Annotated in this window: 44 protein-coding genes, 1 tRNA gene, 1 pseudogene and 1 CRISPR repeat array (2 of these 47 running past the window's edge); of the genes and pseudogenes, 23 read left to right on the top strand and 23 right to left on the bottom strand. The window is 40.8% G+C overall.

All coding sequences use genetic code 11. The annotated features are described in order from the left end of the window. The 4 genes from ctaD to NSTC731_RS21625 form a co-directional block, all read left to right on the top strand. A protein-coding gene (ctaD, locus tag NSTC731_RS21640; protein WP_445626742.1) for a cytochrome c oxidase subunit I crosses the window boundary here: on the top strand, positions 1–1,206 show its 3' portion. Its footprint begins 531 nt before the window's first position; only the last 1,206 of its 1,737 coding nucleotides appear in the window; its start codon lies beyond the left edge, outside the window; the stop codon is at positions 1,204–1,206. 120 nt (positions 1,207–1,326) lie between these two features. Beyond that, a complete protein-coding gene (locus tag NSTC731_RS21635; protein WP_104909637.1) occupies positions 1,327–1,953 on the top strand; it encodes a cytochrome c oxidase subunit 3 in 627 nt (208 codons plus the stop codon). Positions 1,954–3,801: 1,848 nt separating this feature from the next. After that, complete coding sequence (locus NSTC731_RS21630) at positions 3,802–4,959, top strand: protein kinase domain-containing protein (RefSeq protein ID WP_445626741.1); 1,158 nt, start codon at positions 3,802–3,804, stop codon at positions 4,957–4,959. 257 nt (positions 4,960–5,216) lie between these two features. Beyond that, complete coding sequence (locus tag NSTC731_RS21625) at positions 5,217–6,290, top strand: PstS family phosphate ABC transporter substrate-binding protein (protein ID WP_445626740.1); 1,074 nt, start codon at positions 5,217–5,219, stop codon at positions 6,288–6,290. 142 nt (positions 6,291–6,432) lie between these two features. Here the strand turns inward: NSTC731_RS21625 and NSTC731_RS21620 are convergent, their stop codons facing one another. The 5 genes and pseudogenes from NSTC731_RS21620 to NSTC731_RS21600 all read right to left on the bottom strand — a co-directional run bounded on the left by NSTC731_RS21620 (position 6,433) and on the right by NSTC731_RS21600 (position 11,014). Then, positions 6,433–6,768, bottom strand: coding sequence for a XisI protein (locus NSTC731_RS21620; RefSeq protein ID WP_445626739.1), 336 nt, complete (start codon positions 6,766–6,768; stop codon positions 6,433–6,435). After that, a pseudogene (locus NSTC731_RS21615) lies at positions 6,756–7,169 on the bottom strand (XisH family protein). The gene NSTC731_RS21620 and the pseudogene NSTC731_RS21615 overlap by 13 nt, the downstream one beginning before the upstream one ends. 91 nt (positions 7,170–7,260) lie before the next feature. Beyond that, the gene (locus NSTC731_RS21610) at positions 7,261–9,045 is read right to left on the bottom strand and encodes a tetratricopeptide repeat protein (RefSeq protein WP_445626738.1); all 1,785 of its coding nucleotides are present in this window, start codon (positions 9,043–9,045) and stop codon (positions 7,261–7,263) included. Next, positions 9,035–10,327, bottom strand: coding sequence for an ATP-binding protein (locus NSTC731_RS21605; RefSeq protein WP_445626737.1), 1,293 nt, complete (start codon positions 10,325–10,327; stop codon positions 9,035–9,037). Before NSTC731_RS21605 ends, NSTC731_RS21610 begins: the two co-directional genes overlap by 11 nt. 462 nt (positions 10,328–10,789) lie before the next feature. Next, positions 10,790–11,014, bottom strand: a complete 225-nt coding sequence (locus tag NSTC731_RS21600) for a hypothetical protein (RefSeq protein WP_445626736.1) — start codon at positions 11,012–11,014, stop codon at positions 10,790–10,792. Between the two features lie 176 nt (positions 11,015–11,190). Between NSTC731_RS21600 and NSTC731_RS21595 the strand changes: the two genes are divergently transcribed. Both NSTC731_RS21595 and NSTC731_RS21590 read left to right on the top strand, forming a co-directional pair. Further along, the gene (locus NSTC731_RS21595) at positions 11,191–11,559 is read left to right on the top strand and encodes a hypothetical protein (protein WP_322695936.1); all 369 of its coding nucleotides are present in this window, start codon (positions 11,191–11,193) and stop codon (positions 11,557–11,559) included. 311 nt (positions 11,560–11,870) lie between these two features. Next, positions 11,871–12,413, top strand: a complete 543-nt coding sequence (locus NSTC731_RS21590) for an REP-associated tyrosine transposase (protein ID WP_445626735.1) — start codon at positions 11,871–11,873, stop codon at positions 12,411–12,413. A gap of 504 nt (positions 12,414–12,917) precedes the next feature. Here the strand turns inward: NSTC731_RS21590 and NSTC731_RS21585 are convergent. The 3 genes from NSTC731_RS21585 to NSTC731_RS21575 form a co-directional block, all read right to left on the bottom strand. Further along, positions 12,918–13,040, bottom strand: a complete 123-nt coding sequence (locus NSTC731_RS21585; RefSeq protein WP_445632140.1) for an SUMF1/EgtB/PvdO family nonheme iron enzyme — start codon at positions 13,038–13,040, stop codon at positions 12,918–12,920. A 200-nt stretch (positions 13,041–13,240) separates the two neighbouring features. After that, positions 13,241–15,268, bottom strand: coding sequence for an SUMF1/EgtB/PvdO family nonheme iron enzyme (locus NSTC731_RS21580; RefSeq protein WP_445626734.1), 2,028 nt, complete (start codon positions 15,266–15,268; stop codon positions 13,241–13,243). 1 nt (position 15,269) lies between these two features. Next, positions 15,270–15,665, bottom strand: coding sequence for a Pepco domain-containing protein (locus NSTC731_RS21575; protein ID WP_445626733.1), 396 nt, complete (start codon positions 15,663–15,665; stop codon positions 15,270–15,272). Positions 15,666–15,943: 278 nt separating this feature from the next. Between NSTC731_RS21575 and NSTC731_RS21570 the strand changes: the two genes are divergently transcribed. Next, positions 15,944–16,624, top strand: coding sequence for a transposase (locus NSTC731_RS21570; protein ID WP_445626732.1), 681 nt, complete (start codon positions 15,944–15,946; stop codon positions 16,622–16,624). A gap of 105 nt (positions 16,625–16,729) precedes the next feature. On the opposite strand, the gene NSTC731_RS21565 is transcribed toward NSTC731_RS21570, so the two are convergent. Beyond that, a complete protein-coding gene (locus NSTC731_RS21565; RefSeq protein WP_445626731.1) occupies positions 16,730–18,244 on the bottom strand; it encodes a phenylacetate--CoA ligase family protein in 1,515 nt (504 codons plus the stop codon). A gap of 169 nt (positions 18,245–18,413) precedes the next feature. Between NSTC731_RS21565 and NSTC731_RS21560 the strand changes: the two genes are divergently transcribed. Both NSTC731_RS21560 and NSTC731_RS21555 read left to right on the top strand, forming a co-directional pair. Continuing rightward, a complete protein-coding gene (locus NSTC731_RS21560) occupies positions 18,414–20,114 on the top strand; it encodes a protein kinase domain-containing protein (protein WP_445626730.1) in 1,701 nt (566 codons plus the stop codon). Positions 20,115–20,158: 44 nt separating this feature from the next. Further along, positions 20,159–22,333 carry a protein kinase domain-containing protein gene (locus NSTC731_RS21555; RefSeq protein WP_445626729.1) on the top strand — a complete coding sequence of 725 codons (2,175 nt, stop codon included), beginning with the start codon at positions 20,159–20,161 and terminating at the stop codon, positions 22,331–22,333. 138 nt (positions 22,334–22,471) lie between these two features. Here the strand turns inward: NSTC731_RS21555 and NSTC731_RS21550 are convergent, their stop codons facing one another. The 3 genes from NSTC731_RS21550 to NSTC731_RS21540 form a co-directional block, all read right to left on the bottom strand. Beyond that, positions 22,472–23,350, bottom strand: a complete 879-nt coding sequence (locus NSTC731_RS21550) for a TauD/TfdA dioxygenase family protein (RefSeq protein ID WP_445626728.1) — start codon at positions 23,348–23,350, stop codon at positions 22,472–22,474. Positions 23,351–23,606: 256 nt separating this feature from the next. Next, positions 23,607–24,224 (bottom strand): NUDIX hydrolase, encoded by a 618-nt coding sequence (locus NSTC731_RS21545; RefSeq protein ID WP_445626727.1) that lies wholly within the window; start codon positions 24,222–24,224, stop codon positions 23,607–23,609. Positions 24,225–24,310: 86 nt separating this feature from the next. Next, complete coding sequence (locus NSTC731_RS21540) at positions 24,311–25,513, bottom strand: phosphoglycerate kinase (protein ID WP_445626726.1); 1,203 nt, start codon at positions 25,511–25,513, stop codon at positions 24,311–24,313. A gap of 89 nt (positions 25,514–25,602) precedes the next feature. Here NSTC731_RS21540 and NSTC731_RS21535 point away from each other — a divergent pair, with 89 nt between their 5' ends. Further along, entirely contained in the window at positions 25,603–26,013 is a 411-nt protein-coding gene (locus tag NSTC731_RS21535; RefSeq protein WP_445632139.1) for a universal stress protein, read from the top strand. Between the two features lie 170 nt (positions 26,014–26,183). Here the strand turns inward: NSTC731_RS21535 and NSTC731_RS21530 are convergent, their stop codons facing one another. The 4 genes from NSTC731_RS21530 to NSTC731_RS21515 all read right to left on the bottom strand — a co-directional run bounded on the left by NSTC731_RS21530 (position 26,184) and on the right by NSTC731_RS21515 (position 33,704). Further along, on the bottom strand, positions 26,184–28,721 hold the full coding sequence (locus NSTC731_RS21530) for a CPBP family glutamic-type intramembrane protease (protein WP_445626725.1): 2,538 nt from the start codon (positions 28,719–28,721) through the stop codon (positions 26,184–26,186). Positions 28,722–29,216: 495 nt separating this feature from the next. Then, positions 29,217–30,581: a hypothetical protein gene (locus NSTC731_RS21525; protein WP_445626724.1), complete on the bottom strand. Its 1,365-nt coding sequence runs from the start codon at positions 30,579–30,581 to the stop codon at positions 29,217–29,219. Between the two features lie 816 nt (positions 30,582–31,397). Next, positions 31,398–32,108 carry a GDYXXLXY domain-containing protein gene (locus tag NSTC731_RS21520; RefSeq protein ID WP_445626723.1) on the bottom strand — a complete coding sequence of 237 codons (711 nt, stop codon included), beginning with the start codon at positions 32,106–32,108 and terminating at the stop codon, positions 31,398–31,400. A 177-nt stretch (positions 32,109–32,285) separates the two neighbouring features. After that, on the bottom strand, positions 32,286–33,704 hold the full coding sequence (locus NSTC731_RS21515; RefSeq protein WP_445626722.1) for a DUF2157 domain-containing protein: 1,419 nt from the start codon (positions 33,702–33,704) through the stop codon (positions 32,286–32,288). Positions 33,705–33,889: 185 nt separating this feature from the next. On the opposite strand from NSTC731_RS21515, the gene NSTC731_RS21510 reads away from it, so the two are divergent. Then, positions 33,890–34,861: an RsmB/NOP family class I SAM-dependent RNA methyltransferase gene (locus tag NSTC731_RS21510; protein WP_445626721.1), complete on the top strand. Its 972-nt coding sequence runs from the start codon at positions 33,890–33,892 to the stop codon at positions 34,859–34,861. Between the two features lie 520 nt (positions 34,862–35,381). Here the strand turns inward: NSTC731_RS21510 and NSTC731_RS21505 are convergent. Further along, positions 35,382–35,627, bottom strand: coding sequence for a hypothetical protein (locus NSTC731_RS21505; RefSeq protein WP_445626720.1), 246 nt, complete (start codon positions 35,625–35,627; stop codon positions 35,382–35,384). 297 nt (positions 35,628–35,924) lie between these two features. Between NSTC731_RS21505 and NSTC731_RS21500 the strand changes: the two genes are divergently transcribed. Both NSTC731_RS21500 and NSTC731_RS21495 read left to right on the top strand, forming a co-directional pair. Next, positions 35,925–37,901, top strand: a complete 1,977-nt coding sequence (locus NSTC731_RS21500) for an AMP-dependent synthetase/ligase (protein ID WP_445626719.1) — start codon at positions 35,925–35,927, stop codon at positions 37,899–37,901. A gap of 42 nt (positions 37,902–37,943) precedes the next feature. Next, positions 37,944–38,393: a YlqD family protein gene (locus tag NSTC731_RS21495; protein WP_322670207.1), complete on the top strand. Its 450-nt coding sequence runs from the start codon at positions 37,944–37,946 to the stop codon at positions 38,391–38,393. Positions 38,394–38,503: 110 nt separating this feature from the next. Here NSTC731_RS21495 and NSTC731_RS21490 read toward each other — a convergent pair whose 3' ends face one another. Beyond that, positions 38,504–39,031 (bottom strand): hypothetical protein, encoded by a 528-nt coding sequence (locus NSTC731_RS21490; RefSeq protein ID WP_445626718.1) that lies wholly within the window; start codon positions 39,029–39,031, stop codon positions 38,504–38,506. A 501-nt stretch (positions 39,032–39,532) separates the two neighbouring features. On the opposite strand from NSTC731_RS21490, the gene NSTC731_RS21485 reads away from it, so the two are divergent. From NSTC731_RS21485 to NSTC731_RS21475, 3 genes are all read left to right on the top strand, one after another. Beyond that, on the top strand, positions 39,533–40,834 hold the full coding sequence (locus NSTC731_RS21485) for a dihydrolipoamide acetyltransferase family protein (protein WP_445626717.1): 1,302 nt from the start codon (positions 39,533–39,535) through the stop codon (positions 40,832–40,834). A 162-nt stretch (positions 40,835–40,996) separates the two neighbouring features. Continuing rightward, positions 40,997–41,887 (top strand): Rpn family recombination-promoting nuclease/putative transposase, encoded by an 891-nt coding sequence (locus NSTC731_RS21480; RefSeq protein ID WP_445626716.1) that lies wholly within the window; start codon positions 40,997–40,999, stop codon positions 41,885–41,887. Between the two features lie 327 nt (positions 41,888–42,214). Continuing rightward, entirely contained in the window at positions 42,215–42,829 is a 615-nt protein-coding gene (locus NSTC731_RS21475; protein WP_445626715.1) for a hypothetical protein, read from the top strand. Between the two features lie 307 nt (positions 42,830–43,136). Here NSTC731_RS21475 and NSTC731_RS21470 read toward each other — a convergent pair whose 3' ends face one another. Further along, entirely contained in the window at positions 43,137–44,318 is a 1,182-nt protein-coding gene (locus NSTC731_RS21470; protein WP_445626714.1) for an RtcB family protein, read from the bottom strand. Between the two features lie 311 nt (positions 44,319–44,629). Between NSTC731_RS21470 and NSTC731_RS21465 the strand changes: the two genes are divergently transcribed. The 3 genes from NSTC731_RS21465 to NSTC731_RS21455 all read left to right on the top strand — a co-directional run bounded on the left by NSTC731_RS21465 (position 44,630) and on the right by NSTC731_RS21455 (position 46,380). Then, a complete protein-coding gene (locus NSTC731_RS21465) occupies positions 44,630–45,517 on the top strand; it encodes a class I SAM-dependent methyltransferase (RefSeq protein ID WP_445626713.1) in 888 nt (295 codons plus the stop codon). Next, on the top strand, positions 45,514–46,242 hold the full coding sequence (locus tag NSTC731_RS21460; protein ID WP_445626712.1) for an HAD family hydrolase: 729 nt from the start codon (positions 45,514–45,516) through the stop codon (positions 46,240–46,242). The genes NSTC731_RS21465 and NSTC731_RS21460 overlap by 4 nt, the downstream gene beginning before the upstream one ends. Positions 46,243–46,307: 65 nt before the next feature. Next, positions 46,308–46,380: transfer RNA gene (locus NSTC731_RS21455), tRNA-Ala, on the top strand. 293 nt (positions 46,381–46,673) lie between these two features. Beyond that, positions 46,674–47,216: direct repeats of the CRISPR family, unit length 37 nt; unit sequence CTTTCAACCCACCCCTAGCCGGGATGGTTATTGAAAC. A gap of 494 nt (positions 47,217–47,710) precedes the next feature. Here NSTC731_RS21455 and cas12k read toward each other — a convergent pair. The 4 genes from cas12k to NSTC731_RS21435 form a co-directional block, all read right to left on the bottom strand. After that, on the bottom strand, positions 47,711–49,639 hold the full coding sequence (gene cas12k, locus NSTC731_RS21450) for a type V CRISPR-associated protein Cas12k (RefSeq protein WP_445626711.1): 1,929 nt from the start codon (positions 49,637–49,639) through the stop codon (positions 47,711–47,713). Between the two features lie 11 nt (positions 49,640–49,650). Beyond that, positions 49,651–50,961, bottom strand: coding sequence for a hypothetical protein (locus NSTC731_RS21445; RefSeq protein WP_445626710.1), 1,311 nt, complete (start codon positions 50,959–50,961; stop codon positions 49,651–49,653). A 183-nt stretch (positions 50,962–51,144) separates the two neighbouring features. Beyond that, a complete protein-coding gene (locus NSTC731_RS21440; protein WP_445626709.1) occupies positions 51,145–51,513 on the bottom strand; it encodes a hypothetical protein in 369 nt (122 codons plus the stop codon). A gap of 93 nt (positions 51,514–51,606) precedes the next feature. Beyond that, positions 51,607–51,903: a hypothetical protein gene (locus tag NSTC731_RS21435; protein WP_445626708.1), complete on the bottom strand. Its 297-nt coding sequence runs from the start codon at positions 51,901–51,903 to the stop codon at positions 51,607–51,609. Positions 51,904–52,375: 472 nt separating this feature from the next. On the opposite strand from NSTC731_RS21435, the gene dcm reads away from it, so the two are divergent. From dcm to NSTC731_RS21415, 4 genes are all read left to right on the top strand, one after another. Next, the gene (dcm, locus tag NSTC731_RS21430; RefSeq protein WP_445626707.1) at positions 52,376–54,466 is read left to right on the top strand and encodes a DNA (cytosine-5-)-methyltransferase; all 2,091 of its coding nucleotides are present in this window, start codon (positions 52,376–52,378) and stop codon (positions 54,464–54,466) included. 115 nt (positions 54,467–54,581) lie between these two features. Next, a complete protein-coding gene (locus NSTC731_RS21425; protein WP_445626706.1) occupies positions 54,582–56,576 on the top strand; it encodes a hypothetical protein in 1,995 nt (664 codons plus the stop codon). Continuing rightward, complete coding sequence (locus NSTC731_RS21420; RefSeq protein ID WP_445626705.1) at positions 56,573–57,475, top strand: hypothetical protein; 903 nt, start codon at positions 56,573–56,575, stop codon at positions 57,473–57,475. Before NSTC731_RS21425 ends, NSTC731_RS21420 begins: the two co-directional genes overlap by 4 nt. A gap of 30 nt (positions 57,476–57,505) precedes the next feature. Next, a protein-coding gene (locus NSTC731_RS21415) for a DEAD/DEAH box helicase (RefSeq protein ID WP_445626704.1) crosses the window boundary here: on the top strand, positions 57,506–57,671 show its 5' end (the start). Its footprint extends 5,426 nt past the window's final position; 166 of the gene's 5,592 nt are visible here — the first part of the coding sequence; its start codon is at positions 57,506–57,508; its stop codon lies off the right edge, out of view.

Here is a 57,671-nt window from a genome sequence, read left to right as displayed (position 1 = left end):
CTAGGGGCAATCAATTTCTTGGTGACATTGCTCAGAATGCGTATCCCCGGTATGGGGGTTCATCAAATGCCGTTGTTCTGCTGGGCGATGTTTGCTACCTCGGCGCTGACTTTGGTATCTACACCAGTGTTAGCAGCTGGTTTAATTTTGCTGGCTTTTGACTTATTCGCAGGAACGACATTTTTTAACCCGACTGGGGGTGGCGACCCAGTTGTGTATCAGCATATGTTCTGGTTTTATTCCCACCCAGCCGTTTACATCATGATTTTGCCTTTCTTTGGGGCAATTTCAGAAATTATCCCGGTGCATTCCCGCAAGCCGATTTTTGGCTATAAAGCGATCGCTTATTCGTCTCTTGCCATTAGCTTTCTGGGGCTAATTGTTTGGGCGCACCACATGTTTACCAGCGGTATCCCCGGTTGGTTGCGGATGTTCTTTATGATCACCACGATGATCATTGCCGTACCTACGGGAATTAAAATATTCAGTTGGCTAGCAACCATGTGGGGCGGAAAAATCCAGCTTAATACTGCCATGTTGTTCGCTATTGGCTTTGTCGGCACCTTTGTCATCGGCGGGATCAGTGGCGTAATGTTGGCAGCAGTGCCTTTTGATATTCATGTCCACGACACCTATTTTGTGGTAGCACACTTACACTACGTGCTCTTTGGCGGTAGCGTGTTAGGGATTTATGCAGGCATTTACCACTGGTTCCCAAAAATGACGGGACGAATGGTGAACGAATTTTGGGGTAAAGTTCACTTTGCCTTAACAATAGTTGGTCTAAATATGACCTTCTTACCAATGCACAAACTGGGATTAATGGGCATGAACCGCCGCGTCGCTCAGTATGACCCCAAATTTACCTTTATCAACGAAATCTGCACTTACGGCGCTTACATACTAGCAGTTTCAACATTTCCCTTCATCATTAATGCGATTTGGAGTTGGTTATACGGCGAAAAAGCTGGTAATAATCCTTGGAGGGCACTTACCTTAGAGTGGATGACTACATCACCACCTGCGATCGAGAATTTCGATCGAACCCCAGTACTAGCTACAGGCCCCTACGACTACGGTTTGGAAAATACTAATGAAGGTGTACCTTTATCCGATCCCAATCCCGTCTTATCTGGCGGGCCCAACTCAGTACTAAGAGCAGAACCCGACTCGGCGGTTGCTGCTAATTCCGAAGACCGGAAATAGAGTTAGGAGTAATGAGTAATGAGTAATGAGTAATGAGTAATTCTCCCCCTGCTCCCTGCTCCCTGCTCCCTGCTCCCCAGTCCCCAGTCCCCATTCCCCATTCCCCACTGATAAAAATTCATGCAAAGTCAAACTATTGACCCAGCTAAAACCGAACTAAATCATCACCATGCAGCGGAAGCGTCCGTCGGTCATCATGAAGAACATCCAGACCATCGGATGTTTGGGCTAATTGTCTTCCTAATTGCTGAAGGGATGATTTTTATGGGGTTGTTCGGAGCCTATTTGGCTTTCCGTGCTACCTTACCTGCATGGCCGCCAGCAGGTACTCCAGAATTAGAACTTTTGTTACCTGGAGTCAACACCATCAATCTAATTTCTAGTAGTTTTGTCATGCACAATGCCGATACTGCTATCAAAAAGAACGATGCGCGGGGTGCGCAAATCTGGTTAGCAATTACCGCTGCAATGGGTGCTATCTTCTTGGTTGGTCAAGTATATGAATATACCCATTTAGAATTTGGTTTAACTACCAATTTATTTGCTAGTGCATTTTACGTTTTAACTGGTTTCCACGGATTGCACGTGACTATCGGCGTTTTGGCGATTGTTGCTGTGTTGTGGCGATCGCGCCTTCCGGGTCACTATAGTAACGAAAAGCACTTTGGCATTGAAGCAGCCGAAATCTATTGGCACTTCGTTGACGTAATTTGGATTATTTTGTTCGGATTACTGTATCTACTGTAAGTATTAATTAACTAGTTGTTTAATCCACGCGGACAACTTAATAAGCCCCCACTAGGGGGCTTTTTTAATTAACAGAATAAAAATCTTTGTGAAAATGAGTATAAAGACGTAGAAGTGCTACCCTCATACAACAATATGCTTGGGTTAGCCCCAAAAACCTGAGACTTCTTGGCATTTCTTACTTTTGCAAGATGTCCCTTAAACTATATAGGTTGGGAAGCCACTGCGCCCGGTTTCCCGATTTTTACCTTTACGGGGAACCAAGCTACGCTTTTAGCGTTCCCTTCGGGTAGCAAGTGGCGTTTGAGAAACGTAGACCCGAAGGGGCTTCTCGAAGAGTAACCTAACTATTTGCAGGACTTTGTTGGGTTGCGCTTTTCTTAATCCAACCTACTAGCGTGAAATGCTTAAAATGTTGGGTTTAAAAAACTCACAAAAACCAAAATCTAATCATTAACAGAATTATTCAACCCAATAAATTCAACTTGCCGCACTAGTAAATTTTTTTTGTGTTGCCTTATACAAAGGTTAGAAACATAAATAAGGCATATTTATTAGCTGCCTAAAAAAAGTTATATCAATTCTCTAAAATGAGGCAACACTTTCAAAACCCGAAAGCCATGCCATATAAAACTTTCTTAATTACGAATTGGTATTAAATAAAAATATCTAAAAATCAGCTTCGACTATTTATTCCAAGTATTACTTTTGCTAGATGCAACTGAGTGATTGGAAGTGATACAAAAATTAAGTGAAGTCAAAGGTGGGAAAAGTCGGAAAAGTAGGATGTTTTAAAGAAAGTATTGAAGAACCAGTTAATATACTGTAAATTAATGTTATAAGGACTAAGTAAACCAATAAATAAAGAAAGTTCGCAAATTTATACGGATTTAATTTAATAAAATACAGTTCTAATATTTCTTCTAGTCATAAAAGTAGAAGAATTTGAAGTTATTCGAGAGATTGCAAGTATTGTAATTCGTAATTTTGCTTTTTCATTAGACCTTTTGCAAAAACCCTTGAATCACCTCTCCCCAACCCTCCCCTTCATAAGGGAAAGGGGCAATGTTTTAGGTTTTCCCCTAATATATCGGGGGGATTAAGGGGGGTCTATTCGACTTCTGCAAGAGGTCTATTGAAGTATTTGATACCAATTCCAAAAATGTTTACGACAGATACCCAACCTGCGCTGACGCGCACCCTCCCCTTGCTAAGAATAGGTAGGGATGGATTTTTTTAACAATTGGTATGACACATATTAATTGTGGCATTTTATGGAAGCGAATACGCATTAAAGATTTGCCAGAATCATTAGTAGATCGAGATCGTAAAATGTGTGAGCGATCTAAAAGTTGCACATAACTATCTCAAAAACTTACCCAATCTTTTTTAGTTTTTTCGTCAAACTCACATCGATCTGACAACGCGATCGCAGTTAGTAACGACTACAATCTGATGAAAAATTCTAGCGAACACTTTAATTGCTATTTGTGCCTTTAAATTTCACTGCTCAAGGTTTCGTCAGTAATCAGACTTAGCAGTTAAAAGAATTAACCATCTTAACTCATAAATATTATTCTCTGTCCACAGTAGTTAAATTGTGGACTAGTGTTAAATTTACTTAAGTGGTAATATTATTACAGAAGTATTTCATAAATTAATTTTGTATTAAGATATTTGTAAGGGTATTCAACAAAGCAGTCAAGCAACTAACCACCAAAGGTATCCAAAGGATAAGTCGCGCGATGGCTAACTGCCGCAAAGATCGGCAAATCTAACGGCAAGCAGTTATTGATAACCTCACTCAAGCTCTGAATGGTCAGTAAATTAAGAAGTAGTATACGCCACATGAGCCAGAACCCTCTAGTCAGAAAAACACTCCGAAGTCGCTTTGAAACTGTCAAAGTGATGGGAAGCGGAGAATCTGGTAACACTTACTTAGTAGGGGGTGCTATAGGTAACAGACATCGCTCCTCTTTAAACAGAAAAACACTTCGGAATCGCTTTGAGATTGTCAAACAGTTAGGAAGTGGCGGTTCTGGTGATACCTACTTGGCCATTGACTTGGATTTACCAGGACAACCTCATTGTGTGGTCAAACATTTCCATCCAAAAGATTCTAACCCTGCTGTTCTACCCATTGCTAAAAAGCTATTCGATCGGGAAGCAGAAGTTTTATACCAGCTAGGCAACAACCACGAGCAAATTCCGAGACTGTTTGCTCATTTTAATGAAAACGGAGATTTCTATTTAGTTCAGGAATATATTGACGGTCATGCCTTGACTCAAGAAATTGTCCCAGGTCAGCGTCTGAACGAGAATACAGTCGTAAATTTATTAAAAGACATCCTAGAAGTACTGGCTTTCGTCCACCAACACGATATTATTCACCGAGATATTAAGCCTCAAAACTTAATGCGGCGGTACTCCGATCGCAAGATTGTGCTAATTGATTTTGGCAGTATTAAGAAAATTGGTGCTTTGGGAGCAGGCTTAACAATTGCGGTTGGCACTCCTGGCTATATGCCAAGCGAACAGGCTAAGGGAAAGCCAAAACTTTGCAGCGATGTTTATGCAGTCGGGATGATTGGCATCCAAGCTTTAACAGGCTTAATGCCTGAGCAATTACCAGAAGATCCCACTACTGGAGAAGTTATCTGGCGCGACAAGGCAGAGGTAAGTGATGCTCTGGCAAATATTTTAGATACAATGGTTCGCGATCGCTACAACCAGCGTTATCAGTCTGCCACAGAAGCTTTACAAGCACTTAATTCTGATGTAGCGTTATCACAGTCTTCCCAATCTGCTGACATCAACCACAAGGCTGATGATACCTATTTGCTAACTTATAGAAACTTTATTTTGCTACTGGGCATTGGTCTTGGTGCAACTACGAGTTTGATAGTAATAGTTTTAATTTATACATTCATTAATACGGGGACATCGCTTCCAAACCAACCTACTCCACTAAAGAGTTTTATAGAAAGGTTGAGTTCCCGTCATTAACTAATACAAGTAGTCTACTAGCTAAAATCAGCACATAACAGAAGAATCTCTCAAAGCAATTGCACCATTGCAAAAACTACCAAAGAATAAATTTAATTTCACTAAATTAGAAAAATTAATTATCTAGCAGCAATCATCAGACTGTCTATTAACTAGCTATTACAAATTTAGTTTGAATTTAAATATTTCATGATGACTGTAGGATAAATACTTAGATATTCCTGTAAGATAAATACAATGAAACAATATTTAAAAATATGGACAATACAAATCAAAGAAAAGCTTTAATTAACAGTGAAATCTCCCTCTTTCTGAGAGGTTTGATTATTGGTAAAGTTCTCACACTTATGGTTATTGGCGGATTACTTTGGTGGTTATTGAAGCCAAATTTATCGTCTCCCAACAGCGTTAATTCCTCTAATCAAAATTTAAATCGCATCTCTAAGAATGAATCAACTTTTCAGACAGTTGCTGATGTTCCCACTGCATCATTCAACTACGGAGGTAGTACCGCTTGGGCATCTATTCGGCAATTGGTAGATTCTCAGATCCAGAGCGATCGCCCGGAACTACGATTACGTTACGTAAACCCTGTTAATGGTAGTCCTGGTTCTAGCTCCGGCATTCGGATGTTGCTTGATGGGAAAATAGACTTTGCTCAGTCCTCCCGTCCCCTGACGGATGAAGAACAAGCTACGGCAAAAGAGCGAGGCTTTACCCTTGAGGAACGTCAGGTGGGTAAAGATGGGATAGCAGTGGTAGTCAACCCATCACTCAATGTGCCTGGTTTAACTGTTGACCAATTGCAGCAAATTTATTTAGGCAAAATTACTAACTGGAATCAAGTCGGCGGGCCAAATCTACCGATCACAGCTTTTTCGCAACGACCAGAAGACGCAGATACAGTAATATTTCCTAACAATAGTGACTTAAAAGGACAAGCATTTGGCTCTAATGTGCAATATGTCTACTCGGCTACAGAGGCAGTGCGCCAAGTCAGTAAAACCCCTGGTGGTGTGTATTATGCTTCTGCCCGTTCGGTAGTCTTTCAATGTAGCGTGAAGGCTTTACCATTGGGTCAGACTTCCGATCGGCTAATTACCCCCTATCAAACGCCGATGGTTTCGCCTGAAAAGTGTCCGCGTCAGCGCAACCAGCTAAATACTCAGGCGATCGAAAATGGCAGCTATCCGATGATTGCTAATTTGTTTGTGATTATTAAGCAGAATAAAGGTTCAGAACAGCAGATTGGAAATGCTTATGCCAATCTTTTATTAACCGATCAGGGACAAAGAGCAATTGAGCAAGCTGGTTTCGTTGGCGTTCGCTAGTAGATTTATTTGAAGGATAATTGAGCAAGCTTTCCAGAGATACCCGACCTCTTAAACAAATCGGGTATTTAGGGAAAGCGATCGCTTTTCTATTTATTCACTGCTTGTTCAATATTCATTTATTCATCGCTTGAGTTGAAGTTCACTCGACAGCATAAGAAGTAAACTGGCGCTTAAAAGGAGAATGGAACCCAATAACAATATCAGAAGGGGGTACACCTAACTCAACCAATCGTTCAGCAACAGACTCTTCTGTACCGTTATACTGAATCCATATTTTACCATCTTGAATATCAAAATGCATGACTGGGCCAAACACCCGCTTATCTCCTTGCCAGCCAACGTAAGCTAGTTGATAATGGTTGTTTTCGTTGTCTAAAATTAATTGTGATTTGACAGTATCGGTATTAGACGTGATTTGTTGATGTTCGCTGAGAATTTGTTTAATAAATTGTCGATAGCGTTCTATTTTATCCATAGCCGAATTTCCTCACGTTTGGGGTCGTAAATTATCAATTTAACTTGATAACGATGAAGGGTGCGTTGGACAAAAAAAAGTTGGAAAAAGTCTTGATATGTTTCGATAGGAACAGCTAAATAAAGCACTCTGTCTGCTTCTTTTTCTTCAAGAGCTTGGCAGTAATTCAAATATTGTCCGAGTGCAGTATGAAATTCACTGATATCTGAATCTGCAATAAAACTCTTAATTTAAACAGCTATTTTCTCTGTATTCCGTTCTGCGGCAATGGCATTTTCAGCCGCTAATATTTGTAGTTTAATCGCTTCACTAACACGAATTGTAAAAGGGTCGTGAGTAATTATCCACCCATCTTTGATTAATGCTTGTTTTACCTGTTGATGGAAAACATCTTTAGCCATTTTGCTATCTCTAAATTAGAGTCTCAAAATGAAAACATTCTATTTTTATGATATTTTAACGTTTAGCTGAACCCAAAATTAGATTTTTGCTCTATGCAGTGCGCTCGCACTCTCCATTATTCTCCATTGCTGCGGCAAGTTTCTCTAAATTTTGACGAACAGTAACACTACGCTGATGATTTACACCCCAGACTCGTTCACAAATATCTAAAGCTTGCAAATAAAGCGGTTCTGCTTCACTGTAACGTCCAGTTGCACGATAAATTTCTGCCAGATTATTGAGACTTTCGGCAACATTGGGATGATTTTCTCCCAATAGGTGCTTATCAAGCTCTAAGGCTTTTATACATAAGGGTTCCGCTTCATTGTAACGTCCCTGCTCTCTGTACATATAACCAAGAGCATAGATCGTATCTGCTAATAGCGGATGCGCTTTTTGTAATACACGCTGCTTGAGTTCTAATGATTGCAAAAACAAAGATTCCGCTTCACTGTAGCGTCCTTGAGCGCGGTATATTAAACCTAAATTGTGCAAATCTGTGGCAACATCAGGATTTTCTTCTCCCAAAAATCGCTTATCTAATTCTATTGCTTGTTGCGATAAAGGTTCAGCTTCACTGTAGCGTCCTTGATGATAATAAAGTAGCGCTAAATTATTCAGTATCAGAGCAAAAGAAAGATGATTTTCACCCAGCAGACGTTTTTCGAGTTCTAATGATTGCAAATATAGAGGTTCTGCTTCGTCATAACGTCCTTGTTCATCATATAGTAATGCCAAATTGTTCAGACTGGCAGCGACATCGGCATGGTGTTCTCCTAACAATCCTTTCCTCAGTTCTAAAGCTTGTTGATATAGAAGTTCTGCTTTACTATATTGTCCAGTAGATTTGTAAAGTCCTGCCAAATTATTCAGGCTAGTAGCAAAAGCCGGATGATTTTCTCCTAACAGGCGTTTTCTCAGTTCTAAAGCTTGTTTATATAAGGGTTCGGCTTCGCTGTAGTTTCCTGTTGCACGATATATTCCTGCTAAATTGTTGAGGCTATTAGCTAAGTCTATCTGCAAACCCAATTCATTTTGTAACTCACTCGCTTTACGCCAATATTTAATTGCTAATTCCTGTTCTTCTTGATAATTTTGAGATTCACCCCGATCTAATCTGCTGTGGTAAATATCGCCCAATCTTGAGTATAACGTAGCCAAGGTGGGGTCTTTAGTTCCCCGTTCTTGTTCTACTTTCTCAATTAACCTTTGTAAATCTTGAATCGGTAAGAAAAAGCGATTAGTTTCATTAGTATCTGTGCTAGCTAATTCTGTATCTCGAAAAACAAAGCGGATATTTTCTAATTCTTTACCAGGAATAGCATTTGTTTTTTGAGATTCAAACCGAAATACACCGTTGCGCCAACTCCAAAAATCAGGAGCTTTTTTAATTAAGTTGACTAAAATTTGATTAGTTACCCAAAGCACGATCGCAAATGGAAATTCGCGCAATCCTTCCCTAGTCCACTGTAAGTAACCAAAAAATTTCTCCTGTTCCGATTGCTCATTTCCTAACCTGAGAAAATACAATTGTTCAGCACCCGTCACAGTGATTACCGCCGGGTTTTGTTGACAGAGATATTCTTCTTGTTGTACCAGTTGGTTAAGAGCAGCTTTCAGGCTAGGTTCCTGACGTGCTAAAGTTACTCGATATGCACCGAAGGCTGGTTGTAATTCAGCTTCATATTGAATAATTATCTCATCGCGAAAGCTAGCATCATCGCAAACCGCAATCAGTAAATTTAATCCCCGCTTTTGAGCTTCAATAGAAACAATTAAATCATCATAGGCATCCTGATTTTCTCCTTCATCATCTAATAATTCTTCATTTAACATTAATGGCTCCCTGTCTTCTCAAGCTTTCGATAATAATGGGATGAACATCATACCAAGTTTCATCAGTGCGATATTCTAGAACATATAGTCCATGTAACAAATCTAAAAACTCTGCTTGTTTGGGGTCGTTGGGCATAAATTGTTCATACACACTCTGCAAAATATCGATATCAGTTTTTCCTAACCGGATCGAAAAATCATTGCGAATTTTATTGATTGCTTGCAAAAGAATTTTATCATCAATAATAACTTTGGCTGAAGGATTTCGCCGGATAGTTCGCAAACATATACGGCAACATTCCTTAGAAATCCGAATTAATTCTCGTAGTACGCCACCACTATAAATTACGATTTTTTCAGCCGTATCTGCTGCGATTAATTCATTAGGAATCCGCTTTTGTAAAACTTCACCGAGAATCTTTGTTGCTTCCGGGCGAGGTTGGGCATTTGGTAAGCGATTTTTACCTTTATCAAATATTTTTAAGACAGGCATTGCTACAACTTGATCGTTGGTTTCAGTGGCAATTATTGTGCTAATAAATGTTTCTCGAAGGACTGCGATCGGGATAGTGTAAATAATTTGAAAGTTAGGTTGACAGAGAGCTTTAATGTTATCTCGATAAATTTCGTTAACTCTGCCCAAGTCAAGTTTATCTAAATCATCAATAATTACTAAAACGTTTTGTTTAGTTGCAGCTTGAATTAGGGCAGCAATTTCATTAATTCTGGCAACTAAATCTGATAACTTGCGTTCAAATTCTTGCTTAATTTCATCCCGAACGCTGGCATCAGCTTTTAATTTAGAACTAATCAACTTTAAAAGGTCAAAACCTATACTTACTTCCGCTTGCAAATTGGATTCTTCAGTGCGAGTGCGGGTAGCGAACCACTTATAAAGAGCTTCTTTAGTAGATTGCGGAATATCAACTTTGCGAGCTTCTGCCTCTGTCATTAAATTAACTGCGATCGCAAACAGTATATTAATATGATTAACCGCCGACATTTCAATTTTATCGGCAATAGAAAAGAGAACTACAAAATATTTATTTTGAATTTGTCGGCTAAATTCAGCTAACAAAGTAGACTTACCACATCCCCGATGTCCTGTAAAGACAATTTTGCCATCTCCATTAGGACTATCTTCTACTAATTGGTTCAGGTCTGCAATCAAATCATCACCATATTCGACTCGAAATCTTTCCATTTCGTTCCGTTCCATTAACGGAAACAGTTCGAGATTGCTGTATGCTTCTTGAAAGGAGTTTAATAAGTCTTGAGACATTGGATAGTGCTGTTAACGTGCTAACTATTCATATAATGGCTCATGATTTTTGAAGCACAAGTTTAGGTCATGTCTAGGATAGAGTATGCTTACATAACTTCTCAAATTCCCTTAATAAATAACTACTAGGTGAGTGGTATGTTATGTCTTAAAAAGAGATACCATAATTTCCAACTTTCAACCGATAAATAAGTAGCAGGGGTCAATAATCAATCAGACTGAATGATAGATGATACATTCGATAATTCAAACTGAATGATAGATTATACAGATAACATCCTGAAAGCTACTTAACACATAAATAAAATAAAATTTTCAGTTAGAAAAATAAATTTTTAGCGTACTTCGTCTCATCTCCCTCTAGCCGATGCAATAGTAGCTGTTGTTACTATTAGTGAGTAGTCTGTCAAAGAATAATTGACAAATACATTATCTGTAGAGACGGCGATTTATCGCGTCTCTCTAACGTGTCAGTCTTTTAGACGCGATAAATTGCGTCCTTACATGAGATACTGCAACTTCAAAACCAGCTTTTGCGACTTCAAAACCAGCTTTTGCGACTTCAAAACCAGCTTTTGCGACTTCAAAACCAGCTTTTGCGACTTCAAAACCAGCTTTTGCGACTTCAAAACCAGCTTTTGCGACTTCAAAACCAGCTTTTGTGACTTTAAAACCAGCTTTTCTCAACGAATTTCAGCAAATATACCCGCATCTATCTAGTTAGCTAATGCCATCCATGCTTTTATAATTCTGTAACTTCACTGTGGCTGCTGCATCCGCTTGTTGCGTATTTTGATGATATATAAATAACTCAGTGTATAACATCCGGGTTATTTATAAATTAATCGAAACAGGAAAACTATATGACGCAACGCAAACGAAACTCCATGTCGCTGACCAAAGCTGAACGAAGGATTGAAGGAATGCAGACAATTAACCCTGAGTTAGACTTTAGTAATGGGTTTTCAATTGCTACTTACAACACTAAAGTAGTTGAGTTAAGAGAAAAGCTAGCCGCTTATAATCAAGCACAAACAGTAGTAAATAAGACACACAACGCATTAATAGAAGCAGAACGTGAGTTGAATACTTATTCTGAGCAAATGCTGTTAAACGTTGCATCTCACTATGGCAAAAATAGTGATGAATATGAGATGGCTGGTGGAACCCGCAGGTCAGACCGCAAGAAACCACGCCCAGTAGTAAACCAAACAGTGGCATCTGTGAAGTGATTGTTTGGACTCGCCGTTTCTTTAGATAAGGGTGCGTTGACCTTTGTGATAACGCACCACGATCCTACATTCTACCGCTTAACTTCTGAGCGTCTCTAGTGATTTTTGACATAGCTAAAGGTATTGTCAAACCCCAAATTAGACTTAATTGTAGGTTGGGTTGAGGGACGAAACCCAACATCTACTTTGGTCTGTTGGGTTGCGCTTCGCTCATTTCTTAACTCACATTTCAACAGAAATAAATTGACGGTATCCTTTATACCAATACTTTGGTATCAAAAGCGTAACTCAACCATCATAAAATTAACACAATGCAATATCGCCGAGCCACAATCGAAGGTGGCACTTACTTTTTTACACTCGTAACATATAAAAGACAAAGACTATTATGCTTACCTACTAACGTATCTTTATTAAAAAATGTTTTTCGGTATGTAATGCGACAACACCCATTTATAATTGATGGCTTTGTTTTATTACCGGATCATCTGCACTGTATTTGGACATTACCACAGGGGGATTGCAATTTTTCTACTCGTTGGCGTTTGATCAAAAGCTATTTTAGTCGCCAGTGCATTACTTTATCACAGGAAAACTTATCTACCTCTAGGCAAAATAAAAAAGAGCGAGGTATTTGGCAGCGTCGTTTTTGGGAACACTTGATTAGAGACGAGGTAGATTTTAAAAATCACCTTGAATATATTCACTACAATCCTGTCAAACACGGTTTAGTGAAAGCTCCAAAAGATTGGGAATATTCCAGTTTTCATCGTTCTGTTCGTCAGGGTATGTATGATATTACGTGGGGTGCTGGGCAAGCAATTGTATTTGATTCTGATATCGGTAAAGAGTAGATATCGCTTAAATTGTAGGTTGGGTTAAGCGAAGTGAAACCCAACATCAGCGTTGGATTTTATCATGGGTAATGTTGGGTTTCGTTCCTTAACCCAACTTACGAATTCCTAGCTGAAATTGTCGGTTGGGTTAAACTAAGCGCAACCCAACATCAGCGTTGGCTATTATGATGGGTAATGTTGGGTTTTGTTCCTTAACCCAACTTACGAATTACTTAATTGTAGGTTGGGTTAAGCGAAGCGCAACCCAACATCAGCCTTGGGTATTATGAAGGGTAATGTTGGGTTTCGCAAAGCCTCAACCCAACCTACGAATTATTTTTTCAAAAAGTCGCAATCTCGCAGAATTAATTGAGTCGAACAACTGTTCGGTTTTGCAACCTACCAAGCTATCCGACTCGGTTTTATATTCGGAGGTTGTCGCTTTCCTCGCTGGTTCAGGTCTGGACTCCCTGGTGTACGCTCGATAAATTCCCACTTACCGACTCTGACTTTAGGGAGTACTCACGCCACAGCCACCGCCACCAAGCGAAAACCAACATTGTTGTTACGATTCGCGCGCGCGTTCCTATTGCGATTGGCAGAACGGCAATTCCTGGCATTGTTGATCCAACTACCGCCACGCAGCAGCTAAAAACGACCTGCCCCATGCTCAAATTCTCAAACTAAGTGAGAAATTTGATTAAATGTAGTGTATAATAGTTATGATATCAAGATACAACTTTCTTGAAAAAAAATTTTTAACCGCTTACGGCGGAGAGTAAAAAAGGGAAAAGAATAAGAAGTGCAGAGGGCAAAAGGGGAAGAGTGTAAAGGGCAAGGAATCCTCACGCCACAGCCACCGCCACCACACGAAAACCAACATGGTTGTAACGAATCGCGCCCTCGTTGAAGTAGCGATTGGCAGAACGGCAATTCCAGGCATCGTAGTACCAACTACCGCCACGCAGCAGCTTTATGTCATTATCTTTACCAGTCAGCCACGGACTACCATCTTTTGGCGCACCCTGGTAATTGTCATTATATACATCTCGACACCATTCCCATACATTACCATGCATATCGTATAAACCGAAAGAGTTTGGTGGAAATTTTCCTACATTTGTTGTTTGTTGACGAAATTCACCTTTTGGTACAGAGCCATAAGGATAGTTACCGTCGTAGTTAACTAAATCTGTGGTAATCGTTTCACCAAAATAAAACGGGGTCTTGGTTCCAGCCCGACAAGCATATTCCCACTCCGCTTCACTGGGTAGTCGATAGGTTTTTCCTATTTTTTGGCTCAATTTTTTACAAAATTCTACTGCATCATCCCAACTTACCTGTTCTACAGGTCGTTGCTCACCCTTGAAGTTGGAAGGATTATTACCCATAATTGCTTGATATTGCGCCTGGGTGATTTCATATTTACCCATGAAGAACCCAGGTACTTTTACCTCATGTTGTGGACTTTCATTTTCATTTCTCTCTGCTTCTTTTTCCGGCGAACCCATCATAAAGGTTCCCCCTGGTATCTGCACCATTTCCAGGGTGACACCATTTTTTAAGTCTGCCACAAAGCCTTTTGGTTGCTGTTTTATTTTTGGTGTAGCTACTGGTGTAGTTGTTGGTTCACCTGTAGCTGCTGGTATCGCTGTTGGTGTAGTTGTTCCTGAATCAGACCGCCAGATACGCGGTACTACAATTGCCAAACCCAACCCAGCACCCGCAAACCCAACAGTTTGAATCACCTTTCGCCGTGACCAGTTAGGTAATATTGGTTTTGTTGATGGCGTTGAAGGTGTTGGAATTGTAGATGTTGAAAATTGTCCCGCACCAGAAGTCTGAGTATTAGTAATTGGTGAGGTTTCCTTGGGAGGTGTTTGAAGAGGTTGACTTATAGATATATTTGTAACTGATTTAGATGCTTGTGGAATTGTTTGCTGAGATAAATCAGGAATTGCAGAACTATTTCGCAACTGAGCAATTCTTTGTAAACCTCTCACCGCCTCCATATCTTGCCCTGAAGCCGCAGCTAATACCCGAATCCATAATTGCTCTGCTAAATCTAAATTCCTGTTTACTTCTGCTTGGTAAGCATCGTTTTTCAACGTGGCGATATCTGCTAGGGTTGCATATCGTGGCACAAGTATTAGGTGAGATTTATTCACAGGTTCAGCAATAAGATAAGGCGTTTGCCTTGTATTCTTATACTGGCGAACCAGTTCAGGCACGCGAAACTTGAGATATTGATCCAATCGTTCAACAGTAGCGCATTTACCTTGAATTCCTAATCCTTCTAGTAATGCAGTAGTAAAAGCACCTTGTTGTAAAGCCTCAATTTCATAAGAATACTCTTGAGGAATACAAGAAAAAATGCTGATAACTCCTTGTTGACGTGCTTCTTCGGCGGTTTGTCGCCCAATTCCTTCACCTGTTTTTTTACCTTCATTGCGACAAGCATCCAGAATTAAGACAACGTTATCAGCACCGCAGCGACGCAGGCGTTCAGTGACAAAGTTAATCGCAATTGCCGTATTTTCAATATCCTCTGGATCGCCATCACAGGGCATGAGATAATCACGGTCAGCGTATCTTATCCCATGACCACTGAAGAAAAACCAGAAATTATCTCCTGCTCCCATAAAGGGATTCTCAAATAACTGCCGCAAGATTCGCAACAAGTTAGTGCGAGTTGGGCGAGTCGATTTTCCAGCAACATCAGGGGAGTCATCCGAGAAAAAGAATATCCGCTCAAAACCGGCTTCATTCCCTAGAAACTCCTGCATTAACTGTGCATCCCGCTTGGCATAGTTTAGCGGTTGCAGATAATCATACTGGTTAATTCCGATCGCGATCGCCCAATTTTTTGCCATCTTACCCTGGTTCTTGGCGCTTGAACTTCAGCTTAATTGCTCCTTTAGTCCCAGCTTTTGCACCATTGCCAATTAATTTAACTTCTCCATCTGCACTAATTTCTACCGACAATTCAATTTCATCTAGCTGCATCTTGGAGTTGACTTTTGCTTGCTGTTCGGCTTGACTAAACAAACTCCCCACAACTTTGAGAAAGTGAGTCATATTTTGCTCTAATGTTTGAGCGCTAACCTTAACCGCATCTCCTACGCCTTTGCTACCAATACTTTCCCTGATAGTTTCGTCTCCCCAACCCCGTGTATTACCACTCCCGCCTTTAGCACCGTCAGGAATTGCTATTTGCGGCGTTTCATCGGTAACAATCCAAATGCCGTCGTCTTGAGGTGTTTCTGACATATTACCTTAAATATTTAGATGAAATTTTCCCATAAATACAGATACAACGGTAGAGATAGCGATTCCGATTATTAAGAAATTTCAGGGTAGTAGAAGCAGCAATCCCTTGCAAAGACGCGATTCATCCCATCTCGTAAGCGTCTCGTAAATCTATCACGTCCGATCCGATCGCAAAAACGATCGCCCCCTTGTAGAGACGCGATTCATCGCGTCTTCTTCCTTCCCATCATTTACATAGCGCGAACAATTCCGAGTTTTTTGGGTTGGCAATTACATCAATGCAAAGCAATAATTGCATAAATTTTGATATCAAAATTTATGCAATTATGAATCATTACGATCCTCAACCACAAAACAACAAACCCAAATACAAAGGTAAATATCGAATTGATTCAACACGCTTACCAGCATGGAGTTATACCAGTAATGCCGGATATTTCGTTACTATTTGCACCGACGCTAAAAAATGCTTTTTTGGTGAGGTTGTGCAGGGTGAAATGCAGCGATCGCTAATTGGAGAAATTGTTCATAAATTGTGGTACGAGATTCCTAATTATTTTTCTAATTGCCAGATAGATTCGTTTTGTGTCATGCCTAATCATATTCATGGAATTTTGATTATTAATCAAATACGAGAAGGAGACGCGATGAATCCACGAACACAGGAAGAAGACGCGATGAATCGCGTCTCTACAAGGGGGGATATGCAACGAGGTGGGGTTACTGGGTTATTTAACCCGATGTTGTCTAAAAATTCCCTTTCTAAAATTATTAGATGGTACAAAGGACGATGTACATTTGAAATTAATCAAATTTATGAAGGTTTTGGGTGGCAAGAAAGGTTTCATGACAATATAATTCGCAACCAATTCGCCCTCGATCAAATTAGACAATATATTATCAATAACCCAATTAATTGGGAAAGCGATCGCGAACAACCACCCCATCCCCCCTTGTAGAGACGCGATTCATCGCGTCTTTTTCCTGTGTTTGATTCATCGCATCTTCTTCCTGTGTTCGATTCATCGCGTCTTCTTCCTGTATTCGATTCATCGCGTCTTATACTATTGACGCGTATACCGATGTTTCACCCCAATCGGGAAATATTCAAAATCCCCCATTGGAGCTAATGTAACCTGTGGTGTTTGATATTCTACGGGAACATAATTAGCAAACTCACTATTGAGACGTAACAATTGTGAAAGAATAGAAGAAGCGATCGCAAGTCTTTGGGCTTCATTACCCTCTACCCCTACAGCTAATTCCACAACTACAGATAAAAATCGGTTTTTATCAGCATCTTCTTTCACCTGCAACACGAATTTACCCGTCACCCATTCTTGAATTCCTGGTTGTTCTAATCCCACCGTCACATTTTCGGGATAGATATTTGCGCCAAAGTAGGAAACTGTAAAGTTAGAACGTCCAAAGACATAAACAAAAGGTAGCTGATGAATACCTCTTGGTGATTCTTGAGTATCGAAACGGAGATTTTCCAACGGGTTAAATCCCCATTCTGCTAAAAATTGCAGTATGGCATCATAACTAATTATCCCACCAGTATCCAAGATGTCATAACGCACTAAGGGAATACCGTTATCTCCCGAAAACAGCAATCCGCCATCTTGAACTTCAAAAAAGCGAGTGAAAGGATCGTATTGTACTAGCGTGGGTAAACGCGATTCCCCAAATAAAGTTCTAGCTGCATCGGGATTTTCTGCCAAAAAACGGCGAATACAAATACTTAACGGGGTTTCATTACCCAAAACTCCCGCATCCGCAGTGCCGTAAAGTGATGCAAAATCATAACAAGGATTTCGCGAACCAACTCTTTCGCCAACTAAACTCCGCCATTCTTCACTAAATACTTCTCCCGCCATCACTAATTTAATCTGATATTGCTGCCACTCCACACCACGAGCGATACCAGTGTCAATCACATCTTTTAAAAATGGCGGGTATCCTAATAACACAACTTGCTCAAAACCTGAAGCAAGTTCTTGGACAACTCGCAAGATTTCTTCTTTGTTGTTACCAGGAGTAATTACAGTGATGGGATAACCTTTGCTAGCAAGATAACGACAGCAATTAGTGGTAAACATTCCACCTACCCAAGTGCCTAAAGTGAAACAAATCACTGCTAGGGTACGTCTGGTATCTGCATAGAAACTATCGTGAAAAATCTGTTCAAAGCGTGTGGCGATTTGGAGTTCATCTGTGAAAAAACGAGGCCAAAATGTCGGTTTCCCACTGGAACCTGATGAAGCAGCTATCATGTCGCACGCTTGGAGTTGTCCGTTGCGGCACAAGTCAGCTAGAGGATAACGCAGTATATAATTTTGTTTAGCGATCGCTGGTAGTTTTTGAAACTGCTCTAAGGTTTGAATAGTCGCGGGATTAATTTCCCTTTCTGCTAAAAACGCCTTGTAGGCTGGTACATTCGCCGCCACATCGTGAAATAAACTCAAAGCTGCTGAAGTTTGAGTGTTGAGATGCCTTTGCAGTAGAGTTTCTAGGGGGGTAGACAAAAAATCTTCAAATGCTTTAATTACTTGCTGCTGTCTTGATTTGCCGTTCATGACACTTGCTTATTTATCCTGAAGTAGAACCAACACCGTTTAAAATAATTCGTAATTCGTAATACTCGCCTTCATGCGAGAAGCAAGCTACGTAATTCGTAGAATATCCGAAAATGAAGGTATGTGCGTTGTAGTCATTAAATAAAACCTTAATTTATCCTTCAGCACCATGCAGCTCTATTGCAGTAAACAACACACAAATAATGGTAGTAACCGCTTTTGCACCCATTGTGGCGAACCATTACCTCTTGCTGTGGGACAGGTTGTAGATAATCGCTATCAGATTATCCGTCATCTAGGACAGGGTGGTTTTGGACGCACCTATTTGGCGGAAGATATCAATAAATCCCATCAAACCTGTGTGCTGAAGGAATTTGCACCCCAAGTACAAGAAAATCAAGATTTACAAAAAGCTAAAGAGTTATTTGAGAGAGAAGCTAATGTCCTAAAAAAACTCCAGCATCCACAGATTCCCCGTTTTCACGCCTCGCTACAAGTGAAGATAGGCACTAAAGATTTTTTCTTTTTAGTGCAAGATTATGTGGATGGTGAAAATTACTACCAGTTATTAGAACAGCGTGAAAGTCAAGGAAAAACCTTTAGTGAAGAGGAAGTAATCACCCTCCTGCAACAAATTTTACCTGTATTATCATACATCCACTCACAAGATGTAATTCACCGCGATATCTCTCCCGATAATCTAATTTGGCGGCGTTCTGATAATCTACCAGTGCTAATTGATTTTGGTGGCGTCAAGCAATTGCCAGCTTCTCAAGGTTTTTGGCGTACCAAGTTAGCTGAAAATAATACTTTATTGGGTAAAAAAGGTTACGCTCCCGAAGAACAGCTACGGCAGGGAAAGGCATTTTTTAGTAGTGATTTATATTCTTTAGCGGTAACATCACTGGTGTTACTCACAGGTCAAGAACCGCAGAAACTATACGACAGCTATCAGGGAATTTGGAGGTGGGGAAAAGAAATCCAAGTTAGTCCCAAACTAGAAACAGTGTTAAAAAAGATGCTGGCTTATCGACCGAGCGATCGCTACCAACGAGCCGAGCAAATCCTTAGAGATTTACCATCGCCAACTGCAACTAAATCTTCAGGTAATTATATTACCACCAAGATCAAGACGATGGTCGTTGCTCCAGGAAGACAACGCGCCAGTGCTGTTATGAGCAGATTCCAGAGGCAGACGCAAGCAATTGTTAAACCAGCATCTTTCCCTGTTTGGATTCGCCCTTTTGTGATGAGTTTAGGGGGAACGGCTTTAGTTGTTTTAACTGGCGCAGGTGCTTGGGCGGTAGTAAATGCAGTGATTAAGAGTGTAACTTCAATTACTATTCCATCAATTTCATTACCGCAAATCCCCCAGTTTCCCAATCCTAGCGGTAAACCAACAGGCGACAAAGGAAAAAATAGCGACCTCCAGAAAATTATCACTCGTCGTCAAGAGTTAGAAATTACTGAAGGATTTTTTATTCGCACAGTAGACGATTTATTTTATACAAAAAAACCAGAATTAAAGGGACGTAGCCTGACATCTAAGCCTGAAGATGCTGGTTTACGAGATGAATGGTCTGATATCGCCGATAATTTATTGGATAAACTAGAACAGGCTGACCTCAGTACAGCAGCTCGTCGGAAATTAGGGAATTATAGTCAAAAAGATTACGATACATGGAGACGAGAAGCGCGATCGGGGCAGTTTGGCAACTATACAATCGATCAACTGACCAAAGACACCAATGAAAAATTCGATCGCTTGTTTCCCGATCAACAGCGTAAGAAACTAAATCAACAGACTTTTGGTCAAATTTGGTATGCGATCGCAGCCGATCGAGTCAGTAAAGTACAATCTGGCAAATAAGGCGACTGGGGAGAAATAACTTAATAACAAATGACAAGTGACAAATGACAAAAATATATTGTTCTAAAGGACATGAAAATTCCCCAGGTAGCCGCTTTTGTCTCCAGTGTGGTGAGAATTTGTTGGATACGCCCATGAGTTATAGTATCCAACCAGGAATGACTTTAGGCGATCGCTATGCGATCGTGCGTCAAATTGGCCAAGGTGGCTTCGGACGCACTTATTTGGCTGAAGATGTCAACCGTTTCCGCGAACTTTGCGTTTTAAAAGAATTTTCCCCCCAAGTTCAAACCGCTTACGTTGTCCAAAAAGCTGAAGAACTCTTTGAGAGAGAAGCGAGTGTTCTTTATAAACTGCAACATCCCCAAATTCCCCGTTTCCGGGAACTGCTGCGGCTGAATTTAGGGGGCAAAGAATATCTATTTTTGGTGCAAGATTATGTAGAAGGGGAAACTTACAATTCTTTGTTAAATACCCGACTACAACAGGGTTTACGCTTTACAGAGGCGGAAATACGCCAATTATTCTTTTCAATTTTGCCAGTGTTGGAATACATTCATTCACTAGGAGTAATTCATCGAGATATTTCTCCAGATAATTTAATGCTTCGGACTGTTGACAAACTGCCAGTTTTAATTGATTTTGGTGGTGTCAAACAAGTAGTAGCAACCGTAGCTTCCGAATATTACCAACCCGGCATGGTTGCACCTCCGCCAGCACCAACCTTATTAGGAAAAATCGGATTTGCACCGCCAGAACAAATGCAAACTGGGTTAGTATCTCCCCACAGCGACTTGTATGCTTTGGCTGCAACAATGTTGGTATTACTGACAGGGAAACAACCCCAAGAATTAATTGATACTTATACTCTCACCTGGCAGTGGCGACGGGAAGTTAATCTGAGTCAAAATCTGGCACAGGTATTAGATAAAATGCTATCGGCTAGACCAAGCGATCGCTATCAATCAGCCCGTCAAGTACTCCAAGCCCTCAACTCACCCCCAGCGAATTATCCGCCAACTCAATATCCCACTCCACCACAACCCACAGCCGCCACCGTCGCCGTCTCCCCACCTCCCCCACCTTCCCCAACCCCTCCATATCCCTCATATCCCTCATCTTCCCCCTCTTCCTCCTGGTGGACGCCAACAAAAACCTTTATTGTGGCGGCGCTAGTAGTTGGGAGTGTGGGATTAATTTGGTGGGGATTGAATGGCAGGCGAGATGTCGGGCAAGTCGATCCTAATCCTACAGCCAGCCCCATTCCAACCAGCGAACAACCAACCGATCCTTTAGCGCAATATTCGCCAGCAGAACGAGAACGCAAAGAAAGATTAAGCGATCGCCGTCAACAGTTGGGTATTGACTCTAACTTCTACGTGAACTTAGTGAATCAAGTTTTTTGGGACAGAAATCCCAGTTTACGGGGACGTACTCTCAGTAATGGTCCTGAAGATGAAAGTTTGCGCGCAGAGTGGGATAAAACAGCTTCGGAATTACTAGAAAAGCTTGCACCACTGAGTAATAATGCCCGCCAAAAACTAGGAACTTACACAACTGCTGAACGCGATCGCTGGAAAGTGGAAGTCAACAAAGTCAACGTTGGTAGTCGTTCTTTGTATGATTTGGGAGATACTGCTTTCTTCAGTGTATTTCCTGAGCAACGGGGTAAAAGTTTCCAAGGTCAGCCCATTGGACAAGTTTGGTATGGATTTGTTAGCGATCGACTCAGTGCAATCCTTGACGGTAGCGCTTTCCAGAAACTTGTCTTCGCTCCGGGAGCTACTGGCAAAACAGTCAATGGTACTCTCCAATCTGGTAGTGGTAAAGTATTCATTGCTGGACTTGCCAAAGACCAATCTCTGGATTTGAAGCTAGAAGCAAATTCCCAAGTTTTGTTATCAGTCTATTCACCCTCTGGCAAAATTCGATTTTTAGAAGATTCTACCAAGCGTAGTTTGTCAACTAAATTACCAGAAAATGGATTTTATGAGTTTGTCGTGGTTTCCACAGCAACGAAACCAGTAGATTATCAACTCACTATTACAGCGGAAAATCCCATCGCTCCCCCACCACCAACACCCACGCCCACGGAAACATCCACACCTGCACCAACTCCCACGCCAACGCCGACACCTACGCAAACACCCACGCCTATAGAAACCTCCACACCTGAACCTGAACCAACACCAACACCAACACCTGAGACAACGCCCTAGTACCGCAAGGCGGAATTAAAAATTAAAAATGTTGGGTAAAGGTTAAAGGTTAAGGGAAAATTCCATATTTTTACCCTTTACCCTTTACCCCTTACCCTTTTCCCCACAATGCCAAGAAGTCTATTGTAGTAGTGTCTTTCAATCTGTCTGCACTACACCTAAACGCAACGCAATTCGCTGGTGCTTCATTGGATCGTAGGGTCTACCTCTGTGCATCACTTGTGAGTTGTCCCAAAAAAGAATATCTCCTGGCTGCCAAACATGAGAGTAGACTGGCGTGCAGTCGAGAACAGTCCTAAACAAATCTTCCCAGAAACGTTTTGCTTCTTCTGGTCGATCTTCCATACCAACTGCGATCGCAGTGTCCGAACCTAAATATAATCCCTTTTTACCAGTGACTTTGTGAGTGGACACAATGGGATGCAGTTTCTTCGGTATATCAGTATCTGCATTGGGTTTTTGAGAAAATCTTGGTGGCGAGTGATACATCGACATCTGCTCTAATTGCTGCTGATGTTGAGGATCTAGATTATTGTAAGCTTCTACCATATCGAGGAACTCAGTAGTGTGAGGTTGCCCATCTACACCTTCCGGCACTTGTATTCCATAAAGCATCACAACATATAGTGCGTTCATATCCAGTCCCTCTGTACTGGGGAGGCCATCTTTATCATGATGCCATTGCCACGCATATTTCCCGGCTGGATCGGCAACCGGCCCCTTTGGATTGCCCAATATATAAACATATTGGCTTTGTAAATCTGGACTAATCTCAGGATCTAATGTTTTCGGAGGGCCGCCAAACATAAAATCGCCAAAGGTCTGCTTGGCAAATTCTTTTAATTGTTGTGCAGTTATCTGTTGCTGTCTAACGACTACAACGCCATGTTTCCAAAGTGATTCTTTTAATTCACGCGACTCTATTTCTGTGAGGCAGTTAAGATTGCAACCGCGCAGGACTTCAATTCCCAGTCTTGGGTGGTGCTGGATTGTTTGTTGTTGAGTAATTTGAATCATTGCTATGCATTTATTTTGGTAGCAAACTATCGGATCGAACTATATAGTTAATTAGTGTAGATAGGAAATTTCTGTAGTAGTATCTTATCTAAAAAAGTTGCCCAAGTATATTAAATATTGAAGGAGCTATAGGACTAGTATTTGATTTTTGAAATTACTCGTAGAGGCAGGGAACAGGCAATAGGCAATAGGCAATAGTGAAGAAGAGGATTATAAGTGTACGGATTTTTTTCAGAAATCAAACCGGATTCCTATACTAATCAAAGTCTGTCGGTAAATTTGGTTGGCGATAATGTTGAAAAAGTCGATTTATTTGTGCTGGTGTCACACGTCCGAGAGAAAGTTCTGGTAACGCACCTTCAGGAAAAAAACCTACTTCTTCAGTTTCAATACTTGATGATGGAGAACCACCAATAAGTTCGCAGTGAAAAAACAGCTTGTAGATATAAAACGGTAATGGTGGATGTCCCTGTTTGTTTCTGTCATAGACAGCTAAGAGTTTGATTGCACGTGCTTGGTATCCAGATTCTTCATATATTTCTTTCACAACTGCCTCACTGGGCGACTCGCCAACATCAGCCCATCCACCAGGTAAAGTCCAGCAGCCGTCTACTCGCTCCTTGACTAACAATATAGTATCGTCACGAAAAATTGCTCCTCGCACATCAACTTTGGGAGTTGCATATCCGAGTTCACGGCTAAATAAATCGAGAATATAGCTGTGTTCTACATTTGAGTAACTCGCCATGATTTCCGTGGCGATCGCTCGTAATTGTTTGTAACGTTCTATATCATAAACATTCTCAGAATAAGTCAAACCATTTTGAGCGATCGCTTGTAACTTCTGTGCCCATTCCAGCCATTTGGTTTCCACAGTTTTTCTCCTATTTACGCTAGAAGCGCACAGATGTGCGCCCCTAACGATGGTTTAATTAGCTGAAAATTGCTGTAACGTCTATATTAAGCATCATCTAAAGCTGTAATTCCAGGCAATTCCTTGCCTTCAAGTAACTCCAAGCTAGCGCCGCCGCCGGTGGAGATATGGCTCATTTGGTCGGCTAAACCAACTTTTTCCACAGCCGCTACTGAGTCACCACCGCCGATAATGGTAGTTGTGCCAGTTTTACCGATTTCAGCCAGAGTATGAGCGATCGCTTCCGTACCTTTCGCAAATTTATCAAACTCAAACACACCCATTGGCCCGTTCCAAATTACCGTTTTGGTATCTGCAAGGGCTTCTTGGAAAAATTTCACCGAGTCTGGCCCAATATCCAAACCCATCCAACCATCGGGGATATTCTCAATGCTAACGGTTTGAGAATTGGCATCTGGGGCAAAGTTATCTGCCAATACCACATCGGTGGGAAGCAATAAAGCAACGCCCCGTTCCTTAGCCTTAGCTTCCAAAGATTTCGCTAGTTCCAGCTTGTCTTCTTCTACCAAAGACTTACCAACATTCAAACCACGGGCTTTGTAGAAGGTGAAAATCATCCCACCACCGATGATCAGCTTGTCGCACTTCTCTAGCAGTGTTTCAATTACGCCAATTTTGCTGGAAACTTTGGAACCGCCAATAATTGCCGCTAAAGGACGTTGGGGATTTTCAATGGCGTTTTGCAGATATTGCAATTCCTTCTCAACCAAATATCCAGCCACAGAAGGACTGAGGAATTTAGTCACACCTTCAGTGGAAGCATGGGCGCGGTGTGCAGTACCAAAAGCATCATTTACATAAAAATCAGCATTAGCTGCCAATTTTTCCGCAAATTCTGGGTCATTTTTCTCTTCTTCTGGGTAAAAACGCACATTTTCCAGTAACAGCACTTGGCCATTTTGCAGAGCGCCAACTTTAGCTGCAACTTCATCGCCAATGGAGTCATCAGTTTTAACGACTTCTTGCCCCAGTAACTCTGACAGACGCTTGGCAACGGGAGTTAGGCGTAATTTGTCATCCACACCCTTGGGACGGCCAAAATGGCTGGCGAGAATGACCTTAGCTCCCTTCTGCGTCAAATCTTGGATGGTTGGTAGAGCGGCGCGAATGCGAGTATCGTCGGTAATGTTGCCTCGATCGTCCACAGGCACATTAAAGTCAACCCGCACTAAGGCACGTTTCCCAGAGATATCAGCCGAAGATAAACTTGCTAAACTTTTTTTGGACACACCAAACTCTCCTGATTGCCTTTTTGTTATTGTTTTGAAAGTAGAACCATCAAGATTTTACCGGAGTCAGGGGTACCCAAGTGACAGATATATTTAAGACGGTATTATTTCCTATCGATCAAAGCCGGGAAACGCGGGAAGCTGCTGATGTTGTCACCAACGTAGTCAAAAAGTACGGCAGTCGCTTGGTGCTGCTGTCTGTGGTAGAAGAACCACCTCCAGATGCGCCTAGTGCCGACGATCCGATGGTGTCACCAGAGGTAGTTGCGAAACTGCTGGAAAATGCCCAATCTTTATTTTCTGGGCAAGGAATTCAATCTGAAACCTTAGAAAGGCGAGGCAAACCAGCTTTTACGATCTGCGATGTCGCTGATGAAATCGGGGCAGATTTAATTATCATGGGCTGTCGGGGGCTAGGTTTGACTGAAGAGGGAGCGGATGATAGTGTTACCACTCGCGTAATTAACCTTTCTCCTTGCCCAGTGTTGATTGTGCCTTAGCAGTGTGTTGTGGAATATTGATTGTAGTGCGATCGCTAATAAAAAGTTTTGCGGTTGTTGTAAAAAGGGGGCTGAGGAAGGTTGTCCTAGATTTAGTAGTGCTAAATAAAGGCATCAAGTTTTAGCCTTAAGCAAGCATGATTGACTCCTACCTCCTGCCCCCTGCCTCCTTAAACCTTAGCATTCTGAATTTTTTGATTATCTAATTTTCTGATTCCGCCAAAAACGATTAACCAAACTACTACAACAACCCAGTGAATTAAAACGATTGCAAATAAAGATCCTGTAAGGATATATGCAACAGTACAGATAATTCCCAAAAATGCCGCTAAAACAAGAAAAACACGCTCGAAAAATGTAGGAATTCCAGCTTTATAAAAAGTTTTAGCATTCAAGGGATGATACAAAACAAATAATAATAAACTCACTATTGCCCACAAAGACCATTGAAGCCAATTGGTGATTTCGCTAGGATGAGGAAGTAAAAAAACGCGAAAAACGAGTTCTTCCACAATTGCAGGTAAAAATAAACAACGCAACATTAACAAGTATTTATCAATCCAATTTGCAGACCATAGTTCTATCTGTAAAAATCCAAATTTCCAACCATAAGGTAGAGCAAAAATACTATAAATTACCAGCAGTACAACAATAACTAACCAATCTTTTAGCCTTGGAATTACTAAGGACGCTAAAACGCGATTTAAAAGAATTGAAAGTGGTGAAATATTGGTAAAAGGAATCTTAATTTGTCCTAAAAGTGCTGTTGGGGCAATGGGTGTAATATTAGGTTCCCAACCACCGACTTGATTGGTTCGCAATACTTGCATAGTTGCGCCATGTTTTAAAAATATTGCGGCTAGGTCGTCGTGTGCAAGTCTAGGCATTATTGTTCGCCATGTTGTCAAACCAGCCCAAATACTACGATCTTGAAATGGTTTCGTCGTTTTTCCTCTGCCTGTACCTGCGAGTATACCTGCTTGACTTTGCCAATCAGCGCGAACTATACCCAAGGGTGCTAACTGTTGTTCCAAAGATTGACCTAATTCAACTAGCTGCTGAAAGCGTAAAGTTTGCGGGTGATTAGGGTTGGCGCGTATCCAAGTTTGAATTTGAGGAGTTATAGCAACTTGGTTTTTAATTGCCAGTATTGCAGCATAAAGTGCTTGGCTTGAGTCTTGGACGCATGAGGTAGCAGGTGATACCATTGCGCCACCAGTTCCATCACCAACTCGATAACGTGCCATTGTTACCTGTAATTGTTGCTGGAATTGCTCTAAAGGCGAAAGTTTGACACCATCAAAATCATAATCCTGCGTTACAGGGTCGAATTCGATCAGAATATCTGATACTGGACGTGTTGCTAGCCAACCACGTTGTAAATTACCCATGTAATCAGCCCATGTATGCGTTCCGGCAATAATTCCATCGGGGTTATGGGCATAAATTTGGTGGTATTTAGTCTCGAAGCGTAATTCCTTAGTAAACTCATCGCGGACAACTTCTGCAATTCCAAAAGCGAAATGTCCGGTGATAGTATAAGGTACTCCCAATGCTTCAGCTTTACGTCCGCCAATTCCACCAAATAGGTGTAAAACAATAGCTTTATTCCCTTCTTGCCATGTTGATATAGATTGATTAAGTGAATTTTGTGTTTCTCCAGGTGTTAATAATACAGTATTGAATTTACCTTTATTGTTTTCAGTATTTTGCCAATTTACCTCTTGGATGTAATTTAGACCTAATTCTTTACCAGTAATAATTTGACGGGGTTGAATTTGCAACAGAGAACGAGGTGCAAGTGCGCGTACCGTAAATACGCCCTTTGCATCGGCAGCGCCATAAATATACCACCCATCTTCACCCGCAGGCGATCGCTCGATTTGCCGCAAACTTGAAGGAGCAAAATTTCGCTTATCTATTAATTGTTGGGGAATACGAATAGTTTCTTGAAAACCATCAAATTTATTTGAATTAGCATTATAATGCTGTACTAAAAAATAACCGTTATACTGCTTTGCGTTAGAAGATAAAATAGTTTTCTCGCTAGATTGAATCGGTTTAATTATTTTTACTAACCCATAAAACCTACCCGTTGCTAAAATAGGTTCGCGTTCAATTTGCAAAATAGGTTTTTCTTGACTTGCATCAATGATTGTACTTGAATCTAAAGCCACAATTGCTTCATCATCAGGATTTGCACCAGCCAAAGAGCGTAAAATCCCTACCTGACGAACTCTATTTAGTCGAAAAGGATGAATATTTCCTTGTTTTTGACTTTTAATCACTTCAGGAGTGAAATTTATATCTCGCGTTACGGCTCGTTCTAAAGCAAGCAAATCTTTATTCTTTTTCCACTCCAAACGCACAATTTTACCTACTAATTCTTGTGCATTGGGTGGTGCATATTGCACTTCCATCCATACCCAATCTAAACCATCTTGTAATTGCTGTTTTGTTGGTAAAATTAACCTTCCTACCCAGTCGCCAATAGGTTTATAAAGGTTTGCAGATGGAATTTGTGCAATGGGATAAAAACTAGATTGATTAAAGTTTTGTCGAATATGGCTCGCGTAATTGCTTTCTTGTTGTACTAACTGGCTTTGGCTTGGGGAAAGTTGGCACAACGCAATTACTGCAATGAACACTAGCAGTAAAAATCTCGTAAATAGTAGCCTTGTTTTTTGATTCAATCCACCGAAAATCATATATAATCAGTAAGTTTTAGTTGCCGATTATCTTACTATAAATACACTGTTTTGAGTCTCTGCTGTAATCCAGGATTATTTGATTCTAAATGTAAGCAATATATAAGACATCTGGTGAAATTAAATATGCTTTACCTATAACCTTTGTAGAGAGGTAGCATTACTATGTCTCTATATTATTTTTCACCAAATATCTAATAAAAGATCGCTATTTACTCGTAACAGTCTCCAAGCTCTAGGAACACCGTGAATAGAGGATAGTTGCTCTTGCAAAATCACGTAGATGTTACTTTCTTCAGGCAATCTTCTGTCTCTCGCCTAAAAATCCATAGCTTTATACTTTATGCAAAATAAAACTGCTGTATTTTAGCCATGAGCGTAGTCGTAAAAAGCAGAGGTCTAAAGTAACGAGAATAAGACTTCTGTGTAGCTATAGGTTTTTTGTTCTAGATGCCTATTTCTAGCTTTTTCAATCAGGTAATTACCAAACACAGTTTACAGTGGAGCAGTGCCAAAAAAGACGATTTCCTCAACATTCAAGACATTAAGGGTGAACTCATCACGTTTAATGGTGTAATTATTGGAGCTGCCTAGAATGGTGTAATCAGTTTTTAAATCAGACAGAATTAGTTTATCCCATCCCGATCCACCATTGATTGTGGCATTACCGTAACCAACATCAAATGTGTCGGCTCCACATCCACCCTTAAGCAAGACATTGGCGATCGCGCCCCCTTGGTTTGAAATGGCTTTACCGCTATCATCAATTCGACGGGCTTTGAAGTAATCGTTACCGTTTTCGCCATCAATTGTGCCACCTTGGATGCCAGTATTAGCGCCATACCCAGTAAGGGTATCATTTCCTTCTCCTCCATAGATAATGCCATTAGTATTAACAATACCTATGCCTTTACTAATGCCAGTACCAATGATGCTATCGTTGCCATCGCCTAAACTGATCGTGCCACTGTTAACAACACCTATACCTACACTAGGTGCAATTGTGTAAAAAGGGTCATCGGACAGTCCTCTACCGCCTGTGCCTGTGCCAGAGAGGAAGTCGTTTCCCTTGCCTCCACTGATCGTGCTACCCTCACCGTTGGAGATGCCTGTACCCTTACCCGAATAGTAGTCACTGTGGAACGGATCTCCTTCTTCTGCATCACTGCCCTTGCCGATACCAGTAATAAAATCGTTTCCGTCTCCTCCATTAATGTCGCTGCCACCACTGTTGAAGATGCCTGTACCATCTCCTCCATTGTAAGCAATTCCACCAGTTCCAGTTCCGGAGATAGAATCGTTCCCTTCTCCTCCATTAATATCGCTGCTCTCAGTGTTAGAGATTCCTATAGCAAACCCGCTAAATATAAATGTTCCAATTCTACTTCCAGAGATAGAGTCGTCCCCCTTTCCTCCATCAATACGGCTATCCTTAGTGTTTTGGATGCCTGTACTAAAGGATGTCCCCAAACCGGAGATCAAATCTTTTCCATCTCCTCCATTGATATAGCCACCCTGAGTATTGGAGATACCTATACCAGCTTCATAGATGGATCGATACCCACTACCACCAGTACCTGTGCCAAAGATTGTATCATCTCCTATCCCTGTATTAATGATGCCACTGTTAGCAATGCCTGTGCCAGTGCCTGCGTCAAAGCTGCTGCTGCCGCCTGTGCCACTACCCTCGATAGTGTCGTTGCCTGCTTGAGTATTAATGACTCCATTTTTTAGAACCTCAATTCCAATTGCTGGGAATGCATTATCCTCTGCTGGGAATCCATTATCCTCTTGGCCCACCACTAGATCCGAGCCAGAGGTGCCTACGAGCGGGGGAACAGAAACAATTAGTCTGGACATAATATAACTTTCCTCAATTGAGTGTGATAAAGCTTTAATCCCTGAAAGTCTTGCTCTTTCAATAAGAATTCTTTAAGTCAGAATTCACAGATAACTCTGAGATCGGGCTTTATTCGATCGGAAGTTCACAGAGTCAGAACTAGAAAGTTGCAAACTTAACAAGTATTAATTGACGAATTTTTTGTCACGATCTCAACAACCTCTAAGAGGATGCTTGAAAAGTATTATTCCTAACACCAAAACTTCCCAAACCTAACCCCATTTTCTTGTAGGGAAAGGGGAGTTTCAAAGCCCCTCTCCATATCGGGGAGAGGTTTTGAGAGGGATCTTTAGCATACTTTGCGACTTTTCAAACATCCTCTAAGATTGTTAATGACAAAAAATAATCTTTTATTCGATATTTGAAAATAGAAACCAAATCATAACCTGATAGTACTTACATAGCGAAAATTTACTTAGATTTCTATAATTTAATAAAAATCTTTATATTATTTTCATGTTTGTTGTTGAAAAATTTATATAAGAGTAGTGTTATTTACGTATTCTTTATATTTTAACGATCGCGTGACAATCTAATGTGCAGACTATAAAATTATGGATGTTTTGTAACTCTCGGCGTAAGTGATTGTACATAAAAAGTTGACGGTCTTGAAGTGCAACTATAACTTAGAGTTAACTCAGCTTCAAGTATTAAAATTAACTTCTTTGTTTGTCATTTGTATTTACAAATGACAAACAGAAAATTCTGAGCGCTGACTTGGGGCGCTCAGAACTTTAGAGACAAAGCTTGCATATTTACACGCTTTACCTAACAGCTTAAAAGCGATAGTTGCGATCGCGCACCCACATACTAACTGGCACTGCCTTTCCTTGTGGGTCTACTTTTGCCTTGACCACAATCGGTGGTACTTGTCCTCTGCGGGCGCGTTGGGTTTGTAAGTCGTTGCGAATCTGTTGCCGTTGGTTTTCTGGGATGTAATATGTTTCTAAGCCGTAGTTAACGGAACCATCCTGATAAACACCTTTTAAGGCTGCCTGATTGGCTCTAAGAGTTGTGGGGCGATCGCTACTTACTCGTAATGGTCTCCAAGCTCTAGGAACACCGCGACCAGAAGAGAATTGCTCTTGCAAAGTCACATATATGTTAGTTCCTTCAGGCAATCTTCTGCCACTTCCCCGACCTTTGCTGACTAATGTTTGCCAGCCAGGTAGTCTGCTCAAATTTGAGGTACGGGATATGTTGTAATCTAAGGCTAAGGTGTTACCTGCGATCGCATTATTAGGGTCTACAGGTACGGTTTGCAAAATCACCGTCTTACCTGTTACATCTGTATAAACTGCTTGGGCTGGTACTGCCATAATTAACCCTGTTTGCAGCGCTAGGGGAGCAAGTAACCGCCAAAAAGGTAAGGGCTTATTCGATTTTTGTTCAGTAGCAATCAAGTAATCCCGAAAAGTCACCTTACTGGAAAATTCAGCTTCCGGAGACAAGGGTTTATTCTTAGATTCAGAAGAAGTATTAGTCATGAGCGTAGTCCTAAAAAGCAGAGGTCTTGAAGAGGTTAAAAGTAATGAGATTAGGACTAACGCAGAGAAACTTTAAAAACTTTGACGCACAGAGATTTCTGAATTTTGGATTTTGGATTTTGGATTTTAGATTTTTTATTCAATCTAAAATTTAAAATTCAAAATCTAAAATTTGCCCTACTTTTTACCTGTAGAGCTACCACCAGGTAGGCGGCGTTCAAACCAGAGTCCAGCGCTAATTAAAGCAGAACCGCACAGGACATAGACTAGCGACCTAAAAAGTAAGTCGGTGTCGTACTCCTGCACGCGACTGATAATTTGCAGTGTTACTAACAGCATACCGCCCCAAAAGGAAATTCTGTTGCTTAATTTCAATCCTTCTTGAATTAGTCCCCAGGCTAATGTTGCAAGAAGTACATTGAAAATAAAAATGCCAAGTTCATCAATCCGGCTGATAGTTTGATGCCAAAAAGGTACTATTGCAATAAAGACAAGAAATGTACTAATGACAGCAGTTGTGAAAATCACTTCGCGGCGCGGAGGATTATTTCTTTGGCGCAGTAGAAACAACCATTGCAATACCGCCAAGCCGCTGAGAATCCCCAAATCAATAATCGGCAGAGACTCGAATAAGTTTGTCAAATTCGTTGGCTGATTATAACTATAATCAGGAGATTCCCAGACCCAACGAAAAGACAGAACGTAAAAGACGATGCCAAAGCTTAACAACGCTAAATTACGGGCTAGATATTGAAACAACCTGTAATTTATGGTTGGAAAGAGTAAATCATCATAACTCCAGAATAATGCAGGTGGGAGTGCAAAAGCAAAAGATGCCACCCAAGGGGCTATATCAGCATAATTCAGCAATGGCAGTGGATTAAGGTTAGCTTGTAAGGAACTAGCAAAAACAAAGGCTGCTAGACCAAAAATCCAACGGGAACGACAGAAGTAGGCTAAGGGTACAAATACCAGCCATGCCAACAAAGGCAGATGCTGCACTACTAGCCGCGACCAAGTTAACTCTCCTGTTGCGTACCATAAGTCTTCTAGTCCAGTCCAGTAGCCGATTTCCACAAGGATAATTGACAGAATTCCTAAAGAATTTAAGGACAAACTGAAGGCCATGACTACAACACCGAATCCCCAGGCGAGAAACAGTTGGGAAGCTGAACCGATGATATTGAACATCTGGGCCATCAGCAGTAAATTTGCACCGAAGATGAAGGCGCTTAAAATAAGCAACCCTTCTCCCAGTAGGCGTTTGCTTCGTTCTGGTTTCTTTCCTTCAGGTGGCCTCCAACTGTAAAATCCAGTGATGGCGATCGCAAAAAACAAACTCATCATCAAAATAATTTTGACTTCTCGCGATCCTCCCTGCCAGTTTCCTGATACAAAGGTAATTATGCCTAAGCATAAAAGTATGCTACCGATAGCGATCGCTATTGCCTTATTGCGATCGCGTGCAGCAGCTTCCAGGTTTTTAAATTGATAACGTTCTGCTATCTGCTCATACTGCGAAGAACTAATTAATCCTTCATCCCTCCATAGTTGTGCTTCTTTGCGTAATTTTTCCTGAAAACTATCTAAAAACATGACCTTCTCCGGTGCAGTGGGGTAGCTTGGCCATTGCGTTCCCAATGGCGGTCATTATATTTTGAGTATGAAGCCAAAAGCCTTAATTACATTGTTCTTGTGTAACAGTTTGATTTTGATTTAGATACAACGTACTAATTCGTAATTCGTAATTTGTAATTTGTAATTGATAATTCATCATCTACATGGAAAAACCTTCTAATTTATTACTTAAACTCTCGCGGCGTTTGTTCGCTAATCTAGATGAGCAAGAAAAATTTATTGAGGCTTTAATGAATCCTCAGCCTTTTTCACCTACTATTATTTGGTGTTATGAAAAACCAGATATCTCGCCTTTTGCAGTGGAAACACCAACCGCTTGGCAACCACAATTTATAGACCGCTTATCTCTGGGAGAAAAACCTGGTAAACATCCTTTGCATGAAAAAGGATATTTCTATTGTTTAGATTTTTCTTCGGTGTTTGCAGCTAGTACTTTGTTAGCTATTCCTGAGTCTGTGCGTTTAGTTTTTGATATGTGTGCCGCACCAGGAGGTAAAAGTATCTTTGCTTGGAGAGCTTTAAAACCTGAATTGCTCATCAGCAATGAAGTAATTGGCAAACGTCTGGGAATGCTAATTTCTAATTTGAAGCGTAGCCAGGTTAGCCCTAGCGCGGTAGTTAATCGAGATTCGAGCATATTTGCCGAAATGTTTCCTGGCTCTAGCAATCTAGTCATAGTAGATGCTCCGTGTACTGGACAATCTTTACTTGCCAAAGGTGAAAAAGCACCCGGATGTTTTCACCCAACTGCTATTAACAAGAGTGCAAATCGGCAAAAGCGCATTATAGCTAACTCTGCTAAAATTGTTTCATCGCAAGGCTATCTTGCTTATATGACTTGCACATATTCGTCTGAAGAAAATGAGCAAGTTTGCGAATGGTTTTTAGAACGATTTCCTCAGTTTCAAGCGATAGAAATTAGTAATTTAGCCGAATATCAATCGCATTTAACTACAATTCCTTGTTATCGGATGTTTCCTCAAGATAGGTTAGGTGCGGGTGCATTTACAGTTCTGTTTCAAAATACTAATGAAGATAAATTTGAGCTTAAACAAGTAGATATAAATACAATTTCTTCGGTGTATATCTACCAAAACTTGAAAAAGTCAAGTTAAGCTGTTACGCATTTAAATTGTAACAATATGTAAACTTTGAACATCTTAATACCTTGTATCAATATGCGCCTTATAGTTATCGACTAATACTATATCCAGCTGGTTTAATGTTTGATGTTGAAGCAAATCGCTGCGAGTTTCTTAGAGCATGTTTGAAAAGTCATGATTGATGTATCAAATATTTTTTACCCCACCCTAACCCTCCCCTTATAAAGGGGAGGGAACTAGATTTTCTAGTTTTCCCCCTTTCCAAGGGGGGTAATAATGTGATTTTAATCACAGCCAACCACTTTTCAAACAACCTCTTAAAGAGTCTGTTACACAGACAAATGTAACCAAGAAAATCTAAATATAAACGAGGTTTAGTAATCCTTGCAGGAGTTACGAACAAAAATATCCCCGACTTCTTCAAGAAGTCGGGGATTTCAAGCTGTCGAAATGAGAATGAATATGTGTTGAAGAATTAATTGAATTGCTGGTTTTCGGAAGTACCCAGGAAAAATTCCTCGCGAATAGTCCATCAATTTGGAGAACAGCTAGCACAAAAATCAGGACTGAATTTGCAGTATTGGCTACCTGTCAATTGGTAAGCTGTACAATAAGGAAAACTTGTAAGTTGAATTTTGGCTGTTTGTAATTTGGAACCATTCGCCAATGTTTCAGTAAGTTTGGTTTTCTCAGCCAAAAAGATAGCTAAAATCTTCGGGAACGTTATGCAAGCAACAATATTGAGCAACGTTAGCATTATGCCGTCGATAAAATTCATAGGTAATCATCTCCTTTGAAATATAGGCGTAGGCGTAGTCCTTCTCCTGTCGGAGACGCTGCGCGAACGGCTGCGCTCAGGAACCACCCGTCATAGACATCGCTGTTTTTAGATGCAAACCAATCATTGCTTGCACTCTATGTAAATTAACTTTAACATAAATTTTTGTAAATATAAACGTGGAATTCCTGGAATTATCGTACACAGAAGAGTATGTGGATAATAAGGTTGGTTATTGTAGCAAAATAACAAAATAAGCTGGAAAATAATCAGTTTAAAATCTTTAAGTAAGGTGTTATGTCAACAACCCAAACCGCGTCTTCTTTTTTATCTAACATCAGCGAACGAGAACGGCAAGCATTAAAGCGGTTGGTAGATTACACAAATGTGGAATCATTACCAGAAATTTGGCCTTTGGCAGCTCAACGATTTGGTGATATTGTCGCTCTCCGCAATCCTCATGCTAAACCAGAAGTAGTGATTACTTATACCCAGTTGGTAGAGCAAATGCAACTATTTGCTGCTGGGTTACAAGCGTTGGGAGTAAAGGTAGGCGATCGCATTTCCTTAATTGCTGACAACAGTCCTCGGTGGTTCATTGCCGATCAAGGCATCATGACTGCTGGAGGCGTTGATGCGGTGCGTAGTTCCCAAGCCGAAAAAGAAGAATTGCTGTTTATTATCACTAATAGCGGCAGTACAGCGATCGTCGTTGAAGATTTAAAAACACTTAAAAAACTCCAAGATCGTCTCAAAGATTTACCAATTCAAGTAGTCATCTTACTTTCCGATGAAGCACCACCAACAGACGAAACCCTAAAGGTACTCAACTTTTCACAGTTGCTCGAAATCGGGAAAAATCATAATTTTGTGCCAGTCAAGCAAAATCGTGACGCTCTGGCAACTCTAATTTATACCTCTGGCACTACGGGTAAACCCAAGGGTGTAATGCTGTCTTATAGTAACTTGATGCACCAAGTGATCACTTTTGGCACAGTATTGCAACCAAACCCTGGCGATATAGTTCTCAGTATTTTGCCTTCGTGGCACAGTTATGAACGAACTGTAGAATATTACCTACTATCTCAAGGTTGTACGCAAGTTTATACCAACTTGCGCTCTGTAAAAGGGGATTTGAGACAATTTAAACCCAATTACATGGTCGGTGTACCCCGCCTGTGGGAATCGATTTATGAAGGAGTGCAAAAACAGTTCCGCGAACAACCAGCCAACAAGCAACGCCTAATTAAATTTTTATTGGGCATTAGCGACAAATATATCAAAGCGCAACGAACTGCTCAGGGATTGGATTTAAATAATCTTCATGCTTCAGCCGCCGAACGATTAGCAGCTAAGATCCAAGCATCAGCTCTATTACCCCTCCATGCCTTGGGAGAACGACTGGTTTACGCCAAAGTTCGGGAAGCCACAGGAGGACAAGTTAAGCAGATGATTAGCGGTGGTGGCGCGCTTCCCAGACACATAGATAATTTCTTTGAAATTATTGGCGTGCAGATTTTACAAGGGTATGGCTTGACAGAAACTTCTCCTGTCACCCATGTACGGCGTCCTTGGCGGAATTTGATTGGCGCATCAGGGCTACCACTCCCGGCTACAGAAGCTAAAATCGTCGATCCTGAAACAAAAGCGCCTTTACCAATAGAGAAGCGAGGCTTAGTATTGTTAAGAGGCCCGCAGATTATGCAAGGCTATTACCAAAATCCGGAAGCGACAGCCAAAGCAATTGACGCTGAGGGTTGGTTTGATAGCGGCGATTTGGGTTGGCTGACACCACAAGACGATTTAGTGCTGACTGGCAGGTCTAAGGATACGATTGTATTGACTAACGGGGAAAACATCGAGCCACAGCCGATTGAAGATGCGTGTTTGCGATCGCCATACATCGATCAAATTATGCTCATCGGTCAAGATCGGCGCAGCCTGGGAGCCTTAATAGTCCCCAATGTCGAAGCCTTAGAAAAATGGGCAGCAAGTCAGAATTTAACGCTGGATACGCCCAATAATCAAGTGACTTCCTCAGATAGTCAAAAAATTGACTTGGAGAGTAGAATGATCCAGGATTTATTTCGCCAAGAATTGAATCGGGAAGTCCAAAATCGTCCAGGCTATCGACCGGATGACCGCATCGGAACGTTTAAACTCATCCTGGAACCGTTTTCCATCGAAAATGGCTTGATGACACAAACACTAAAAGTTCGCCGACATGTCGTCACGGAACGCTATCGCGATATTATTGACGGCATGTTTGCCTGATCATTCCATCTGCTAACTGTAAAGAGTGAACGTGAAATATTTATGGATGTCTCCAAATCTAATTTGCTTCTCAAACGCGTCGTTAACGTCAAAGTTATTGTGACTCCCCTCTGGAAAGAGGAAGTACAACAGCAGCTGCAAGCGCAAATCAATCAACTCGATCAGCAACTGCAACAGCTAGACGTTGAAGGACAAAGAGCGATCGCAGCAATTCAAAAGCAGAGTCTGCAACCACCTGGCCCCCAGACCCTCCAACAAATTGACAATATCCAACTCCAAGTCAATCAAAAGAAAAGTGAATTTTTAGAGCAAAAAAATCAATTGCTGCAAAACCTCCAGCAAGTGCAGTTTCTCCAGCAAGATCAAGAAGTCAACCAATTCCAAATGGAAGGCTTTTTTCGGGTGGAAATCGGTGATAACCTAATTAGCAAAATGCAAGTCGAAATCGTTCTGCGCGATGGCGTTGTCGAAGAAATTCGCGGCGACATTTAAATTTGTCATTTGTCATTTATCCTTTGTCATTTGTCATTTGTTTTCTGACCAATGACCAATACTTCGACTCCCTTCGACTTCGCTCAGGGCAAGACGCTCAGTACAAGTGACTAATGACAGATATGATTTAACTTAGTGTTAGTGTGAGAGCGGCTCCCAGCCCAACATTCCACCTGGGAGCCAGCCCAAACGATTTGCCACACTGGAGGTGAGCTAATAAAAAGCGATCGCCCAAAGGTTGTCATCTTTGCTCGATATTTAACCGTCCCAACTGAATTATTACCCCGCTTGATTTGCGTAATCGTCACTAACGCCTGATTTGGTTGGGGATAAACTACCTCTATCTTTTGCGATCCTCCCACTGCTATCTCCTCAAAGGCATTCAGGGCGAGGGTAGTAGGATTACTGCCTTGAAGAGAAGAGTTAAGTTTTTCTAAAGGTATAGTTTGATAATCGGAACGCTCTGAGAATGCTGCAACTTCCTGAGACTGATGTATTCCTCCCATGTGCTGGGTTTGCTCATCACTAGTCTCAACAATCGGTGCAGATTGCTGGTGCTGGATAATATAAACTCCAGCACCAGCCGTGGCAGAGATACTTAATATCACAATCAAAAAGAATTTCAGCTTTGCCGACATAAAAGTAAACAGGAATTTCAAATAGGTTTATTACCAATTTTGAATTCTAGATTGAACTACATCCCATATCCTCTATCCGTGAGAAGCTCGTGTATCTTAAGTAGTGGTTATCAGAAATATTAAATAGCAATCCCATTTTATCTGTGAGAAACTCGTGCTGGTTTTTGCAAGTCAATGACTAAAACGAGATCGAGATTTTGGCTAACCGATTGAGGATAGTTCTGTATTATAGACCTCTAAGCTATATTTAGGTTCCTAAAGTCATTAGTCATTAGTGAATAACCAATGCCCCTCAAGAGTGCCCAGTGCTGAGTGCCCAGTTCTGAGTGGCGAATCTCACTTCCTTACTCAGCACGGGCTAAACCTTAGCTATCTGCTAACGGAACTGTTTTGCCCAATCCCCAACTAAAATATAAACAGTCTAAAACTCTCCCACCAAGATACAATTCGATCTGATAAAAACTGTTAAAGTCCATAAACCATTGATTTCCAAACCACCCTATGAGCATTCACGAAGTATTTATGCCGGCGCTGAGTTCCACTATGACGGAAGGCAAAATCGTCTCCTGGGTGAAATCGCCAGGGGACAAAGTGGAAAAAGGCGAAACAGTGGTGGTTGTAGAGTCAGATAAGGCAGATATGGATGTAGAAACCTTCTATGAAGGATTTCTTGCCCATATTATAGTTGAAGCTGGTGAAACTGCCCCGGTAGGATCTGCGATCGCCTTCATCGCTGAAACGGAAGCTGAAATTGAACAGGCGAAATCTCTTGCCAATTCTGGCAGCGCGGCTGCTACTCCTACCTCTTCCCCTGAACCAGTTGCTGCCACAGCCTCAGCCGCAACACCCGCCTTAGCGTCTCAAAACGGGTCTAACCACAAAGAAGGAAGGCTTGTAGCTTCACCCCGTGCCCGCAAGTTAGCCAAAGAACTCAAAGTTGATTTAACTACACTTCAAGGCAGTGGTCCCCACGGACGCATTGTCGCCGAAGATGTAGAAGCATTGTCTAATAAAGGCAAGCAACCTGCACCTGCCCCAGTTGCTCCACCCGCACCTGTACCAACCAGCACTCCAGCTGCGCCCCCAGTACCTCGGACACCAGCACCCGCACCCGTGGCAGCGGCTGTTCCTGGTCAAACTGTACCTTTAACTACCTTCCAAAATGCCGTAGTGCGGAACATGGTAGCCACCATATCCGTGCCCGTCTTCCGTGTTGGTTATACAATTACCACCGATGGGTTAGACAAACTTTATAAACAAATTAAATCCAAAGGTGTGACAATGACAGCGCTACTGGCGAAAGCTGTAGCAGTGACATTGCAAAAACACCCATTGTTAAATGCTAGCTACTCAGACCAAGGTATTGTTTATCATTCTGATATCAACATTTCCGTAGCAGTAGCGATGGATGATGGCGGATTGATTACACCTGTGCTGCAAAATGCAGACGCAGTGGATATATATTCTCTATCGCGTACTTGGAAGTCTTTGGTAGAACGTGCTAGGACAAAACAATTACAGCCCCAAGAATACAACAGTGGTACTTTCACCCTGTCCAATTTGGGGATGTTTGGCGTAGATAAATTTGATGCGATTTTGCCGCCTGGACAAGGCTCAATTTTAGCGATCGGGGCATCCCGCCCGCAAGTGGTAGCAGCACCTGACGGTTTATTTGGCGTACGACAACAAATGCAGGTGAATATTACTTCTGACCACCGGATTATTTACGGTGCCCATGCTGCGGCGTTCTTGCAAGATTTAGCAAAATTGATTGAGACAAATCCTCAATCTTTGACACTGTAGTTTTGAAAAAACACCAAATTTAAATGTTAGCGCTATGAGCGAACAGCAGTTTTTCGTAGAGTAGCGCTAACAACAAACAATACTTAGACTTAAATTTTTGATGGACAAACTATGTAGCGATATTACGTCTCTACATGAGTTTATGTCCAAACTGATATCACAGTGACATACGACAACACCCTGAAATATTTGGTTGAGCAGTATCCAGAAGATTTTATCCGCTACTTACTTGCATCTGAAGCAACGGATATCCAGATTCTCAAAACAGAATTAAATCAAGAACCAATTCGTGCCGATTCTGTAACTTTTTTGCAAACTGCCAATCAAATACTGCATTTAGAGTTTCAAACTTTACCAGCATCGACTCCACCCTTGCCACTGCGGATGTTGGACTATTGGGTGCGCCTATATCGACAATACAATTGTGATATCGAGCAGATAGTAATTTTTCTTAAACCGACAACTTCAGAAGCTGTCTTTGTAGATCAATTTACTGCCCGCAATACTATCCACCGTTACCGCATCATCCGAATTTGGGAACAAGATCCAGAACCCTTATTGTTATCCCCTGGTTTATTACCTCTGGCAACTTTAGCGCGAACAGATTCTCCTCAAAGGTTACTTCAACAGATAGCAGTTCAGGTGAGTATGATTGAAGAAGAAGCCACCAAGCAGAGTATCTCGGTGTGTACCCAACTTCTAGCAGGATTGGTATTCGAGCCAGAACTAATTCGTCAGTTTTTGAGGAGAGAAGATATGAGAGAATCTGCCATTTATCAAGAAATTCTCCAAGAAGGACTTCAAGAAGGGAGACAACGAGGCATTGAACAAGGTATTGAACAAGGTATTGAACAAGGTATTGAACAAGGAAGGCAATCAGAGCTGAGGCTAGTGATGCGTCTATTAACTCGTCGGCTTGGTTCAATTAATTCTCAGTTACAATCTCGCTTGCAAGAGTTGTCCCTAGCTCAGTTAGAAAACTTGGGTGAAGTATTACTGGATTTTACCAGTGAGGCTGATTTAATGAATTGGCTAAATACAATAGAAAATTAGAGTTTGCTCTAAACCTTTCTACCAGTTCCAAAAAAAGTCAAATTTTCGTACCTAGCTCCTTGCTCGGTTGCTTCTGCTTGCATTTTTTGACGATACTCTGCTTTTAATTTTGCCATTTGCTCTGATGAAACCATCCTCTAGCTTGCTCTAAATTGCCGTATAAACTTAGTTGTTGAGTCTTCACTTCAATTAGACCAACAATTGGTAATAATGACATTTTTGTTATAACCTAGTTAAAATTTAAAGAAATTTTCTAGTCAGACACTCTGGTAATCGAGTGCTTGACTAAAAACTATTTATCTCTACTTTTGTTAGTAATTACTTTTTATGGCTAAAAAAGAAATTATTTATTCGCCTTATAAATTATTAATTTTTAGTATTGCTTTCCTGAGCTTGTTCTTGACTGGATGCTCAAGTGAAGACGGTGGAAACCAAGCGATGAATGAAAAGATAGACAGAATAACTATCAACGCTAAAAAAAAGTTAATATCAATGATTACTACTCAAGAAGCTGTTTTTGCAAAGCAGAAAAGTTTTGTGATAATTACCGATCAGAAAGGACAAGAACCATCATTCAAAGATTGGGTTATTGGCGATCCACAAAGCTGTTATGGATACTACACTAGAGCGCAAAATGTTAAGAGTAACACTAATATTAATTATATTACTGATAGTATTTTCGTCTATGCATTTCAAGATGCTTGTAAAGGTCATTGGGGCTTTCCGGGCTTTACACTTAATTTATATGTTGGTGCTGTTTTTGCAGTTAAAGTCCCTGATAGCAAGCAACTGAAAATGGTGAGTGTTATTTGCAAAGAGAATAATACCGCCTATCTTTCTAGAAAAAACTTATCTTTACCAGAGTACACAAGTGGTGTATTAAAGTGCCCTTCAAAAACAACAAAAGTGTATTTCAATGATTCAAATAATTATCCCAAATGAAAAAATATAAGAGTTTAATAAAGATGTAAATGGATAATATTTTTAGCTTACCATAAACACTAGTAATTTATCATATATTTATACTTTAATAAATAAATAAATAATACCACCCAACAATCTCTACATTAAGTAAGAATTGGGCAGTTTCAGTCATTAATTTATTTTCGCTAGCGCTAGCAGATAGCTCTATTTCTTCAGTCGATTCACTTAAAACAATCATTTATGCCTCAGCGTATCTCTGCGCTTACCTCCGCGTGCCTTTGCGTTTAAAAAATAAAAAAGGTGGACATTGCCCACCCTATCTAATTTATCCTTTCACACAAAGAACTTGCTTGAGTGTGGCGACAACCTCAACCAAATCCGCTTGATTTGCCATAACTTGTTCTATCGGCTTATAAGCACCAGGAATTTCATCTAACACACCCTCATCTTTGCGGCATTCTACACCATTTGTTTGCTCGATCAAATCATCAAGTGTATAGACATTTTTTGCCTTATTTCTAGACATCAAACGCCCTGCACCGTGAGAGCAAGAACAGAAGCTATGGGCATTACCTTTACCCTTAACGATGAAAGACTTTGCCCCCATCGAACCAGGAATAATCCCATAATCTTCAGTCTGGGCGCGGACTGCACCCTTACGAGTAACGTATACATCCTCGTCAAAATGCACTTCTTTTTCGGCATAATTGTGATGACAATTAACCTGCAATAAAGGTTTAGTTGCCTTCCCACCGGCGAGATGCTTCTCAACTATGTGCTTAAAACGCGCCATCATCACATCGCGGTTGACACGCGCATAGTTTTGTGACCATTGTAAATCGTGCCAATATGCCTGGAATTCTGGCGTACCAGCGACAAAGTGAGCTAAATCAGGGTCAGGCAATTTATTACCTGCCATTTTTGCTAATTCTCTGGCTGTGTGAATATGACACTGCGCAAGTTTATTGCCAATGTTACGCGAACCAGAATGCAGCATCAGCCAAACTTGATTCTCTGTATCAAGGCACACTTCAATAAAGTGATTTCCTCCACCGAGAGAACCCATCTGTTTCATAGCTTTACTTTGTAGGTCTTGCACGCCGCGATGCAACTCTTTAAAATCATCCCAGTGTTGCCAATTGCTGACGGATTTTTCAACGTCTTTATTTTCGTTAAATCCAGTCGGAATTGCTGCTTCAATATCTAGGCGGATTTTCTTTAGTTTACCTTCTAGTTGTTCGGCGGTAAATGCTGTTTTGATAGCGCTCATACCGCAACCAATATCTACACCGACAGCAGCTGGGATAATTGCCTCTTTGGTTGCAATTACAGAACCCACTAAAGCACCTTTTCCTAAGTGAACATCTGGCATTAATGCCACGTGTTTAAATACAAATGGTAATGATGCCACATTCTTGGCCATCTTGGTTTCTTCTGGGCCCAAAGAGTGATTTGCCCAAGATAAGACGGGTGCTGGTGTGGTAATTTCTAACTTTTCGTAGGGCATAATTTTTTCTATTTTGGATTTTAAATTTTAGATTGGGTATAGGGCAGTGATAATTATCGGTATGACATATAACCCATTACCTAGTTAGTTGTAGCAATTTATATGTTGTATTGTCTTTCATTTGGCTCCTTGAATTTTCGTGAAGCTGAAGAACTTACTTTTAGGAGTTAAAATTTGTATTATAAATGTAACAAAAATGATTACAAGCGTCAATCTATCACCACAGGGAGAAAGCAAATGTTTCTCTAATGTATTAAAATTTGTAAAGAAAATCACTGTGTTTAAATAGCTCCTTAAAGTTCTGACACAATATGGCAGTGCGTCAAGATACAATCTGGGAACGTTTTTTATCCCCTGTAGTGCGTCTTTTGATTGATGAAGATGGATTACAGCGTTACGCTGATAGTATTAATTGGGAGAAAGAGAGCGATCGCTATCGACGAGATGATGTCATAATTCCGGCGTACTACAGTAATCAAAACTTTCACGGGATTGCTGGCGGGTATCTCAATTCCGATGCAGCAGTTACTTACGATCCGGTTACTCAATACGTTCTACCGCCTAATGAAGGTATTGTCCGTCAAGCTTTAGTTGATGCCGTGAAGGTAAAACCACGACGCATACTTGATTTAGGCTGCGGTACTGGTTCCACTACTTTAATGTTAAAGCGGGCTTTCCCCGAAGCGGAAGTTATTGGCTTGGATTTATCACCTTATATGCTGGTAAGAGCGGAAGATAAAGCTAGAAATGCTGGCTTGGAGATAGTCTGGCGACACGGAAATGCTGAAAAAACTGGTTTGAGGGATGCAACATTTGATTTAGTAACAGCTTCTTTGCTATTCCACGAAACACCAGATGCGGTGTCTCTAGCAATTTTACGAGAAAGCTTCCGGTTGCTGGTAACTGGAGGACAAGTATTAATTCTAGATGGAAATCAGAAGACTCTGCGTCAGTTAGAATGGCTCAATGACGTTTTTGAGGAGCCATATATTCGTGAGTATGCTGCTAGTAGTATAGAAGCGAATATGGGTGCAGCCGGATTTGAAGCAGTGCGATCGCAGGATGTATGGTGGATAAATCAGGTAACTAGCGGCATAAAACCAATAGCAACCGAAAATGTCCGTCATTATACTCCCACATCAGTAGATAATAATGATTTGGAGGGACTTGGTTCTCCAGCGTTTGGCATAATGGCATGAGTTTAAAGGCAGTTCTCTTTGATTTTAATGGTGTCATCATTAACGATGAGCCAATCCACCTGCAACTGATCGATGAGATTCTCATTGAAGAAAATCTCCAACCCCAAAAGGTGAGCGAGCGTCAAGCTTCTTTAGGACGCAGCGATCGCGCTTGTTTTCAGCAGCTACTCGCTAATCGTGGTAGAGTAGCCAATGAAAACTATTTAACTCAGTTGCTGTACCGCAAAGCCCAAGCTTATACGGTGGAACTAGAAAAAATAAAGAAACTGCCTTTATATCCAGGTGTAGAAGACTTAATATATCAGGTGCGGTCGCGCAATCTGAAACTAGGATTAGTTAGTGGCGCGATTCGCACAGAAATAGAACTGGTACTCAATCGCGCTAAACTAGCTGAACATTTTAAAATCATTGTCGCAGGTGATGACATCACTACCAGTAAACCAGAACCCGATGGTTATCTACTGGCAGTAAAACGCTTAAATAAAGAATATCCCGACTTGAATCTCCAACCACAAGAATGTCTGGCAATCGAAGATACTCCAGCAGGTATCGAAGCGGCGAAGCGATCGCAAATGCAAGTTGTTGGTGTAGCGAATACTTATCCATTCCACATGCTTCAACGCTGCTGTAACTGGACTGTTGATTATCTCAGTGATTTGGAACTCGAACGGGTGCAAAAAGTTTATTCCCAAAAACAGCCTCAACCATCGGTAACAGAATGTTAGAATAATCTATGGTGATAATGTTTTCAGTTAATGAGTAATATTACTCTTGACTTAGCACTGATTAAGGGGAATTAGCTCAGTTGGTAGAGTGCTGCGATCGCACCGCAGAGGTCATCGGTTCGAATCCGTTATTCTCCATTTGTAGAGCGACATATTATTTGTCCGTGGCGACATATTATTTGTCCAAACATCTAGAGCGGCAAATTATTTGTCATTATAACTTTTTGCTACTTAATTTACTGCTTCAACTGTTGTGTGATCGCAGCACTCCTTTCAACCCTCCTAAATAATCAGTTATAGTATTTAACCATTTTAAAATCTGGTTAGTGTGAGTATGTAGTATTTATATCCTTATTTTTGCAACATAGTTCTAGCCGAGATAGTAGTTAAAACACATCAGGTAAATGTCTAGTAGTTTCTTGGCTAATCGGCTTTCAACCCACCCCTAGCCGGGATGGTTATTGAAACGTGGTTGGGGTAGCATCGGTTGGGCGCTGTACAATAACTTTCAACCCACCCCTAGCCGGGATGGTTATTGAAACCCAAAAATATAAAAGCATGGAGAATATGATGGAACTTTCAACCCACCCCTAGCCGGGATGGTTATTGAAACTTTATAGGGCATTGCAGAACTTCTAATTGGAGTTGCCTTTCAACCCACCCCTAGCCGGGATGGTTATTGAAACTTTTGGCGATGGTTGCGATGCACTAATCTCTACTTTCAACCCACCCCTAGCCGGGATGGTTATTGAAACTTTTAATTCGTACCAGGAGTGGATTAGAGAGCAATTCTTTCAACCCACCCCTAGCCGGGATGGTTATTGAAACCTGCATTCAAGACGTTCGCTAGATTTGATCGCCAAACTTTCAACCCACCCCTAGCCGGGATGGTTATTGAAACGACGAATTAAATCGACCGTCCCGACACCAATTGAAACTTTCAACCCACCCCTAGCCGGGATGGTTATTGAAACTCAACCCGTCTAAAACCCTTACTACAAAAGCTTTCCATACACATAATTTGGCAGGTGTGCTTAGAATAGTCTCCAAGTGAAAATTAATAAACTAAATGTATTGACAGGCTAGCTTATTAAATCAAGACTGGATAAGGGTTTTAAAGTTTTGGCGGGACTCCAGGGATTTTACCCCCACTTCGACACGCCAAAAAAATATTTGGAGGGTTCCCCCGACGAAGGGGGTGATTCAGTAGCCACCACTGCGGTAATCCGCACCGTTGCTAGCAACGGCTATTGCTTTTTCAAGCCTTACTCCTTATTGCAGGGAGCGCACCTATCCTGTCTTGCGACAGCAGCATCAGAAGCGGGCAGCTACCAGGGTCAGAAAGCAAAACGGTGAAACCGTCAAACTAACCCAGATTGTTCACAGTACATTGGTTCTAAAGAACATGAACTGCGGCGCTATTATTCTTATATTATATTTTCAAGGTTCAGTTTTTTAACTAAAGCAGTTAAAGTTGGCGCTCTTTATAAGCAAACAAAGCTAAATCTCTAGCTTGTTCCTGTTTGCTGTCTCTAATTGGCTGTGAACAACTTTCGATAGATATTCCGTTTTTCTTAGCTTGGATTTCAATACTCTCAATTAATCGACCATAGCTCCAACGGTGGACGTTGATACGATAATCTTTGGCATAGTTTTGTTGACCTTCCTTGTAACCTGGAATTTTTTTCTCTGCTCTAGCTTGAACTTCGCTTTGAATGATTTCTCGCATATCCTGAAGTTGAGGTAGAACAATGCTGCCAGCAAAGTAAGTTTTTGCGATCGCAACAATCGCATCTGCCAGTAATCTATCAACATATTGTCCTAACTCTGATTCACCAAATGAGTTTGGCGCGTTTTGTTTCTGAGCTTTGTGGCGATCGTGTGAAAGCCGTAGTTGTTGTTGTCGTTGGCGGTTTAGTAAATTGTAGTTGTTACCGAGTAGTTGTTTAACGCTGCGATAAGCCAGAACTTTTTTGCTAATAGCATCTACCACAGCAACAGTTGCTGGTTTATCTAGACCCAAGCTTACACCAACCAGAATATTAGATTTTCCTTGATACAGAGGTTTGCTAGGACGATCAGGGAAGGGGTTGTTAAGTTTACGCCTCTGAGTTCGCTCACTTTCTAAACGAGATAGCTGTGTCTGACTGAGATTACCTTTTTGTTCCATATTTTGAATGGTTTTCTCAGCTTTGTTGATTTTATCAAAACGAACTAGTTCTGTTTCCTCTTGTGTCCACAAACGTGTTTCTACAGAGCATTGAAGAATTAGGCGGTGAATCTTCCACGGCTTACCTTTACCTTTTCTTTCCTGCCAAAGCAGACGTGCAGAACGGAGAATAAATAGCCCAGAAGAGTATGTTTCTTTGTCCTCATGCCAAATTTGCCAGTCTTGGCAGAAGCGTTGAAAATAATGAAGCTGGCGAGAATCACAATAAACCTCAAATTTGGGTTCATTCATTAGTTTATTCAGCCCATTAAATTTGACAAAGATACGATCTTTATCGTTTGTCAACCAAGTTAGGTCTGTATTGGTTTCATAATCAACAGGATATGGCATATAGCTATTTCCTCTCAGGAGGCTAGCTTGCCAAGATTTAGATTCATCTTCATTTTGAGGGATTTTATTAACCACCTCTGACAAAGTTTTTAGCCACTTTTCTCCTGTTAAATCTCGTCCCTTGGGTTTCCGACTTTTTATTTGATTTTTTAAACGTTCAAGTTCTATTTCTTTTTTGCGCCTACTTTTAGCATATTGGTCAGGATCTTCATCAACCTCACTAACCTGACAGTTATTTTTGAGCAGATAGGCAAGGGCACACCGAGATAAACAGTCTTCTGTTTTATCGTAAATATCAAATAACCCACCGAGAAGTGTGCTGTTGGAAGAGTCTTTTTTATTTTTTTTAGTCTTATTGCCTTTTTTGATTTTGGATTGCTTTTTTTTATCTTGAGTAAACTTAGCAACAAATGAAGTCAAAATTTCAGTAGATTTGACCCGAATAACATCCAAGCTACATTGACTTTCTTGCTGTAATTCCATATCACTCTTGAGCATCTTTAGCCAACGCTCTTTTCCTTCTATTTGGCGCTGTCGTCGCTTTTGTAAGGCGAACCAAGACTTATAAATTTCCTTGACTAGAGTAACTGCCGATGTGTAAAAACGACCTGGCTGGTCAGCAAAGCGCTCTCGCTTTTTGAGAGAGTCGCATGTTGTCTCGATAGTGTCTTTAGGTATTTCACCTTTTTGTAACCAAATCTCGAAATTAGGATGCTTGCCTAGCTGTTCCAATAATTCGTTAATCAGTGGTGTGTTTTTCTCAACCATTAGTTCCCAGAACAGGCGGAGGCTCTTTTCATCACTAAACAGAGGAGATTGAATAGTGATAACACTCATATTATTTCTTACTAACTTGCAATTTGACTCAGACGAACTGCTTCATAAATTTCGGAAATACTATTCCGAATCTCAACTCTCATGGCTTTGGCTTTTGCTCGAATTCCTTCCGCATTTTCTTGTACATAAGTTAGATGAGTATTAATCTTGGTGACATAATCTAAAGATGACTGAATTCGCTGAAGTTGGGCTTCTATAACTGTATAATCCAGTTGAGAATTAACGAGCTGCTGAGATGCCAACTGTTGGCGAATAATCAAAAATTGGATAGCGACATTTAATAGTTCATGTGTAGTAGCTACCCATAAACCCTGTTCACATATCCCTTGCCCCCATTCACCAATTTCGTGAGCTAAACCATCACGAGTGCGACTCAGAAATATAGCAGTATTTGCTCCACGCTTTTCCATAGCTGTGCTTAATTGCTTAGAAATTCTTCCTCGACCCCATCGTTTAGATTCTCGGTTTCTCGCTTCAATAACTATTGACATTTCTGTTAGTGCTATTGAGTTTGCACTCAGCTTGATGAGAATATCTCCAGGTTCTTTATCATTACCAATATGAGAAACCTCTGCGCCACATAGCTTTGACCAATTTTGCAATTCTACAACCACAGCTTCTTCGTAAGTTCCTCCTTTAGCAATAGTTTGCTCCAGAACAGACTCTACCACCTCTTTTTCCCGAATTTGTTTAGCTAATTGATCTACTTCGCTAGCTAGTGGTTTAACTGCTTCCTCAACCACAGTCTTAACGGCTTTAGCTAAAGTTCCATTTTCTGTTGTGACATTGTTTAACGCCTCTATAAATACGCCTTGTACTGAGCCAGAATACTGAGGATTTAACAAGTCCTGCAACTTCTTCATTACGCCGCCAAGAGTTGAAGTCTCTTTCGAGGTGTCAATCTCCTGTTGAAACAATATTCTCACTCCTTCTAGTTGTTCCGTAAGAACTGCTTTGGTTATATTAATTTGATTTTGTATTAGAGCAAATACTTGACCATCATCTGTACTAAGTTGACTGATTAATCTTTGCTCAAGGGTTTCAGGTATAACTCCAACAGCTTTAGAAATATCAACAAGCAAAGACTCAAACTGTCGTTTTACAAATTCCGTATCAGTAAGGGTTTGAACTCTTTGGAGGCAAAAGAATCCTGCTTCAAAAGCATTTAGGCAAGCCTTTTCTTTTTCTGATTGTGGAAGAAGTTGTAGGTAATCTACAGCTTCACGTAGGGGGATTTGCAAATCACGAATGAGAATAGAGTTATCCATTACCTCGATTTTGCAAGGATTTTTGCTGATTTCAACGGTGCTGATTGAATTCATTAAACCTGTTGCCTGTTCCAATTAGTACTTCTATATCTCAGGCTAAGATTACCCTTGTAATCAGAGCAAGGGGTTTTTGGCACAATTGGTAGTGACTAGCGATCGCTTCTAACACTTTAACTTGCTTTGAAAAAGGCTACTTCCAGCCAATAAAAGAGCAGGCGCAGGCATTTACATACTCGCTTATTCTTGAGGGAAGTCAGAGGGCAAAGTAATAATTCCCTTAACAACTAGCTGTTTGAATTGATTAATCAGGTCGGCTTGCCGCAAAATTCGGGTAACGTATTTTGGTCGTCGGTGAAATTCTGTCCCCCAATCTTTAACAGTTTTTGGGCTAGTACCTGTAACTTCTGCGATCGCATTAATGCAAGCTTTGCGATAATTACGTCCTGGTTCGTGAGTAACCCAACGACGACAATACTCCATCGGTTCCAGGGGCAACTGACAGAGGGTATCAATTTGATGTTTGTTTTGGTGGGATTGCCTCCCAGTTTGCATCTTGAGCGTTCGTGAGTTACTAAGGGTTACAGCAGCAGGGAATTGTGAAGACACTAAGCTACTGCACCCAAAACCCATACTTGCTGACCTCAACTTAAGAAATATCTGCTCTTAGCACAAGTATCTTAGTCACGATTCACGAGTAAATTATTGTTGCGGGAAGTCAGGGGGCAGGACTATTTTTTTGATTTGGTTGAGCATATCAGCCATGCGTAAAATATGCGCTACATAATTGGGGCGCTTCTCGAAGTTGGAACCCCAATTACCTATAGTCCTTGGACTCAGACCAGTTGCTTCGGCAAGAGCGGCTATGCAGGCTTTTCTGTACCCCCGGTTATCGGGGGACATATTAACCCATTTTTTACAGTATTCCATCGGCTCCAAGGGCTTTTCATTGAGCGCGTTGATTCTATATTCAGCCCTTGGGCGAATGATGTCTATCACCTTACTTGATCTGAGTAGCACGTTTACTCACGATTCATGAGTAAACTTGTTCATAAATAATCAGGATATGCTCAACTGGCGGCAAATCCTTTTCGAGTTGATGAGCCAGAGCAATCCCATAGAAACTCATTGCCTAAAGATGTCTACAAAGTAAGGTGTGAAATAGCGGAACAGGAAGATGGTCTCATTAGTGATCTTGTTCTGTGGATTGCCAAAAGAAGCAAACTCTGCCTAAGCAGTAGTTACAGCCTCACTACTGCTTAGGCAGGTTAAAATTTTTTATACTTAATAGAAAGCATGACCAGTTAGCATTCTAGCTAATATACTATTAAAGTAAATGTCAAATTTAATTCAAAAAAGGTGAGTTTTTTACAGATAACATAAATGGCTAAAACATTTATAAATATTTGAGAGTGTGATTAATAATACTAAAATTGTGCAATTTAGCTCCGATTCTTCGAGAGGCTTTTTTGTGTCCCAGATTTTACTTATCGAGGACAATAGTAATACTTCTTTATTACGCCCTGTAGTTGGTATATCAGACAAATTGCCTCATCCTGTGCAAGTGCGTCTACACTATATTGATGAAAATGAACCAACAATAATCGCAGAACAGTTTTGCCCAGCAAAATTATCTAGTGGATCGCAACAAAACCAGAAAGTGGATGTGGCATTAGATTTACTTGATAGTCTAAAGCCACGACGAAGTGAAGCTATGGTTGTTGCGAGTGCTTTGTATGGATGTAAGAAGCGCTTTATTCAAGGTATTCAATCGCGGAATTTTCGTTTTACGCTACAAATTCGCCCTTCTACGAAAGTGCGCTTAGGCAGTGAGCATCCTCACTACAATAGTTCAAAAGAAATTGTTGCAGCATCATTATTAGATTCAGATATAGAGTGGCAAGAAGAGCCGATCATAGAATATTCAACGGGACAAGTCGTAAATTACAGCGTAGCTGAATTACCCAACGTACTTTTACCAGATAATAGTTCTGCTCGTCTAATTGTGGCTTATAGAGGTGGTGTATCAGGATTTGGTTCAAATACAATTTTTGCTCTGTCCTCAGCCTCGGAATTAGGGCTAAAAGACTTAGTACAAACAGTAGGTTGGGTGCGATGGATCAGAACAATTCTTAGAAAAAAAGAGCGGAGCAGAATAGCTGCTTTGGACACTAAATCAAGCTCATGTTCACAAAATACAAAAGATAAATATGCCGGATTAGTCATTCGCTCTAATATAACTTTAGCTTGCAAACAAGATATAAATCTTACTTTTACTAAAGAACAAAGTCCTTCGAGACGAGCAAGCCTGCAAAAAACTTTAGGTGATTCATCACATGGATTGAATGTTGTCGAACTATTTGCCGGGGCAGGGGCAATGGGACTTGGTTTTTTAATGGCAACCAAACCAAATAAACACTATAAGATAGGTTTTTGCGGTGAGGTTAATCCTGTTTATGTAGAGACTCTTAAACATAACCATGCGGCTTTTCGTCAACTCTCTCAGATATCTGGAGTTGATTGTGTTCCAGAACAAATAGAACCTCTTGACCTACGTACAAAGGAAGTACAAAAATTTACAGAAAGTCGTTGCAGGGAATTAGGCGATGTCCATATATTAATTGGTGGCCCACCATGTCAGGGTTTTTCTAGCGCCAATCGTAATTCAGGGAATAGCGAAAACCCAAATAACCAACTTGTAGATACTTTTTTCAAATATGTTGAGAAATTAAAACCTCGCTGTTTTTTAATGGAAAATGTCCAGGGTATCTTGTGGACACCAAAAGCAGGTCAAAGTTCTACTCAAATCAATGTTGTAGATTGGGTAATTAAACGTATGCACAAAGCTGGATATATTGTTTTCCCAAAACTTATAGATGCAGCTTGGTATGGAGTACCACAACATCGTAACCGCTTTTTCTTTTTTGGCATACATAAAGATTTGGGCTATAGAAAAGATGATTTCGGTGAGTGGGGGCCATTCCCTTTACCTACGCATGGTCTGGGTCAAGACAAACCTTATGTAACAGTACGAGATGCAATACAAGATTTACCTACTATTGGTAACGGATGTCTTGAACACAATATGGCTTATGAAGAGCTAAGGAACCAAAAACTTATCACAAATCCTTTTTTAAAAGCTATGAGAGAAGGAGCATCTGTTGGTTTAATCACAGACCATATTACTTCCCGTCATTCTGAATATGTAATTGAACGTTATCAACAGATACCACCTGGAGGAAATTGGCAGGATATTGAAGACAAACTCACTAATTACAGTGATGTTCAAAGAACTCATAGTAACATCTACCGAAGGCTTGGCTGGGATGAACCATCTATTACTATTGGACACTATCGCAAGAGTATGTTAATTCACCCACAACAACATCGAGGTCTATCTTTGAGGGAAGCATCCCGACTACAATCAATTCCAGATTGGTTCCGTTTTGCTGGAAGTATAGATAGCATTAACGGTGGATTAGTACACAAGCAACAGCAATTAGCTAATGCTGTCTGTCCACTTGTAACTAAAGCCATAGCAGAATTTCTTTTTGACCTTTAATAGATTATGTAAAATTATCGTGTTTTTTGTGTAAACTTAACCACCACTGTATTATTTCAAAATAAAATGTAAAAATAAGCACTTATTTTTATTGCAAGGGTACTACCGTTATTCCATGAGCCACTTAAATGCGCTCTCTACATCACAAAAATATAGTCTTTGGAATCGTGCGATCGCAGAATACTTTTTCTCTAACAATTCCAATGAACAAGAAATTTACTTGACGATATCTCCAAAAATTCTGGCTGCTGCTTTTGCGAAGATTCAAGTAACTCCATTGTCACCTGAAGAAGCAGAACAAGATTTTGTTGATGTAGTTTCATCAGTATATCGTCACAGGGTACTTTCATATTCAGCAGGATTTAGTGTTTTGCATGGAGACGATGAAAACGGGTTTCCAAAATATATTGCTTTTTTAGCTTTGTGTGTTTTAGCTGCTTATCGAATGCATTCGGATGAAGAAGTTAGCACCGGAGCTTATTACCCTAGACTTGCGGAACTTCTGGGATGTAAAATAGTTAGGAATTTTCCTGAAGGCTTTCATACAGATGAGTTTGAAAAGCTTTGGAAATTACTACATAAATGGCTTAAGCAGAAAAAATCGTTGCTTTTGGCAATGTCAGAAGCAAATACAGTAAAAAAATATATAAGCTTTCCTTTAACCCACGTACCTCTTCGTCAAGTTGATATTGAAAAGCTACCAAATTTTTTTGCATGGGCTGGTTATACTCCTGGACAGATAGCTCCAATCAACAAGTTAGAAGCAGATATTTTAAGATGGGGAAGTTGCTACTTCACGCTTACCGGAAAAAAAGCCCTTGCTGATAAGCGGCTCAAAGCTATAATTACACAGGTTAACAACGAGCTAGAACTGTGGGACGGTGCGATAAATGACTCATACGGTAGAAGAAGTGCATCTGTAGAGATTCTTCTCGATATTGTGCGACGACAACCACAATTTTCTTTTCTTCCCAGATGTCCAGATTCGTTTCCTTCCTTTTTTAATTGTGAAGAATTATATTTAGAGTCGAGCGGAGAGGGATGGTACAATCCGATTTCGCTTGGAGAGAAAAACGGACGAGATTTACGTGAAGGTTTCTCTTGGAGTACAAAATCTAACAATATTAAATTTGTTTTACAGAGGGCGGGTTGTTCTGCGATCGCACTTGCTCCCAGTTCGGATTATACAGGGTTTGTTTCTCGCCATAGTTTACCCTCTGGCATCGCTTGTAACGTTCTCGTACACGAGGATGTAGCCAAAAATGCAAGAGAATACTTTGAGGAAATTTCATCTCGTAGCTCCAATCCCATACACGATAAACGACTTCCTGATGGTTGGTGTTTGTTTCGTGACATAAAGGCTGAAAAATATGTAGCAAATATACCTTCTGGACTGGAATCACTTTATGTAGAGTCAGCCGTAGATATAGTACTATCGGGAGGATTACGTTTGGGCAAAAAGTCGGCATGGCTTTTAGGTGCGCCCCCTCGCTTAATGATTACAGGTTTACAAGAAGGTCAACAACCCAAAATTGATGGTATACCCATAACTATTGCGGAAGATGGAACTTTAGTTGACTTATCGCATTTGATGCATCCAGGAGTTCATTGGATAGAAGTCGGTTCGGTATGCAAAAAGATTGAGATTGTTGAACCTGAAATTAATTTTGATAAAGAAAGACAAAATTTTTACCGCACCAGTGTCACTGGTTCTCATGTAGCTCTCCCCCCAGGTAATTGGACAATCATAGGCGCAAATCCTGGTGAGGTAACGCAAGCAGCAATCTATGAATCTCAACAGGGAATAATAGTCAAATCTTCTTTTCAGGCAGCGTGGGCTATAGAATTCGGGTCAGGTACAGGAGCAAGAGTTGTCTGTTTGGCAAAGAGTCCACTCAGTCCTAAAACACTAAAATTCTCCATAGCAAAGACTCAAATACCATCCGAAATAGAACGTTGGACATCATTGGTTTATAACGCAGCTATTCGTCGTCCCAAATTAGCATCGATTTACGATGAAGAAAAAGCTTCTAATTTACAAGTAGCTTGGAAGGCTTATATGCAAGCTGCACGCGAAATCAAGCGACAACAAAAAAGGAGATATAGATGAGCTGGGATACATTGCTTTACTGGCTAACTCATCAGCAAGAGGGGTCATGGATAACTTTTCGTAGAGCAGTCACAGAGCTTGCTTCTTTTGAAGATCTTGATGTCGATATCAGCGATCTATGTAGAAATCTCCGGTTTCAATTGTCCGAGGCTAGTCATATAGATTTTTTCATTAATGGTTCCCAAAGATGGAAGGTTCGTCCACCAATACTCGCAGGATTGCTTAATAGTCCTGATACCGCCGTACTATGTGGAGGGCGAACACCGAAATTGCTTTCGCAGATGTGTGATGTTGCAGCAACCTTAAATTGTCAAATAATTAGCGATACGACATCTCAAAAAATAGCTGAAATACGTGTTAAGGGTACAGAAGCGGGTATTCGCCAGATAGCTGCGATTATTGGTATTTCTTTTGTTCCTCAACAAGCAAAATGTTTAAGCCAAGACTTAAACCCTATTCTCAAGCAACTAGAAATCGCAGATGAAGCAACTCCGCTAGCTGGATGGTCGGCTCAGTCATTCGATTGGCAATATCGAAAATGGGTTGATGGTGTATTACAGCATACAGTATGTGAATTTAGCTACTATAATACTCGTCATTATTTTGTCCACAATCAGCAAGGTAGATTAGTGCGGATGCCAAAGCATGAGGCACTTTATGCGGCAGCCGCGTTACGTTATCTTCAACTTGCGGTATACAATAAAACTCAACGTACATTAACCACCGATGTATCAAGTCCACTACCTGAAATGTATGCTCGTGTTGCTTATTTTTGTGCGGGCAGACCAAGCCAGATTGATCAGGGGCAAATTGTTTATAACGAAATTTCACCAGATTTAGCTGGTTTGCTTCTGGTTGCTATTGGACAAAATCATCCAGGACTCCGGTGGGTTAATTAAATTAACTAAACGCCCTGCCAGGAAACGTATATGAACGATCCGTTTAAAATTTTTGATTCAATTAGACAAACCTATCTGCGTTACCTAGAAAGCCCATTCCGGGTTAGATATGAAGCCCTGATGAGTGAACGCAGAGCAATGCTTGACCAAGATGGTCAACTATGGCGAGAACCTCTACTGGAACCGATTGCGCCTT

It is taken from the genome of Nostoc sp. DSM 114167 (genome assembly GCF_052692655.1).
This window is presented reverse-complemented; position numbering and strand designations above follow the sequence as displayed.

What these genes read in the sequence shown, in the direction of transcription:
- NSTC731_RS21590 (WP_445626735.1), top strand. Translation starts at nt 11,871, where the DNA reads ATGCAATATCGCCGAGCCACAATCGAAGGTGGCACTTACTTTTTTACA.
- NSTC731_RS21490 (WP_445626718.1), bottom strand. Translation starts at nt 39,031, where the DNA reads ATGTCGGCAAAGCTGAAATTCTTTTTGATTGTGATATTAAGTATCTCT.
- NSTC731_RS21485 (WP_445626717.1), top strand. Translation starts at nt 39,533, where the DNA reads ATGAGCATTCACGAAGTATTTATGCCGGCGCTGAGTTCCACTATGACG.
- NSTC731_RS21500 (WP_445626719.1), top strand. Translation starts at nt 35,925, where the DNA reads ATGTCAACAACCCAAACCGCGTCTTCTTTTTTATCTAACATCAGCGAA.
- NSTC731_RS21630 (WP_445626741.1), top strand. Translation starts at nt 3,802, where the DNA reads ATGAGCCAGAACCCTCTAGTCAGAAAAACACTCCGAAGTCGCTTTGAA.
- NSTC731_RS21515 (WP_445626722.1), bottom strand. Translation starts at nt 33,704, where the DNA reads ATGTTTTTAGATAGTTTTCAGGAAAAATTACGCAAAGAAGCACAACTA.
- NSTC731_RS21580 (WP_445626734.1), bottom strand. Translation starts at nt 15,268, where the DNA reads ATGGCAAAAAATTGGGCGATCGCGATCGGAATTAACCAGTATGATTAT.
- NSTC731_RS21555 (WP_445626729.1), top strand. Translation starts at nt 20,159, where the DNA reads ATGACAAAAATATATTGTTCTAAAGGACATGAAAATTCCCCAGGTAGC.
- NSTC731_RS21635 (WP_104909637.1), top strand. Translation starts at nt 1,327, where the DNA reads ATGCAAAGTCAAACTATTGACCCAGCTAAAACCGAACTAAATCATCAC.
- NSTC731_RS21510 (WP_445626721.1), top strand. Translation starts at nt 33,890, where the DNA reads ATGGAAAAACCTTCTAATTTATTACTTAAACTCTCGCGGCGTTTGTTC.
- NSTC731_RS21420 (WP_445626705.1), top strand. Translation starts at nt 56,573, where the DNA reads ATGAGCTGGGATACATTGCTTTACTGGCTAACTCATCAGCAAGAGGGG.
- NSTC731_RS21595 (WP_322695936.1), top strand. Translation starts at nt 11,191, where the DNA reads ATGACGCAACGCAAACGAAACTCCATGTCGCTGACCAAAGCTGAACGA.
- NSTC731_RS21560 (WP_445626730.1), top strand. Translation starts at nt 18,414, where the DNA reads ATGCAGCTCTATTGCAGTAAACAACACACAAATAATGGTAGTAACCGC.
- NSTC731_RS21425 (WP_445626706.1), top strand. Translation starts at nt 54,582, where the DNA reads ATGAGCCACTTAAATGCGCTCTCTACATCACAAAAATATAGTCTTTGG.
- NSTC731_RS21525 (WP_445626724.1), bottom strand. Translation starts at nt 30,581, where the DNA reads ATGTCCAGACTAATTGTTTCTGTTCCCCCGCTCGTAGGCACCTCTGGC.
- cas12k (WP_445626711.1), bottom strand. Translation starts at nt 49,639, where the DNA reads ATGAGTGTTATCACTATTCAATCTCCTCTGTTTAGTGATGAAAAGAGC.
- NSTC731_RS21505 (WP_445626720.1), bottom strand. Translation starts at nt 35,627, where the DNA reads ATGAATTTTATCGACGGCATAATGCTAACGTTGCTCAATATTGTTGCT.
- NSTC731_RS21470 (WP_445626714.1), bottom strand. Translation starts at nt 44,318, where the DNA reads ATGCCCTACGAAAAGTTAGAAATTACCACACCAGCACCCGTCTTATCT.
- NSTC731_RS21475 (WP_445626715.1), top strand. Translation starts at nt 42,215, where the DNA reads ATGGCTAAAAAAGAAATTATTTATTCGCCTTATAAATTATTAATTTTT.
- NSTC731_RS21570 (WP_445626732.1), top strand. Translation starts at nt 15,944, where the DNA reads ATGCAAAGCAATAATTGCATAAATTTTGATATCAAAATTTATGCAATT.
- NSTC731_RS21530 (WP_445626725.1), bottom strand. Translation starts at nt 28,721, where the DNA reads ATGATTTTCGGTGGATTGAATCAAAAAACAAGGCTACTATTTACGAGA.
- NSTC731_RS21520 (WP_445626723.1), bottom strand. Translation starts at nt 32,108, where the DNA reads ATGACTAATACTTCTTCTGAATCTAAGAATAAACCCTTGTCTCCGGAA.
- NSTC731_RS21445 (WP_445626710.1), bottom strand. Translation starts at nt 50,961, where the DNA reads ATGAATTCAATCAGCACCGTTGAAATCAGCAAAAATCCTTGCAAAATC.
- NSTC731_RS21610 (WP_445626738.1), bottom strand. Translation starts at nt 9,045, where the DNA reads ATGTTAAATGAAGAATTATTAGATGATGAAGGAGAAAATCAGGATGCC.
- NSTC731_RS21550 (WP_445626728.1), bottom strand. Translation starts at nt 23,350, where the DNA reads ATGATTCAAATTACTCAACAACAAACAATCCAGCACCACCCAAGACTG.
- NSTC731_RS21575 (WP_445626733.1), bottom strand. Translation starts at nt 15,665, where the DNA reads ATGTCAGAAACACCTCAAGACGACGGCATTTGGATTGTTACCGATGAA.
- NSTC731_RS21625 (WP_445626740.1), top strand. Translation starts at nt 5,217, where the DNA reads ATGGACAATACAAATCAAAGAAAAGCTTTAATTAACAGTGAAATCTCC.
- NSTC731_RS21605 (WP_445626737.1), bottom strand. Translation starts at nt 10,327, where the DNA reads ATGTCTCAAGACTTATTAAACTCCTTTCAAGAAGCATACAGCAATCTC.
- NSTC731_RS21565 (WP_445626731.1), bottom strand. Translation starts at nt 18,244, where the DNA reads ATGAACGGCAAATCAAGACAGCAGCAAGTAATTAAAGCATTTGAAGAT.
- NSTC731_RS21495 (WP_322670207.1), top strand. Translation starts at nt 37,944, where the DNA reads ATGGATGTCTCCAAATCTAATTTGCTTCTCAAACGCGTCGTTAACGTC.
- NSTC731_RS21460 (WP_445626712.1), top strand. Translation starts at nt 45,514, where the DNA reads ATGAGTTTAAAGGCAGTTCTCTTTGATTTTAATGGTGTCATCATTAAC.
- NSTC731_RS21465 (WP_445626713.1), top strand. Translation starts at nt 44,630, where the DNA reads ATGGCAGTGCGTCAAGATACAATCTGGGAACGTTTTTTATCCCCTGTA.
- NSTC731_RS21620 (WP_445626739.1), bottom strand. Translation starts at nt 6,768, where the DNA reads ATGGATAAAATAGAACGCTATCGACAATTTATTAAACAAATTCTCAGC.